The following is a 57,671-nucleotide window of genomic DNA, read 5'->3' as shown; positions in this document are numbered from 1 at the left end:
CGGCGCCCGGGGCGCGGTCGGTCAGAATGTTCACGGCCTCCAGCAGCAGGCCGCCGCCGGCGCACGAGGCGTCGATCAGCGTGGGCAGGGCCTCGTTTTCGTAGTCGTCGGCCGTCAACTCGCGCTCGCATAGCGCGGTCCAGCCGACCTGCGAAAGCACCAGGGCGGCGTAGTCGGGGCGCAGCACGTGCGCGCCCTCGCCGGCTCGAGTCGCGGCGGGCGGCAGGCGCTTGAATAGCGGGTCGCCCGAAAGGTCCAGGCTTATACTCGCGCGGCGCTGACGCAACGAAAGCAGCAGGTGGACATCGGGGTCGGCGGCATCGACATCGGCGCGACGGCCCGTGGTCTCGGCGAGGCGGTCGCACAATGCGTCCTTGGCGCGCAGGGCCGAGAAGCGCGTGTTGCGCAGCTGCTCGGTCACACCACGGGCAGTGATGGCAATGGTGGCGCCGGGGCGGACGATGTTTTCCCAGGCAATGTCGTAAACGGCATCGTACAGCTCGTCGGCATCCTGTGCCTCAAAGCGTCCGAGCACCACAAACACGCGGCTGGCCAGGCGCGACCACAGGCAGGCGCGGTAGCCTTGCTCGAGCTCGCCCTCAAACGTGGCGCGGCCCTTGAGACGGCGGACATGCGAAAGCCCGAGCCGTTTAAGCTCGTCGGCGAGTGCGGACTCAAAGCCCTCGGGGCAGCTTGCATAAAATTCCATGGGTGACCTCTCTGGTTGCGTCGCTCCATTATATGATGGATGCTTCGTTTGCCCTTATCCTCGAAAGGAACCCATATGATTGATGCGTGCCCCGATTCCGCCGTATTGTTTTTTGACGTGGACGGCACGCTGACGTCGTTCGACCCCGACGATATGACCGATAAGGACTTTACGGCGGTTCGTCCCTCGCAGACGGTGGTTGAGGCGTTCCGTGCACTGCGCGATGTGGGGCACAAGGCATTTATCTGCACGGGTCGCCCCCTGTGGCTTATCGCCGATAGCCTGCGTGCGCTCGACCCCGCGGGCGTCGTGGCCATGGCAGGCGCTACGCTCGAGGTCGAGGGCCGCGTGGTGCATGAGGAGTGCTTTGACGAAGACATTGTTGAGGAGCTCGCGCGTCGCATTACTGTGGCGGGCGGCGAGGCGTTGTTCGAGACGAACGGTGCCACCTATTCACTTGAGCCAGTTGGTGTCGAACAGTCATTTCTGCTAGGCGCCGGCGTGGTGCATGACGTTGATCAGATGCGCGTCGACGGCCGTCTGCGCGTAGGCAAGGTGTGCATTAACGCGTGCGACCTGGCTTGTGTGGCCAACGACGATGGCTTTATCGATCGCAACTTTGAGCTGTGCAACACCGGTGGTCAGAATCGCGAGCTGAGCCCCAAGGGCATCGACAAGGGTGTGGGCGTGGCGCGAGCGCTGGCGTATCTGGGCCGCGAGGGAAATGTGCGCACCTTTGGCTTTGGCGATTCTGGCAACGACCTGGGCATGCTCGCTGCTGTCGAGACGGCCGTGGCCATGGGCAACGCCATGCCCGAGGTCAAGGCGGTCGCCGACTACGTGACCGACGATGTCGCACACGACGGCACCGTCACCGCGATGCAGCATTTTGGCCTCATCTAATGAATCTCGCCTTCTGACGTTTGCTCAAACTGCGACTCTTTGCTTTTGCATGCTCAATCGATTTATCAATCCAAACACTGAGGTGTTTATACCGTTCGCCGAGAAGATAAAAAACCGCAGCTCACGCCTTGATAAACGTAGGTAAAGTGTTTAGCAGTTTATCGGCCGTATGCTAACGAAAGGAATCAGGCAGATGGCAATCAAGGTGTTCGCTGACGGTGCAAACCTCGAGGGCATGCTCGACATGTACGAGAACGGCAACGTTCAGGGTTTCACGACCAACCCGTCCCTTATGAAAAAGGGCGGCGTGACGGATTACCGCGCGTTTGCCAAGGAGGTCCTGGCCCACATCACCGATGTGTCCGTGTCGTTTGAAGTCTTTGCCGACGACGTCGAGACCATGGAGGTCGAGGCCCGCGAGATCGCTACCTGGGCCGAGAACGTCTACGTCAAAATTCCGTGCGTGACCACCAAGGGCGAGTCCACCGCCGAGCTGGTCCGCAAGCTTTCCGCCGACGGCATCAAGGTCAACGTCACCACCATCTTTACGCCTACGCAGGTCGATGAGATGGTCGAGGCCGTTGACGCCGAGACGCCGTCTATCATCTCGCTCTTTGCCGGCCGCATTGCCGACACCGGCGTCGATCCCATTCCGTTTATGACGGAGTCGGTCAAGAAGGCCGCCGCCAAGCCCAACTGTGAGGTCCTGTGGGCGTCCACGCGCGAGCTCATCAACATTTACCAGGCCGAGGCCTGCGGTTGCCAGATCATTACGGTGCCCAACAGCATCCTGGCCAAGCGCAAGAACATCGGTCGCGACCCGTACGAGGTCTCGCTCGACACCGTGCGCGGTTTTGCTAAAGATATCGCCGCTCTGGGCTTCCATATTCTGCCGTAACGCGAACGCTGGCTATATCGTGGGTTGTTCGCCCCGGCCTTTCCTTTCCCTATCGCTCACGCGCTTCGCGAGGGTCGCGCTAGGCAAAGGAAAGGCCGGGGCTGCCGACACGAACTTGCCGGTAGGTTGGTGATAGGCTTCCGTATCCTGCCGTGGACAAAGGTACCCCCGCCTGCGCCGTGCAAAATTGAGAGTATTCAGCAAGGTAAAGGCTTTTACCAGCTGGGTGAAGCATGGAACAGCCCCCGTTTTGGCTCTGATGACGCTAAAACGGGGGCTGTTTCTTGCTTTTTCGTCTCTGAGGGGCATCCGGAACGGTGGAATTTGCAGAATACTCGCGATTTTGCACGTCGCGAGAGGGGGGACCCTTGCTTGGCGGTTTACTTCCCCTGCACCATGGTGAGGGAGATCTTCTTGCGGTCGCGATCGACCTTTTCGACCCACACCTTGACCGTGTCGCCGACGCGCACCACGTCGCTTGGGTGCTTGACGAAGCGGTTGGCCAGTTTGGAGATGTGCACGAGGCCGTCCTGGTGCACGCCCACGTCGACGAAGGCGCCAAAGTCGACGACGTTGCGCACCGTGCCCTTGAGCTCCATGCCGGGTTCCAGGTCGTTGATGGAAAGTGCCGAGCGGCTAAAGACCACCTCGGGCGCGTCGTCTCGCGGGTCGCGGCCGGGCTTCTTGAGCTCGTTGACAATGTCGATGAGCGTGAGGGTACCGCAGTCCAGGTCGCTTGCCAGCGTCGAGATGCTGCCCAGGCGGCGCTCGATGTCGGGCACGCCGCCGCGGCTGAGCTCGCTTGCCGCAACGCCGGCGCGCTCCAGGACGGCCGTGGCCACCTCGTAGCTTTCGGGGTGGACGCTTGTCGCGTCGAGCGGGTTCTTGCCGCCGCTGATGCGCAGGAAACCTGCGGCGTTGAGGTACGCCTTGGGTCCCAGCTTGGGGACCTTCTTGAGCTGGCGGCGATCGGTAAAGGCGCCGTTTTCCTCGCGGTAGGCCACGATGTTTTTGGCTACGCTTGGCGTAATGCCCGACACATAGCCCAGCAGGCTTGCGCTCGCGGTGTTGACGTCGACGCCCACACGGTTGACGACGTCTTCCACCACGTGGCCCAGGGTGCGCGAGAGCTCGGCCTGGTCAAGGTCGTGCTGGTACTGGCCAACGCCGATGGACTGGGGCGGAATCTTGACGAGCTCTGCCAGCGGGTCCTGCAGGCGGCGGCCCAGGCTCATGGCGCCGCGTACGGTGACGTCCAGGTCGGGATATTCCTGGCTGGCGAGCTCGGACGCGGAGTACACCGACGCGCCGGCCTCGTTGACGATGGTGTAGCGAAGGCTGGGCGCCTGCTCGGAGATGAACTCCGAGACGACTTCCTCGGTCTCGCGGCTGGCGGTGCCGTTGCCGATGACGATGGTGTTGACGCCGTCTTTCTTGACGAGGCGGGCGAGCTCGCGCTTGGTGCCGGCGACGTCGTGGCGCGGCTTGGTGGGGTAGACCACGCCGTGGTCGAGTAGCTTGCCGGTCTCGTCCATGACGGCGACTTTGCAGCCGGTGCGGTAGCCCGGGTCGAGCGCGAGTACGCGGGCGCCGCGCACGGGGCGTGCCGAGAGCAGGCCCTCGAGGTTCTTGGCAAAGACGTTGATGGCCTCGGTCTGGGCGCGGACGGTGAGCTTGGTGCGGGCTTCGCGCTCAAGGGAGGGCGCCATGAGGCGCTTGTAGCCGTCGGCGATGGCGGCATCGAAGACGGGGGCGAAGACACCCTGGCGTCGGGGCCAACGGCTACCGAGGCGTGCCGTGGCGGCGGCGCCGTCGACGTTGACGCGTACGCGGAGCTTGCCCTCGCGCTCGCCGCGGTCGATGGCAAGGATGCGGTGGTTGGGGATCTTGCGCACGGGTTCGTCGTAGTTGTAGTAGGGCTCGTAGGGGGTCTTCTCGGCGGGGTCGGTGGCCTCGACGACGATGTCGGCGGTGTTTTGCGTAAAGGCGCGCAGGTCGGCGACGTTCTCGGGGTCCTCGGCCACCGTCTCGGCCACGATGTCCGCCGCACCGGCGAGCGCCTTTTCGGGCGTGTCGAAGCCGGCCTGTTCGTTGACGTATGCCGCGGCGGCGTCGAGCGCGCTGCCCTTGGCCGAAGCCTGCATGATGATCATATTGGCGAGCGGCTCCAGGCCTGCCTCGCGGGCCTTCTGCGCACGGGTCATGCGCTTTTTGCGATAGGGCTTGTAGAGGTCCTCGACACGCTGGAGCTGTGTGGCCTCGCGAATCTGCTGCTCGAGCTCGGGCGTGAGCTTGCCCTGGGCGTCGATGAGCAGGACGACGTCCTCTTTGCGCTGCTCAAGATTGCGCAGGTAGGACAGGCGCTCGTCGAGTGCGCGCAGGGCGACGTCGTCCATGCCGCCGGTGGCCTCTTTACGGTAGCGCGAGATAAAGGGGATGGTATTGCCCTCGTCGATGAGCTTGACGGCCGCCTCGACGTTGGCGGCCTTAAGGTTGAGCTCGCGGGCGAGCTGCGCGATAAGATCCATGGAACTCCTTGCGTTTATGGTGCATTTGCAGCACAGGGCTACCAAGGATACCACCCGTCCCAAAAGACTGTTTTGGGGCCGCGCCACAAAAACGGCCTATCTACTACGTTTTACCCGTAGGGGCTGACCATGCCTGGGTTTTCCGAAGATCGGCAACCCGTCTACCTGCGGTTTTTATTTCGCGAAATTCGGTATGGTTGAGGGTGATCGGTTAAACGTAGTAGATAGGCCCATTTCGTGGCGAACGAACCAAACTGAGGCGCAAAAAGGCCCCCCGCCTCAGAAAAATCGTCAGCGAAGTAGCAAAAAGCCCCGCGGGCAGGAGGCTGCTCGCGGGGCAAAGAAGAGGGGGCTTGTTGGCGGCGGGCCAAGGCGCTCGGCGGTGAGTTTGCCGCGGCCGCTCTTAAGGCATTACAGCTCGACGAGCTGGCCGGTCTCGGCGGCTTCCTTGACGGCGTTAAGCAGCGTGAGCGTCTTGACGTTGTCGGCGGGCGTCACGACGGGCTCGACCTCGCGGCGGACAACCTTCACAAAGTGCTTGAGCTGCATCTTGTGCGGCAGTGCCGGGTCGACGGCCGGGATCTCCATCTGCAGCGGCTTGTGCCAGTTAGAGGCGCCGTCGTAGGAGAACTGGTGCAGGCGGGGCAGCGACAGGGCACCCTTGGTGCCGCCGATAAAGTAAGCATCGGCGTCGAAGGGGCGGTACTGCGGATCCTCGCGAGCGGTTGCTTCCCAGTTCCAGGGGCTGGCGGTGGCGTCGGAGATGGTCATGCTCGCGAGCGCGCCATCGGCAAAGCGGACGTTGACCACGGCGGAGTCCTCGGTCTCAAAACCGCGGGCGGCGCTGGACTGCATACCCTGGACGGCAACGGGCTCGCCCAGCAGGTAGCGGAGCAGGTCGACGTCGTGCACCAGGTTGACCAGGATCGGGCCGGCACCCTTCTTGCGGCGCCACTCGACATCGAAGTACTCGTCGTTCTTATAGATCATGTAGTGGAAGCTCGACACGGTGAGCTTGCCCAGCTCGCCGGACTCGATGATCTCCTTGGCCTTGTTCACAAACGGGTTGTGGCGACGGTGCTGACCCACGAGCACGGGCACACCGGCGGTCTCGGCCTCGGCGGCAAAGGCCTGGGCATCCTCGAGATCGTTGGAGATCGGCTTTTCGACCAGCGGCACGATGTTGCGCTTGATGGCCTCGCGGGCAACGCCCAGGTGCAGGTCGTTGGGGGTGGCGATGATGACGGCCTCGGGCTTGACCTCGTCCATCATCTGGGCGGGATCGGTGAAGAACGGCACGCCGGCGGCCTCGGCCGTGGCGCGGGCGCCCTCAAAGGCGTCGGCGATGGCGACGAGCTCGGCCTCGGGCTCCTCGGTGACAAAGCGGATGTGGTTGCGGCCCATGGCGCCGGCGCCGATGACGGCAATGCGGACGGGGTTGAGCTCAGACATTTCGACTCCTTAATACTGGTGGCGGTGGAATGCGACAAAGGGACTGTCCCTTTGTCGCATCGGTAAAACTAGGCGGACTTCTTCTTGCTGTCGGAGACCATCATGTAGACGGTGAGCACGACGGCGATGGCGGCGATCACGATGGCGCCGTAGAAGGACTGCTGGTAGGCGGCGCTGCCGGCCTCAGCGTGATACAGCACGGCAGTGATGGGCTGGCTGATCCAGGTAGAAGCGGCGTAGCCCAAAAACATGATGCCGTAGTTGACGCCGATGTTGCTGGTACCAAAGGCGCCACCGGTAAGCGGCGGGTAGATGACGAGCAGGGCGCCAAAGCTAAAGCCGAGCAGGGCGAGCGCCACAAAGAACATGCTCTGCGTAAAGCTTATCGACATGATGACGAGCGCGACGATGGTGACGACAAGGCTGATGAGCAGCGACTTGTAGGCGCCGAGCTTGTCGATGATCTGGCCAAAGGACAGACGGCCGACCAGGTTGGCGCAGGTGTTGACGGAGACCACCACACCGCCGAGGGCGACGGCCGCGGCGCTCGTGGGGTCGGTGAAGAGCTGGACGGCGGCGATGGAGGCAACCTTGCCCACGAGCAGGGTGCCTGCAGTGGCAGCAAAGGCGAAGGTGATGATGAGGACCCAGAAGCGCGGGGTCTTGACCATCTCGCCCGGGGTGAGGTCGCCGAAGGTGCCGGCATGTGCGCCGCCCTTGGGGGCCTCGAAGCCCTCGGGCAGCCAGCCGGCTTCGGGAGCCTTCAGGAACAGGGCGGAGGCGGCAATCATTACAAAGAAGATGACGCCGAGTGCCTTGAGGGCGCCAAAGATGCCCAGGCTCGGGATGAGCAGCGAGGCGAGCACCGGGGACAGCACGGCGGGGCCGGCGGTCGAAGCGGCCAGGGTGATGCCGGAGGCGAGGCCCTTTTTGTCGATGAACCACTTTTGGCCGGTGGTGAGCGCGGGGTTGTAGCCCAGGCCGTTGCCGATGGCGGCGACGAGCGAGAACCACAGGTAGAACTGCCACGGCTCGGTGACGGTGCCGGACATGAACCAGCCCACGCCGTAGCACACGGCGGCAGCGATCACGACGTTGCGCGGGCCGATCTTATCGGAGATGCGGCCGGCGAAGATGCCCGTCACGGCCATGATGGTCTGAAAGACCGGGAAGGCCCAGGTAAGAGCGCTGGACCACTCGGGGTAGACGGCGAGCAGGTTCTTGCTCACGACGGAATACAGCGCGATGGAGCTGATGAAGAACATGGTGACGCACGCGGCGGAAAGCACGACGGCGCGACCCTTGTTGGAGTTGGTGGAAGCCATTGGACTCTTTCTAATCGATACGGGGGAGGAACAGGCGTGTCCGCGGGTCCTCCCTGTCGGGCTGCTTTACTGGTCAGTCGGCTTTGCGACGCCGGACTCGTCGGACCAAAGCTCGACACCCTTGTTCTTAAGGTAGTTGTCGGCAAAGGCGCGGCGGCCGCCGGGCTTGGCGGTGAGGTCGCCCATCATGTTGGAGAAGCCGCCATCGACCTTGATGGCGTCGCCGGTGGTAAAGTCCGAGCGCTTGGACGCCAGGAACATGACGGCGTTGGCGATATCGCTGACCTCGCCGATGCGGCGCGTGGCGATGAGGCGGCTGCGGCTCTTCTCGACCTCGGGGTCGGCGTAAAAGCTCGCCGACATGGGGGTCTTAACAAAGCAGGGCTCGACGCAGTTGGAGCGCACGCCGTAAGGGCCCCACTCGGCTGCCAGCATCTTGGACATCATGTTGACGCCGGCCTTGGTGGAGCTGTACACGCCCGAGAACGTCTCGGGGGAGTGGCTGGCGACGGTCGAGATGTGCACCAGGCGGCCCTGGCCGGCCTTGATCATCTCGCGACCAAAGCGCTGCGAGGTGATGAAGTAGCCGGTGAGGTTGACGTTGAGTACCTGCTCCCAGTCGCTCAGCGGCAGGTCCTCCATAGCGGCGAAGCGCAGGATGCCGGCGGTGTTGACGAGGACGTCGACGCGGCCGAAGTTGGCGATGGTGGCGTCGACGGCGGCCTGAACCTCGGCCTCGTCGGTGGCGTTCATCTTGTAACCCTCGGCGTGGATGCCAAACTCGGCGGCGAGGTCGGCAGCTGCGGCCTTGACCTTTTCCTCGTCCAGATCGAGCAGGACGACGTTGGCGCCGTTGCGGGCGAACTCGCGGCAAATCTCGACGCCCATGCCGCCGAGTGCGCCGGTCACGGCGCAGACATCGCCCTCGAGCTTAAGCCAATTGCTCATAGGAACTTCCCTTCTTGTGCCTCCCAGTGGGTCGCTCCCATTAACCGACCCACGTGGTTTTCGCTGGTTATCGTATGCTTAGCGTTCGTGCAGGTGAATTGCATATTTGTTAGAATGGCGTTAACCGTAGGTTTACACTGTGCATTGAGGTTTGTTCTCAATTGAGCGTGTGACCTGCGAAAACGACCCCCTGCGGCGCTGTGGGCCCGCGCGTGCGAAAACGGGAGATTGACGTGTACGATCGACGACTTGACGCTATTTCGGCCGCCGCGGAGCTGGGAAGTTTCTCGCGTGCCGCGGCAAAGCTGCGCGTGTCGACCCCGGCGCTCGTCAAACAGGTGTCGGGGTTCGAGGCCGAGTTTGGCATCACGTTGTTCGAGCGCTCGCACTCGGGCGTCAAGGTGACGCCGGCGGGCGCGCTGTTGGTGGACGACGCGCGCTCGATCATGCGCCAATCCGAGGATGCGTTGCGCCGCGCCCGGCGAGCGGCGGGCGATGGCGGTGCGGTGCGCCTGGGCGTATCGATGATGTGCCCGGGGCGCCACACGCTCGCGCTGTGGCCGCAGGTGCACGACATGGAGCCGCGCTTGCGTTTTGAGATTGTGCCGGTGGGGGACCTTTACGATGAGCGCGAGACCGTCATGCGCGGTCTGGGGCGCGAGGTGGATGTGGTGCAGTCGAGTTTTTCGACCCCGCGCTGGGGTGATGCCTGCCAAAAGCTCCGCATTGTCAACGTGCCGTTTTATATCGACCTGCCGCGCACGAGCCCGCTGGCACGCAAGAACCGTATTTCGATCGCCGACTTGGAGGGTATGCGTCTGCGCGTACTGCGCCACGGCAACGACGCCATGGACAGCCTGCGCATTGACCTTTTGGCCGACGGCGGCGTGGACGTGATCGACGTGGATAGCTTCGACTTTGCGCTCTTTAACGAAGCCGAGGAAAAGGGCGACGCGGTGCTCACTTGCGGGGCGTGGTCGGGTGTGCACCCGGCCTTTGTGGGCGTGCCGTTCCTATGCGGCCGCGAGGTGCCGGTTTTTTTGCACTATCCGCTCGAGCCAACCCTCCAAGTACAAAAATTCGTCAACGCCATGGCCCAACTCCTCTAGCTCATTTGGGACGGGGCTTTTTTAGCTGCATCGGGCATGGTCCCGGATAAGGGGTCGAATTATATCGGGGCCTGTTTATTCGGCAAGCAGCACCTGCAGGTAATCGCGCTTTCTGTGGAGGACGCGGTCGATATAGACCTTCTGGTGAAAACGGTAAAACGCGAGATAGTTGTCACAGACCACGAACCGGTAATCGGAGCGCAGGGGATAGATTGAAGATAGTGGCGTACCCGACTCTGGGAAGCTGGAGAGCAGGTCTATCCGAGCGAGGATGCCCTCTACGATTCTCTCCGCTGCTGCGGGATTATCCTGTTCGAGGGCAATGTAGTCCCAGATGTCGTCGAGATCTTGCAGAGCCAGCGGAGAGTAGACGACCTCGCAGCTATGCATGGCTTGCGGCCTTGCGGCGGAAGTGCTCGGCGACGTTGTCCGACGAGACCCATCCGCTCTCATCTCCCGAGCTGCGCCCGCGCTCAAGCTCCGACATCAGCGTGCTGATGGCGCAAAACCGGTCGTAATCTTTCATGTCGAGCACCGCGTAGCAACCGTGCCCGTTTTTGGTCAGGAACACCGGGGAGCCCTCGTGGACATCGGAGAGCACCTCGTTGTAATTGCGTAAATCGGAAACAGGCTTAATGGCAGGCATATAAGGCTCCAATCGATGTACGGGAACTTACGATAAATTATACGAATAATATGCAGCTCCTGCCAGCCAAAACACCCACACAAAACGAGGTGCGGTCGAGTCGCTCCCAAAGCTCCGCTCCAAAGACTGGATTAAGTTCGAGGCTCTTGGCCCATATGGTAGAGCTGACCCCACGTGAATTTCAGCACACTGCGTGCCACCAGAGCTTTTGCCATTTTGGGGAGTGAGCTTGTGAATACTTTTGTCGCCAAGAAGGCCAGCCAGGCGGTGCGCCTTCTCATGATGGCGCTCACGGCGGTTCTCATCTTTTTCTTCATCAATGTCATGCTGCTCGTCTCCGACATCCAAGGCACGGCACGCGTGGTCAATTATGCCGGCCTGGTGCGCGGCACCACGCAGCGAATCGTTAAACTCGAGGACGCGGGCCAGCCACAAGACGACCTGCTCAAGGCTGTGGATTCATACATTAATGGTTTGCGCTACGGAAGCGACGACCTCAATCTCGTCCGTCTGGATGACGATGAGTATCAGGCAAAGATGACCGAACTTGCGAGCTATTTTGACAAGCTTCGCACCGAGATCGCCCGTGTGCGCGAAGTCGGCTACGAGAACACCGACATCATTGCCATGAGCGAGGAATTCTTTGGCATTTGCGACGATGCTACGCGACTCGCAGAGGACTACTCTCAGGAGAAGGCGTCGGCGCTCAACTATCTCGAGGGCTTGGTGATCATCGACATCGTGGGCTTGGTGGCGACCTTTGCGGTCGAACTTGTTCGCGCGGTGCGCGCTGCCGCACTCAATCGCGAGCTGCAGAACAAAGTCTATCTCGACGAAGCCACGGGACTGCCCAACAAGAACAAGTGCGAGGAGATCTTGGCGCAGGAGCAGCCTGTCTCCGCGGAGGCGCCCGTTGCGGTGTGCGTCTTCGACCTTAACAATCTGCATACGGTCAATAACAACTTCGGCCACGAGAAGGGCGACGAATACATCCGTTCTTTTGCCCGGCAGCTGGGGTGCGTGGCGTCCGAGACCTGCTTTGTGGGCCGCGACGGTGGCGATGAGTTTATCGCGGTGCTGTGGGATGCCGATCGAGCTGCCGTGGAGTCCTGTCTCGCTCGGGTTCGTGCGAACGTGAACAAGTATTCTGAGGCTCACCCCGACATGCCTATCAGCTATGCGGTGGGCTACGCGCTTTCCAGTGATTTTGATGAACCGCCTACGATGCGCGAGCTCTTTTCCCAGGCCGACAAAAACATGTACATCGACAAGAACCGCATAAAGACGGCCGAGGCGGCCGGGCCGCAACGCGAGCAACGGTAAGCTTGCAACAGAGGGCATAGAAAAGCCTCCGCAGCTCGTGTGGTTGCGGAGGCTTTATTCGTTGCGGTGCATTGTGATTGGGTCGTTGAGATGAGTCGATTTGCCCCGAAAGAGGAGGGCATTGACCTTAGGGTCATGCCCGACGAATGAGCGGCAAATCGGCCATCTCGGCGAGCCGAACTACTCCAGCTCAAACGCTCCGGTGTAGAGCTGGTAGTAATACCCGCGCTTGGCGATCAGTTCGTCGTGGTTGCCGCGCTCGATGATGCGGCCGTGATCCAGACAGATGATCGCGTCGGAGTTGCGCACGGTGGACAAGCGGTGCGCGATGACAAACGTCGTGCGGCCCTCCATGAGCTTGTCCATGCCCGCCTGCACGATGGCCTCGGTGCGGGTGTCGATGGAACTCGTTGCTTCGTCCAGGATCATTGCCGGCGGATCGGCGACGGCAGCGCGGGCGATCGAAATCAGCTGGCGCTGGCCCTGCGACAGCTGGGCGCCGTTGCCGGTGAGCATGGTGTCATAGCCGTCGGGTAGGCGGGTGATAAAGTCGTCCGCGCCCGCGAGCTTTGCCGCCGCGATGCACTCCTCGTCGGTGGCGTCTAGGTTGCCGTAGCGGATGTTATCCATCACGGTGCCGGTGAACAGGTTCACGTCCTGCAGCACGACGCCCAGGCTTCGGCGCAGGTCGGCCTTGCGGATCTTGTTGACGTTGATGCCGTCGTAGCGGATCTTGCCGTCGGCGATGTCGTAGAAGCGGTTGATGAGGTTGGTGATGGTCGTCTTGCCGGCACCGGTTGCGCCGACAAACGCGACCTTCTGGCCCGGCTTGGCAAACACAGACACGCCGTGCAGCACCTCGTGGTCGGGCGTGTAACCAAAGTCCACGTTGTCCATAACCAGATCGCCGCGCAGCGGCACGTACTCGATCTCGCCGGTTGCGCGGTGCGGATGTTTCCATGCCCACATGCCGGTGTGGTGGTCAGCCTCCTCGAACTCCCAAGTCTCGGGGTTTACCTGTGCGTTGACGAGCGTCACGTAGCCTTCGTCGGCCTCGGGCTTCTCGTCGATGAGCTCAAAGATGCGGTCGGCGCCGGCGAGGCCCATGACCACGGCGTTGATCTGCTGCGAGATCTGGCCGATCTGTCCGCAGAACTGCTTGGTCATGTTGAGGAACGGCACCACGACGGCGATGGACAGCGCCATGCCCGAGATACTCAGGTTGGGCACGCCCAGCGCCAGGAAAATGCCGCCCGCCAGTGCGACCAGCACGTAGAGCAGGTTGCCCAGGTTCATAAGGATGGGCATGAGGATGTTGGCGTACATGTTGGCCTTCTGGGAGACCTCGAAGAGCTTTTCGTTGCGCTCGTCAAAATCGGCCTCGGCGGCAGACTCGTGGCAGAACGCCTTGACGACCTTCTGGCCGTTCATGACCTCCTCGATATGGCCCTCGACCACGCCGAGCTCGGTCTGCTGCGCAATGAAGAAGCGCGCGGAGTTGGATCCGAGCAGCTTGGTCATAAAGGTCATAAAGGCGACGCCGGCGATGATGACCAAGCACATCCACACGCTGTAGTACAGCATGATAAAGAACACCGTGACGATGATGATGATCGTCATGAGCAGGTTGGGCAGCGACTGGCTGATCATCTGACGCAGCGTGTCGATGTCGTTGGTGTAGTGGCTCATGATATCGCCGCGCTGGTGCGTGTCGAAGTAGCGGATCGGCAGGTCCTGCATGCGGTTGAACATCATCTCGCGCAGCTTCTCGAGCGAGCCCTGCGTGACGATAGCCATGGCGCGGTTCCAGAAGAGCGAGGACAGGACGCCGACGCCGTAGATGCAGGCGAGGGTGGTCACGAGCTGTGCGATCTTGGGCTGCGCGGCTTCCCAATCGCCCGACTGCCACGATTCGCCAATAATTTGCAGGGCGCTCTGCAGGAAGGTCGCGCCGATGGAGTTGATGATGGCGCAGAGCACCACGCCGGCGACGACGAGGGGCAAAAGCACGGGATAGAAGCCAAAGAGCGTCTTGATGAGGCGCGACATGGTGCCGCCCTTGCGGTTGAGCGCGCGCTCGGCGGTCGTTGCCTTACTCATGGGCCTCGCCTCCTTCCTGGGTCTGAGCTTGCGTTGCGGATGCCTCGGTGTCGGCCTCGACGGCCCCTTCGCCCTCGGCAGACATCTTGTTTTGCGAGGTAAAGGTCTCGCGGTAGATCTCGCTCGTCTTGAGTAGCTCGTCATGGTTGCCGATCTGTGCGATGCGGCCGCCCTCCATGACAATGATGCGGTCTGCGTCCTGCACGGAGCTGATGCGCTGGGCGATGATGAGCTTGGTCGTGTTGGGCAGATAGCTTGCCAGTCCTGCGCGAATCTTAGCGTCGGTCTTGGTGTCGACGGCGCTGGTGGAGTCGTCCAGGATCAAGATCTTGGGGCGACGTAGCAGGGCGCGTGCAATGCACAGGCGCTGCTTCTGACCGCCCGAAACATTAGAGCCGCCCTGTTCGATCCAGGTGTCGTAGCCCTTGGGGAAACCGTCGACAAACTCGTCGGCGCAGGCCAGATGCGCTGCCTCGCGGACTTCCTCGTCGGTGGCGTTCGGGTCGCCCCAACGCAGGTTCTCGGCGATGGTGCCGCTAAACAGCACGTTTTTCTGCAGCACCATGGCGACCTGGTGACGCAGCGCGTCCAGGTCGTAGTCGCGCACGTCCACGCCGCCCACGCGCACAGCGCCTTCGGTGGTGTCGTACAGGCGGGCGATGAGGTTGACGAGCGTGGACTTGGCCGAGCCGGTGCCGCCGATGATGCCGATGGTCTCGCCGCTCGTAATGTGCAGGTCGATATCGTCGAGCGCCTGGCGCTTCGCATGCGCGGAATACTTAAAGCTCACGTGGTCAAAGTCGATGGAACCGTCGGCAACCTCGAGCACGGGCTCGGCGGGATTGGCGATCGTGGGCTCGGCGGCCAGCACCTCGGCAATGCGGTGTGCCGATTCGTCGGCCATGGTCACCATGACAAAGATCATCGACAGCTGCATCAGGCTCATGAGAATCTGGAAACCATAGGTAAAGGTCGAGGAGAGCTGGCCCACGTCGAACAGCGTACCCTGGCTCGTGATGATGAGCTTGGAGCCCAGGTAGATGATGACGACAAACGCGCCGTTGACGCAGATGTTCATCATGGGGTTGTTAAAGGCGAGCAGCTTCTCGGCGCGGGTGAAGTCCATCTGGACGTCGCGCGCGGCGGCCGCGAACTTCTCCTTCTCAAAGTCTTCGCGCACATAGCTCTTGACCACGCGCATGCCGGTGACGTTTTCCTCGACGGACTCGTTAAGGGCATCGTACTTGTGGAACACGCGCGAGAAGATGGGGCGCACCTTAAAGATGATAAAGAACAGTCCAAAGCCCAGCAGCGGAATGATGACCAGGTAGACCATGGCGACGCTGCCGCCCATGATAAATGCCATGGTAAAGGCGAAGATCAAGACCAGCGGCGCGCGCACGGCGATACGGATGATCATCATAAAGGCCTGCTGAACGTTGTTGATGTCGGTGGTCAGACGCGTGACGAGTGAGGAACTCGAGAACTCATCGATGTTGGCAAAGCTGAACGTCTGGATCTTGTAGAACAGGTCGTGACGCAGGTTCTTGGCGAACCCGCAGCTCGCATGGCTGCAGGTGACGCCGGCCGCGGCGCCAAAAGCAAGCGACGTCAGCGCGATGAGCACCAAAAAGCCTGCGGTGGGAAGCATCTCGGCTACGGTGGCGCCGTCTTTGATAGCGTCGATCAGGTTGGCGGTGATGAATGGAATCAGCATCTCGCAGAGCACCTCGCCAAGCACGAGCAACGGCGTGGCAACGGTGACTTTCATATAGTCGCGGATGCTGCCCATGAGGGTTTTAATCATCCAGTTCCTCCCAGGTTACGCGGATTTTATCGAGCATTTCGGCGAGGTCCTCGCGCTCGTCGTGGGTGAGCGCGCTAAAGGCCTGCTCTCTAAAGCGAATGCGGGCCGCCTGCTCTACGTGGGCCTTTTCCCATCCCGCTTCGGTCAGGCGAATGGTGAGCTGCCGCCGGTCTTTGGGATTGCGGCTGCGCTCGATAAGGCCGGCGCATTCGATCTTGGAGAGAATCTCGGAAAGCGAACCGGGCTTAAGATCAAAGTGCAGGCCTAGTTCCTGCTGTGACATCTCGCCGTTTGGCTGCTTGGCGAGCAAGCAGACGATGGGGGCCTTTCCCGAGGCGCCGCCGCCGTGAAAGTGCAGAAAGTGGCCGCAGAAGCCCAGCCCGTTTAGGATGTGCTTGGCGAGCGCGTCTGATTGGGACTGTGCCGCGGGCGCATCTGCGGGTTCATGGGGGTCGCCGCCCGGCGTGTGGGGGCAGAGGCCGATGTGGTCATCGCACATGGTGTCGCTCCTTTCTTTAGTTAGGTAGTGCAATTGTTTTGTGCCTAACTAATTTAGGAGTGCAAGAAATAAATGTCAAGGTACCAAACTTATTAAGTTACGGCGTTTTACCAAACGCCGTAACCGCTCGATGCTGCAAACGCTCCTAAGCGGCAATCTGTGATTCCGCCACGGTCCGCTTCGGCGCATGTGATCTCTTGGGGACGGAGGAAAAGGGATCATTTTCCGAAACCTCTCCGCAACAATTTGCACTTCGCACCGCTCGCCTCCGCTCACAACGTCCCCTGCGCTACACTTAGTCGCACTATGGCGCCGCCGCGTCACGCCCGACCCAAGGGAGACCCTCATGAAGAATACTCAGCTGCTGCTGATTAACGATATGTGCGGCTACGGCAAGGTCGCGCTTTCCGCCATGCTGCCGGTGCTGTCGCACATGGGCTACCGTATCCATAACTTGCCGACGGCGCTCGTTTCCGACACGCTCAACTACCCCAAGTTCTACATCCACGACACCACCGAGTATGTGCGCCAAAGCCTCGCTATCTGGGAGGAGCTCGGCTTTGAGTTCGACGCCATCTCGACCGGCTTTATCGTGACCGAGGAAGAGACGCGCATCATCTCGGACTTTTGCCACCGCCGCGCGCAAAAGGGCACCAAGGTGTTCGTCGACCCCATCATGGGCGACAACGGCAAGCTCTATGCGGGCGTGCCCGAGTCCACGATTGGCCTTATGCGGCACCTGCTGGAGTGCGCCGATTACGCGGTTCCCAACTACACCGAGGCCTGTCTGCTCACCGATACACCTATTGCAGAGCAAATTACGCCCGATGAGGCCCGCGCCCTTGTGGACGCCGTGCGCGAGTTGGGTGCCAAGTCGGTGGTCATTACGAGCGCCGTGGTCAATGGCACGAACGCGGTTATCGGTTACGACCATGTAGCGGGGGAGTACTTCACGATTCCCTTTGAGCTCATTCCGGTCTATTTCCCGGGCACGGGCGACACGTTCTCGGCGGTGCTCGTCGGCCGCGTTATGGCAGGTTGGAGTCTGCAGCGCGCGACGTCCGATGCCATGCGTGTGGTGGCTGAGCTTATCGAGCGCAATGCCGACCAAGAGGACAAGTCGGCCGGCCTTCCCATCGAGGCATGCCTGGATGTGATCGACCATGAGTAACGCCGGCGAGGGCGCCGCCGGGTCCGCCGACGAGAACAAGCCGCTCGGCGCGCCGCGTGGCAAGCGTCCGCGTATCCGCGTGAGCTGCGTGGACCAGCTTGGTGCGTGTCGCTGCCACCATGGTCACAAGCCGGGCGACGTCTTTGATTTCGATCGCGACCGGGGCAAGATGTGCGCCATGGCCTGCCATGTGGGCTTTCCCTACATCGATATCCTGCGCTATGGAGGCGCCGTGCCTGGCAACGAGCCCGGCACAGCAAAGTTCTGCTGCCCCGAGGTCGACACCCTCAACGTCTGGCTTGCCGAGATCGTCGACGAATAGGTGAGCGTGGATTTTCTCCCGTTTAGAGCGCACTTGAATGCTCAAAGTGGGAGAAAATCCACGCTCATTTTTCATGCGGGAGATTATCCACGCTCGTTTCGCGCCGAAGGCGTGGCCTGCGACCTCGCTTTCCTACAGCTGCTCGAGCATAGCGGCGCAACCGGCGAGCACGTCGCGGTAGGTGGCATCGAAATTGCCGGTGTACCAGGGATCGGCCACGTCGCCGGGGCGTCCGGTCCAATCGAGCAAGCGCGTAATCTTGCCGTCGGGGTCGTCGCCAAAGATGCGACGCAGGCCACGCGCGTTCTCAGCATCCATATAGACAATGTGGTCCCAGTTGCCATACTCTGCTCGACGCACCTGGCGGGCACGGTGCGCAACGACGGGAATCCCGACTTCGCGCAGCTTGGCGACCGTGCCATGATGCGGCGGGTTGCCGATCTCCTCAGTTGAGGTCGCTGCGGAATCGATGACAAACTCCGCCTCGCGCCCAGCGCGGCGCACGAGCTCGGTAAACACCGACTCAGCCATCGTCGAGCGGCAGATGTTCCCATGACAGATAAACAGTACACGTTGCATATGCGGTTTCCTTTCGATCGCCATCATCGAGCTCGAGTATCGCATCTGCGCTTACGCCCTCGCCCGCTTGCGCTCCCAGCGAGCCAGCTTAATCGTCACCAGCGTAAGCGCCCAGGCCACAAGCGAGAACGCGGCACCAACCGCGCCAACGTAGGCAATGCCAACGCTGCTCACCACGGCGCCGCCCACTGCGGTGCCAAACGAAATGCCGACGTTAAACGCCATGGGTTCTACCGAGCTCGCGAGTACCATCGATTTGGGATGGCGGCTGCGCGCCACGTCCATAAAGTGCGTGATGCATGACACCGAGAACAGGTACATGAGCAGCGCTAGGCTAAAGACAAAGACCAGCGCGAGCGGCATGGTGTCGCCCACGGCAAACAGCCCGAGTAACGCCGCAGCTTGCAGCACAAACGTCACAAGCAGCGCCTTCATGCCAAAGCGCGCGTCGATCCATCCGCCCAAGATGTTCGAGACCAGGCAGAACACGCCGTAGGCCATAAGCGTGGTGCTTGCCTGAACAGTGCCCATGCCCAGCACCTGCTCAAGATAAGGCGTCACGTAGCCGTAGAACACATAGACCGATCCCACGCCAAACAAAAAGATGAGCATGCCGGTGATGATGCTCGGTTCGCGTAGCAGACCCGCCTGCTCGCGGAAGGTAGCGGGTTCGTCGGTCTGTCCGGCGCGCGGCATAAACGCCACGAGCGCTCCGCAGATCAAAACGGCAAAGGTCAGCGTACCGTACATGGCCACGTGCCAGTCGAGCGTGTCGGCCACAAACTTGCCAATCGAGGTCACAAAGACCATCGCCACGGAAAACGCGCCGTACACGACCGAGATGGCAAGCGAAGTTTGCTGCGGGGACAGCAGCTCGGGGATGTACGTCACGCCCACGGCGAGCAGTGCGCCCGAGACGGATCCCAGGACAATGCGCGAGATAAACAGTACCTGGAAGTTGGGCGCCAACGCCATGACCAGATTGCCGAGCACAAAGATAATGCTGTAGCACACGAGCAGCTGGTAACGACGGAAGCGCCCCGTGCTGAGCGCAAGCACCGGCGTCGCGATGGCGTAGACCAGTGCAAAAACGCTGATGAGCTGGCCCGCAGCGGCAAGCGATATGCCGAGTTCCGTCGCCAAGTCACTTTCGATGCCGATGACCACGAACTCGGAGCAGCCGAGCGAGAATCCCAGCAGCACGAGCAGCGCCAGGCAGAGCCTGGTGCGCGCGGGGGAGAGCGCGGCGGCGGTTGACTTACTTTTAGGCGTGGTTGCGGCGGTCAAGGTTGTCACTCCAATGTCGCATGAATAAGCGGGATTCAATCCCTGCAACTCTAACAGAATGTGTCAGGTGCCTGCCTCCTTTGTCGCAGGCTGCGCTTGCCTGTATAGTCGCAATACAGGCGAAGATGGTCTCAGGTACATTGCGGGCGACAGGAGATCCCATGGGTATGCACACGACAAAGGTTGTAGTGGGCGAGGGCAAGTTTGCGCTCGAGGCCCAGTTGACGGTGACGCCGCGAGGCATGGCGGTGTACGCCTGCTCGCCGGAGTTTGCGCACCTGGGCGCCACGGCGCAGGCCATTCCTCGCCCCGAGCCCGGCCGTACGGCGACGGTGAGCATCCTGGCCGTTCCGTGTCATCGAGACGAGATCCCGGCGCACGATATTGCGGCGGCGCTGGCCACGCGCTTTGGCGTGCCGGTAGTTGCAAGCACGGGTTTTCATGTGGAGAACGCGACCGCGGACGACTTGCGGCGCATGCTCGATACCACCAAGGAACTCATCGCCGCGCTCGAGGAGGCCGCAGCCCGCATTCTGCGCGCCGGCTGGGATGAGGGCGGCGCGGGCGCCGAGGTCGTGGCGGTCAATGCCACGACCGGCGAGACGCTTGGCCCCGTCGACCGCATCGATGCCCATGCCGGTGAGGGCATTCTGCATCAGGCATTTCTGACGCTTCTGGTCGAGGGCCAGGGCGAAGACGCACGCCTGCTGCTCTGTCGTCGCAGTCCGCTCAAACGCCTGTGGGGCGGGGTGCTGGCCGATAGCTGTGCCGGCCATCCGCTCCCCGGGGAGGACGTTGTCGCCGCGACGGCGCGCCGCATCAACGAAGAGCTCGGCATCACGCGCGCACCCGACCAGCTCAAACACCTCGGTCACGTGACCTACCGCGAGGACCACGGCGACGGCCGCTGCGAGTGCGAATGGTGCGAGGTCTACCTTGCCCATGTTGAGCCGGGCGAGCTGCATATCAACCAAGAGGAGATCTCGGAAGTGCGCCGCGTGGCCCCGTCCGAGCTTAAAGGCTACCTGCAGGGTCACCCCGAGCAGCTGGCCCCCTGGCTCCGCGAGGCCCTCAGCGACCCATCCATCCGTACGGATCTCGCTATGTGAAACAAAAGACAGTCCCTTTGCCACATCCAAACCGTCACAACATTCGATGAAAATCTCGAAATCGAGGAAAAGCGTCGAATGTTGTGACGCTTTTTGTCCAGAGGATCGCTTCTCATCCAAAAATCCCGCTTGACTGTATTGCCACAACACAGCGCAACGTAAGGGGTGTCCGATAACGGGCGCCCCTTTTTAAGTGGCAACGTGGCCGCGAATCCGGAGCGCCCCCAACAAGAAAGGTGGGGAGATGGAAGCGGAAAAGAAGGCGTTTAAGATCACCAAGCGCGAAATTGGCTTTGTGCTGGGTATCGTTGTCTTTTTGCTGGTGAAGTTTCTTCCTTTGGCGGAGCTGAGCTCGACGGTCGAGCTTACGGTCGGCGGTCAGACCTGTCTGGCGTTGACGCTCGCCACGGTGGTGTTCTGGGCGTGTGGCGTGGCACAGCCGGGCTTTGTGGGCCTGCTCTATTGCGCGCTGCTCGTTCTGTTCAAGGTGTGCGTGGACGACACGGGTGCCGCGAGCATCTCGGCGACGGTCGCCTCCACGTTTAGCTCGTGGACCAAAGCCACCATGTGGCTCGTCATTGGTGCCTACCTCATCGCCAGCGCGGTCAAGGAGTCAGGCCTGGGCGAGCGCATCGCCTATGCGTTTATGCTCAAGTTCGTGCGCGACGCCAAGTCGCTCATCATCTCGATCTTCGCGCTCACCTTTGTGCTGTCGCTGCTGATCCCGCATCCGTTCCCCCGCGCCTTCCTCATCCTCGCCGTCGTCTCGGTCATCGCCGAGTCCGCCGGCTACGGTGACGACGACAAGGGTAAGCTCGGCTTCCTCGTGTTTGCCGCTGCTGCCCCGGGCTCCATGTTCTTCCTGACGGGCGACTCCACACTCAACCCGCTCGTCGCGCAGTACAGCGCCGAGGCCGGCGGCATGAGCCCGTCCTTCGTCGACTGGTTCCTGTACATGAGCGTGCCTATGCTGGTCGCGCTGCTGTGCACCCTGTTCCTGGGCCTCTTCCTCTTTAAGCCCAGCAAGGAGCTCGTTTACGATCGCGAGCAGATCGTGGCCAAGCAGGCCGCGCTCGGCAAGCTCTCCGTCAAGGAGATCCGCACCATCGTGTGGCTTGTCATCGCCATCGCGCTGTGGCTTACCGTCTCGGGCGATTACATCGGCTGGGTGACACTTGCCATCGGTGTCGCGCTCGCCATGCCCGTCATCGGCGAGGTTCTCACTCCTGCCAGCTGGAACGCTGTCGACATCAAGTCCCTCATGTTCCTGACGGCCGCCATGGCCGTGGGTTCCGTGGGCGGCGCCACCGGCATGAACGCCTGGATCGCCGACGTCGTGCTTCCCAGCTCCGTGCCCGAGAACATCTTCCTGTTCGCCCTGCTCGTCGCCGCGCTCTCCATGATCATCCACATGTTCATGGGCTCGGTCATGGCCGTGCTCGGTGTGTGCGTGCCGGCGTTCATCAGCTTCGCGGCCGGCTCCAGCGTAAGCCCGCTTGCCGTGGCGCTCATCGTCTTCACGTCCATCAACATCCACTACATCCTGCCGTTCCACAACCTGCCGATCCTTATCGGCGAGGGCAAGGACGCCGGCGGCTACACCTCCTAAGAGGCCATGCGCATGGGTATTCCCCTCACCGCGGTCGTCTTTATCGTCGTGCTGGTCGAGGCCGCCTGGTTCCACCTCTTTGGCCTGATGTAAGCAGTCGAGTGCTTGGCTGTAATTAGTCGAGTGCTTGAACTGCGAGTGCCCGAGCGCCCCATCTATGAGCGCTGCGGCCCCATTACGTTACCAAGCCCGGCGGCATCCTCGCCGTCGGGCACTCTCCCGAAAGGAGCACGCTATGTCCACTACCGATGCTTCCCAGATCCACGACCTGCGCTCCGCACTCGACTTTTTGCGCGAGATGCCGGGCCAGCTGCTCGAGACCGACACCCAGGTCGACCCGGACGCCGAGGTCTCGGGTGTCTATCGCCACGTCGGTGCCGGCGGCACCGTTATGCGTCCGACCAAAGAGGGTCCGGCGATGGTCTTCAACAACGTCAAGTGCTTTGACGACGCCAAGGTCTGCATCGGCATGCTTGCCAGCCGCAAGCGCGTTGCCGCCCTGCTCGACCTGGACGAGGAGCACCTGGGCCTCGAGATCGGCAAGCGCTTTGAGAACCTGATCGCGCCCGAGCAGATTGCCGAGGGTGCGCACGTCGACTGCCAGGAGGTCGTGTACAAGGCGACCGACGAGGGCTTTGACCTGCGCAAGATCGTCCCCGCTCCCACCAACACGCCCGTCGACGGCGGCCCCTACATCACCATGGGCCTCGCCTACGGCACGAGCCCCGACGGCTCCCAGTCCGACGTGACCATCCACCGCTTCTCCTGCGTCGACAAGGACAAGCTCGCCATGTGGATCACCCCGGGCAGCCGTCACCTTGGCGCCTTTTTTGACGAGTACTGCCAGCGCGGCGAGGACATGCCCATCTCCATCTCCATCGGCTTGGACCCCGCCGTGTACATGTGCTGCGGCTTTGAGGCTCCTACCACGCCGCTCGGCTTTAACGAGCTTCAGATCGCCGGCGCCCTGCGCGGCCATGCCGTCGAGCTCGCCGACTGCGTTACCGTTCCGCAGAAGTGCATCGCCAATGCCGAGTACGTGCTCGAGGGCTACCTCATGCACGACGAGACCATCAACGAGGACGTCAACGGCCACGGCTACGCCATGCCCGAGTTCCCCGGTTACACCGGTGGCGCCAAGGTCTGCCCGGTGATCAAGATCACCGCCGTCACCACGCGTGTCAACCCCATTATGGAGAGCTGCATCGGCCCTTCGCACGAGCACGTGTCCATGGCCGGTATCCCCACCGAGGCTTCCATCTACAAGATGGTCGAGACCGCTATCCCGGGCCGCCTGCTCAACGTCCACGCTGCACCCTGCGGCGGCGGCAAGTTCGTTGCCATCATGCAGTTTAAGAAGTCGAGCAAAAATGACGAGGGCCGTCAGCGCAACGCCGCCATGCTCGCCTTCTCGGCATTCTCCGAGCTCAAGCATGTGATCTTGGTTGACGAGGATGTCGACATCTTTGATATGAGCGACGTGATGTGGGCCATGACCGCGCGCTTCCAGGCCGACGTCGACCTCATCACCATCCCCGGCTGCCACTGCCACGTGCTCGACCCGTCCAACGACCCTGCGTTCGACCCCACGATTCGCGAGCACGGCATCGCCTGCAAGGCCATCTTCGACTGCACGGTTCCGTTCGACCTCAAGAAGAATTTCATTCGCTCGCAGTTCATGGAGATCGACACAGACAAGTGGGCCAAGGAGATTGCTTTCTAAGGTTCCGGCGTTCTACCGAACGCCGGACCACTCGACGCTGCGCCCGCGCCTGGCGGGCAATCTGCCCCTCAACTGCGAAGGCATGGGCATAAGCCCTATGCCTTCTTGTTTCGGGGCACCTTGCCTCGCCAGACGCGCGCTCGCTGACATTGCCCGACCTATAGCTGCCATTTTGTTGTTAGGAGTTGTCATGCCTGAGTCTTCTGTCCGTCCCCGTCGCATTGTCGTTGGCGTGTCTGGCGCCAGCGGTGCCGCGCTGGGCCTTGAGTGCCTCAAATGCCTGCGTCAGGCCGGTGCCGAGTCGGCGCTTGTCGTCACGCGCGGGGGAGAGATCACCATCGAGCAGGAGCTCGGCATGACGCTCGACGAGTTTGCCACGCATGCCGATGTGGTCTACGACAACAAGAACATCGGCGCCGCCATCGCAAGCGGCACCTATCCGGTCGACGGCATGATCGTGGCCCCGTGCTCCATGAAGACGCTCGCCGGCATCGCGAGCGGCTACAGCGACAATCTGTTGCTGCGTGCGGCCGACGTGCAGATGAAAGAGCAGCGCCGCCTGGTGCTCATGGTGCGCGAGACGCCCTTCAGCGCCATTCATGTCGACAACATGGCGCGCCTGGCGCGCGTACCGGGCGTCATGCTCATGCCGCCCATGCTCACGTTTTACAACGGCCCCGCCACGCTCGATGACGCGGTGCATCACATCGCCGCCAAGGCGCTCGAGGCCGTCGGCGTGTCATGTGCAAACTATAAGCGCTGGTCATAGGCGTCTTTAGGGTAGGATACGAGGAGTGTTTGAGCCCGCTGCCCCTGTGGGCGGCGGGCTTTTCGCGTCAAAGGATGTGTCGGGAGGATCTATGCAGACGGGCATGTATGCGATTAGCGAGATGGCGAGCTTGTTCAATGTTTCGCGCCAAACGCTCATCTACTACGACAAGATCGGTCTGTTTAAGCCCGCCGTGGTGAACGAAAAGGGCTACCGTTTCTATTCGCCCACGCAGATCCCGCTCATGCGTCTGATCTGCATGCTGCGCGACCTAGGGCTCGAACTCGACGAGAATGACCGCCTGACCTCGACGTTCGACATTGGCGAGATGACCGATCACCTGCGCTCGCGGGTGCAAGCGCTCGATGAACAGATCGCCGGCCTCAAAGCCGAGCGCGCGAGCGTGCAGGAGCGCCTGAACTTTTACGACGAGGCGGTTTACTGGCGCGAGCGCGAGGGCAGGCCGGAGCTCAAGCAGTTTGAGCGTCGCTACGTGGTCTTTGAGGAGTTTCCAGGCGATATCGAGCGCGGCCGCTCGATGCTTCACCCCACGCTCATGCGGGCCATCCTGCGCATGCGTGCGTTGACGGGCACGCGCCCTATGCGCGGCTGGGGTGCCATGCTGCGTCGTGAGGCGCTGCATTCCGACGACCCTATCGCCGGCGCGGGCTCCTTTGCCGTGCTGCCGCGCGGTGCCGAGGAACTGCTGCCGAGCGATCCCGCCGAGCTGGCAGAGATCGGCATCGAAGTGCTGCCCGAGGGCACATACCTGTGCATGAGCCGCTGGGGTATGCCGTACGAGCCCGAGGGCATCCGCGCCATCGTTGCCTGCATGGACGAGCACGCGCTCCAGCCCGTTGGCAACGCTTTCGACTTTTGCTACCTCGATACCACGAGCTACGACGAGTCCCACCAAGAGGACTTTTGCTGCATCCAAATCCCTGTTACCCTCCAGATGTGACAAAGGGACAGTCCCTTTGTCACATTCGTGGTGTGGCTGCTGCCCAAACCGTCACAACATTTGATGAAAATCTCGAAAACGAGGAAAAGCGTCGAATGTTGTGACGCTTTTCCTGTCTGTGCCGGCGAGCTCCCGTGCCATCTGGGGGTATAAGGCTGGCAAGTGTTTATTTGCGAGGCTTAAGGGGCGCCCCGTATGGATATCGATAACTTTGAATGGTGGTATAGCGAGGGCGAGGCTCCGGACGAGGAGTGGGACGAGCCCGCGCCGCGTGACGTGTCGAGCGACGAGGACGAGGCCGGCAACGATGCTGCTGTCGAGCCTGACGCCGCCTCCGATGCCGCCGAGCCCCTGACCTTTGAGCAGGCTTGGGCCCAAGCCGAGGCCGATGAAGCTAAGGTCGATGCCACGGCCACACTCGGTGAGCCGGCGGACATGTCCATCTCGCCGGCCAAGATCCCGCAGCCGCGCCATAACATCGACCCCGGCAGTACGGCATCCTTCAGCATTCTCGACGTGCCCTCGCAGGGTGCCCAAGCACCCGCGCCCACACGTCGCCCCGACCTGGCTCGCGAGGAGGACGCGGGCCGTCGCTCTCCGCTCGGCCCCATCCTCATCGCCTTCATGGCCGGCGTTATCGCATGCTCGGTAATTGGAAACGTCTGGAGCCATGTTGAACAACAACGAAAAGACGCCGCCAAGGTCGAGATGTCCGTCGAACAATCGCTCAGCCGCACGCGCTCGGTGCATGTATCGGTCGAGGTCAAGGACGGCGCGACGTGGGACACCGCGCGCGGCGACAGCCAGATGCTCGTCCATATCGTGGGTCGCACGCTCAAGGGGCAAGCGATCGACGAGTACCAATACGTCAATTCCGAAGGTGACGGCATCGAGCTCAAGCCCGGCGACTACGAGCTCACGGTCGATGAGCCGCCCGTCGCCACCGACGGCACGCGTTACCGTGCCTCAAAGCGCATGGTTCCGGTGAGTTTTAATTCACAGGCGCCCGATACGGTCGATAGCACGCCGCAGGGCGGGTTTGACCTTTACGCTATTGCTCAATAACTGCACCTGTCGCTCAACCCCGCCGCCAAGAGTGGGACAATAGCCCTCGACACCGTTGTTTACTATTGGAGGAAGTAGCATGTCCACCGTCACTACCATCAAGCGCGGCGGCCTCACCGCGGCCATCGATTCCATGGGCGCCCAGCTCACGAGCCTTGCCCTCAACGGCAACGAGTATCTGTGGCAGGGCGACCCGGCCTTTTGGGGCAAGCACGCGCCCATTCTGTTCCCCATCGTGGGATCGCTGCGCAACAACATGGCGACATCTGCGGCCGGCACCTGCGAGATGCCGCGCCATGGACTCGCTCGCATCGTCGAGCACAAGTTGGTCGAGGTTTCGGAGGACGGCTCCTCGGTAACGTACGAGATCACTGACACGCCCGAGTCGCTCAAGGCGTTCCCGTTCCACTTTAAGCTCAACATGACCTATGCCCTGACTGGTGACGCCACGCTTACCCAGACCTTTGCCGTCACCAATACCGGCGACGTGGACCTGCCGTTCTCGGTGGGCGGCCACCCCGCATTTAACGTGCCCGCCCCCGGTGCCGAGGACGAGGCATTCGAGGATTACGAGCTGGCGTTTACCGAGGCTTGGACTAACGAGGCCCCCATCATCACGCCCGACGGTCTTATGACGTTCGAGGGTAGCTACAAGGCTCCCGATAACTCGGACGTGCTGCCCATCACGCACCGCAGCTTCGATAACGATGCCATCATGTTCACCGATGTCCCGGGTTCCACGCTCACGCTGCGCGGTCGCAAGTCGGGCCATGGCGTCAAGATCGACTTTGAGGGCTTTAAGTACATCGGCGTGTGGTCTGCCGCCAACGACGCTCCGTTTGTGGCGCTCGAGCCTTGGACCGGCCACACTACCATGGACACCGAGGACGACGTCTTTGAGCACAAGGTCAACGCCATTACGCTGGCGCCAGGCGCTACCGACACCCGTTCCTTTAGCGTCACCCTGCTCTAGAGGTTCCGCCGTTCTAACGAACGGCGGACCGGTCGACGCTGCGCGCCACCCAGAGCGACAATTTGTCATTCAAAAGGCACGGCATGACCAGAAGGTCTATGCCGTGCCTTTTTCATGCCAACTTGTTCGCTCTGGGCGGCGCTCGCTGGCATTGCCAAAACATCGACGTTCCCAATGACTACCGCGTGTCTATTAATTTTTCGAGCTTGTGCTGCGCTGCTGGTCGCTGGCGTATATCCTGTTAAGTCGTCAGCATACAATTCAACAGGGAAGGCAGATTATGCATTCTCCCCATCAACGCGACGCGCATCCGCAGCCGATATGCAGCCGTCGCATCTTTTTGGGTAGCGCTCTCGCTGCGAGCGCTTCTGTCGTCGCCGGCGCACTTGCCGGTTGCCAGCGCCCCTCCACACTGGAAGTAGTTCAGCCCACGACAGGCGGCGGTCGCGACGACCTGTCCGATTCTGTGATCGGCAAGGATAAGATCCGCATTGGCATGGAGGCGGCCTACGCCCCGTACAACTGGCAGGTTTCCGAGGCCAGCGAGTTCACGATCCCCATCGATAACGTGCAGGGAGCCTACGCCGATGGCTACGACGTGCAGATCGCCAAGATCGTCTGCAAGGCTCTCGGCGGCGAGCCCGTTGCCGTCAAGCAGAGCTTCTCGGGCCTTATCGACTCGCTCAACAACGGCCAGATTGACCTCATCATCGCCGGCATGAGCGCCACGCCCGAGCGCGAGGAGTCCGTCGGCTTTTCCGACCCGTACTTCATTGGCTACTTTGGCCTGTTCGTAAAAGAGGGCTCGCCCTACCAAAACGCCACCAAGCTCAGCGACTTCAGCGGTGCCACGGTGCTCGGCCAAAAGGACACCATGCTCGATACCGTCATCGACGAGATTCCGGGCGTTGTGCACAAGAACCCGGTCGATTCGGTCCCCACGGTGTTCTCGAATCTGCTGCAGGGCACGTGCGACGCCGTGACCTACAACACTGAGAACGAAAAGGGCTATATGGCCCAAAATCCCGGTATCGTCCCCATCCACTTTGCCGAGGGCGAGGGCTTTAAGCAGGAGGTCACGGCGAATGTCGGTTGCCGCAAGGGATCGGACAAACTGCTTAAGCTCATCGACAAGACACTCAAGGGCATCAGCCAGGAGGAGCGCGACCAGATGTGGGACGCGTGCCTCGACCGTCAGCCGGCATAGGGAGGCAGCATGAAAGGCATCAATCGTCTGGCCTCCTTTATCAAGGCCGACCACCGTTATGTGTACCTGGGCACGAGCGTTATCGCGGCGCTCGGCTTGGCATTTAGCCAGCGCAACCCCACGCCGCTGAGCTTTTTGGCGCCCACCGGCATCTTCCAGGATTGCCTTTGGGCGATTCTTTGGGCCTGGATCGTCGTGTCGGCGGCAGCGCTCGTCACCAAGGTTATGCACTGGAACGACTATCGCGAAACGTCGCCGTTTGCATCCGAGCGTTGCCGTCGCGGCGCGCGCCTGGGCAGCTATGTCGTGGTTGCCATCGCGGCGATCTTCTTTATCGACCGCTGCGTCATGTCGTTTGTCGACCTGGTGCAGGTGAGCATTGTCTCGGACTCCAATCCCAGCGACTTTCTGTCGAGCTTGGTCTACATGACCTACAAAAGCGGCGACTTCTTTATCCGCGGTATCGAGATCACCATCGCGCTTGCCACCTTCGGCACGGTCGTCGCCTTCTTCTTGGCGCTGCTCTTTGTGTTCTTGCGCACCCAGACCTTCGATCGCGTCGACAACGACCTGGTGCGCTTCTTTAAGAGCATTGGCCGAGGCTTTGCGACCGTCTATTCCACCGTCGTGCGCGGCACGCCCATGATGGTCCAGGGCCTGCTCATCTATTACGCGGGCTTCACCGTTTTGCGCGGCATGGGCTTCGAGACCGCCCAGGCCAACCAGATCTGGAGTACCTTCACCGCCGGCCTGGTCACCATCTCGCTCAACTCCACCGCCTACATGATGGAGGTCCTGCGCGGCGGCATCGAGTCCATCGATCCCGGCCAGGCCGAGGCAGCGCGCTCGCTGGGCCTGTCGCAGTGGCAGGCTATGCGCAAGGTCGTGTTCCCTCAGGGTATTAAAAACGCGATCCCGGCGCTCACCAACGAGCTCATCATCAACATCAAGGACTCGTCGGTGCTCTCGGTCATCGGCGTGTTCGACCTCATGTACGCCACCACCACCGTCGCCGGCGTGTACTACCGCCAGATGGAGGTCTACTGCGTGGCGCTCGTGGTCTATCTGATCCTGACGCTCGTGGCGAGCCGCCTGCTCGAGGCCTTTGGCAAAAAGCTCGGCGCCGAGGCTCCGGCCACGCTGCCCAGCTCTAACTAGGCTTAAGACGAGGAGAATCATCATGGCAGATACCGCCACTACCGGCACTGCGGCAGCCGTGCAAAACCAAGAGCCGCTTATCCGCGTCGAGGGCCTGCGCAAGAGCTTTGGCTCACTCGAGGTACTCAAGGGCATCGACCTGTCCGTCAATCCCGGTGAGGTTGTCACCATCATCGGCGCCTCGGGCTCGGGCAAATCGACCTTCCTGCGCTGCCTCAACCTGCTCGAGACCCCGGACGCGGGCCACATCTGGTTCCACGGCCAGGACCTCACGGCCGAGCGCTGCAACATCAACAAATTGCGCGAGGACATCGGCATGGTGTTCCAGGGCTTTAACCTGTTCAACAACATGGATGTGCTCGACAACTGCACGCTCGCGCCCGTCACGCTCAAAAAGATGAGCAAGGCCGAGGCCGAGAAGGTCGCGATGGAGCATCTGACGAGCGTGGGACTCGAAAAGTTCGCGCACGCCGCCGTTGGTCGCCTGTCCGGTGGTCAAAAACAGCGTGTGGCCATCGCTCGTGCCCTATGTATGAATCCGCAGATCATGCTGTTCGACGAGCCGACCTCAGCGCTCGACCCCGAGATCGTGGGCGAGGTGCTCGAGGTCATGCGCAAGCTCGCCGCCGACGGCATGACCATGGTCGTCGTCACGCATGAGATGGCCTTTGCCCGAACCGTGTCCGACCGCGTGGTCTTTATGGACAAGGGCGTGGTGCTCGAGGATGCCGCGCCGGCCGAGCTCTTCGGCAACCCCAAACACCAGCGCACTCGTGAGTTCCTCTCTCGCTATCTCGAGGACAAATAACCGACCGCAAACGCTTACGTTGCAGGGCCGCTCCCGTGGGGCGGCCTTTGTCGTCACAATCGAAAGGATGTCATGGCCGAGGTTTGGCGCTTCTTTGCGCATGAGGACGATTTTGCCGATATAGACGAGGCCGGCGCGTGCGAGCGCTTGGGCCGCGTGCTGTCGTTTCCGACCATTTCGAGCATGGATGCCGAGGCGGTGGATTGGCAGCCCTTCGACGACCTGCGCGCGTATATGCAGCAGGCCTGGCCGCACGTATTTGCGGCGGGCGAGGTCGAGCTTGTCGGCCATTCGCTGTTGGTGACGCTTGGCGGTTCCGACTCCGCCCTCAAACCCGTCATGCTCATGGGTCACATGGACGTGGTCCCCGTGGTGCCGGGTACCGAGGCCGACTGGACGCACGCCCCCTTTAGCGGACAGGTGGACGACACCTACATTTGGGGTCGCGGCGCTATCGACATGAAGGATCAGGTCGCAGGCATTCTCGAGGCGGTTGAGTATGCGCTGGCGCACGGTTGGGAGCACAAGCGTTCGCTGTTGCTCGCCTTTGGTCAGGACGAGGAGACGACGCAGTACGGCGCAGGCGCCATCGGCCGCGTGCTCGAGGAGCGCGGTGTTGAGCTCGAGTTCCTGATCGACGAGGGTGACTACCGTATTGTTTCGGCTGCCGAGTACAACGCGGGCGAGGGTTGGCTCATGCACGCCGACCTGGCTGAGAAGGGTTATGCCGACATTGTGCTCAAGACAAAGAGCGCGGGTGGGCATTCTTCCAACCCCTACGGCGGCACGTCGCTCGAGGTGTTGAGCCGTGCCATCACCGCAATCTGCGATATCGAGTGGCCGACGCGCGTCACGGACCTGCTTGCCGCACAGCTCGTCGAGCTGGAGCTCTACACGGCCGACGAGATTGCTTCCAACAAGGACGCCATCGTGCGCGAGTGCCTCGCCAGCAAGAAGCTCTATCCGCTCGTGACCACCACCTGCGCGCCCACGCAGATCGAGGGCGGCAGCACCGGCGCCAACGTGATGCCGCAGGATATGTGGGCCAATATCAATTTCCGTATGCTCGAGGGCACGAGCGTGGCCGACGTTGTGGCGCGCTGCCGTGAGGCGGTTGCCGGGGCGGACCTTGCCGGTCGTGTCGAAGTGGAGCTGGGCCTCGGCAGCTCCGAACCCTCGCCGTCCCCGCGCATCGGTGGTCCCGGCCTCGAGGCGGTTCGCTCCATCGCCGCCCGCTATTTCCGCGATCCAAAGGGGGCGGACGAAAACGGATCGAGCGCGGCGGACGAGGGCCCCGTCCGCATTGTGCCCTCAACCGTGATCGGCGCGACCGACGCTGCCAACTACCAGCACATTTGCTCCGAATGCATTCGTTTTTCGGCGTTTGTGGTCGACGATGACGAGTGCGACCGCGGCGTCCACGGCACCAACGAGCGCATCACCCGCCGCGCCTACCTCCAGGGTGTTCGCTTCCTCATCGCCCTGCTTCAAACGCTCTAGAATGTGATAAAGGGACTGAGCCGATTTCATCGGTAATGAGACAAAAACTGTCATAGAATAAGACTAAGATATCTTAAGAGACATATGCTGGGGTTGGTATTCCTTGAACGACTGCGGGCATGTGCCAGACTGCCTCGGCCCCCGGGGAGCACCCGGGCAGGTCGCCGTGTGACTGGGGAGGAAATTATGCAGGAGCTCAGAGAGACGACGTCTCGACTCGTGAATAATGCTACCGGGGGGGTGTCTAAGCAGGGAACTTCCTGGTGAACACCGGCCGCGCGAGCGGTGGTCCGTCATGTCTTATGGCCGTCGTCGTGGGCTGCGCCCGGTCTCGCCATATGTGATTGTTTTGGCCCTCGCCGTCGCGCTGACGGCGAGTTTCTTCCTGCCGACTCGTGCGGAAGCGGCGTTTTCGGACCACACGGTTACGACGATTTCGCCTTCGGGGACAACAATCAACCTGTTTGATTACTGGGTGAATCCCGATAACCATCTGTCGGTTTCCGGCAACGGCGGCGTCAACGCAAACCACCGGTTCCAGTTTAACGACGGCCAGGGTGGTGAGTCGCTCAACCATTGGACGGGCAACATGAGCCCGCAGCCCGGCATTGTCAACAACACGCTTTTAGACGGCTATCCGCAGCTTTCCAAAACCTGGGGCGGCGAGTCCCTCTGCTACCTGTTCGATTCCTCTGCCCAGATCGGCAAGACGTCCCATTTTGGCGTGACGGGCCTCCTCAAGGTTCAGAACGGCTACTACGTCTATGACAGCTCCAAAAACTACGCAGCCTACAACGCTGACAAGAATGCCTTCGACATCTATGACACCTGGGGCATTGACAAAGTGGGCGATTCGTCCCACCAGGGTCAGTTCTTCCCGTTCGACGCGGCAGACAAGGTGCTCAAAGAGGAAAACGGCCTGCTCGTCCAAACCGGCATCAAGGCAGACAACACCGGTGATTCGCGCTACAACGACGGCCACCCCGTCAACCACCACTTCGGCCTCTCAATGTCCACGCGATTCGTGCAGCCTGCTGGCGGCAAGGCGAACGCGGGCGACGACATGGTGTTCGAGTTCGCCGGCGATGATGACGTCTGGGTGTTCATCGACGATGTCCTCGTGGGTGATATCGGCGGTATTCACAACCGCGCGAGTCTGAGCATCAACTTTTGTACGGGCGACATTAAGGTGAACGGTAATAACGACGGCACACTGAAGAACAAGTACCAGAATGCGAATAAGGACATTTCGGGCTTCAACAGCAACACCTTCGCCGACGGCACCAACCACACCCTCAAGTTCTTCTACCTGGAGCGCGGCGCCACCGACTCCAACATGGAGCTCAAGTTCAACCTCGTGACGGTGCCCGAGTCCGACATCATCAAGTTCGACCAGGACGGCAAGTTCGTACAGGGTGCCGAGTTCAAGCTCTATAAGACCGACAAGGACTTCAAGACCGTGGGCGAGCTCATCGGCTCCGGTACCACGGACGAGGCCGGCCACCTAACGCTCACGAACGACGTGGACAACGGCGTCATCAACTTCGACGATCTCTACAACAAGGATCACGACAACAACAAGTACTACCTCCTGAAGGAGACGCGCGTACCCGGGGGATACCGCTCGAGTCTCGCGGCGACGGGTGGTAGCATGCAGCTCGAGTACGTGCCCGCGAGCGCTGAGAACGGCGCGGGCGGCGTCATCATCAACCGCGGCGGTATGGACGCGGGCAGCGTCGTGTGGAAGACCGGTGCGTTCGCCGCCGCGAAGGAGACCATCACCGCGCCGTCGACCGTGTACAAGGCAAATAATGACCTGACGAAGTCCGACAAGACCGTCAATCTGGACTCCGGCATACTGTTCGCTGTGGTGCTCAAGCGCGACAAAAGCGCAGGCACAGGTATCAAAGATCCGAGCAATTGGTACGCCGTGCCGGGCGACCCATCGACGGGAGCGGGATACACCCTCGCCAAGGAGCCGGGCATGACCGGTGCTATCGAGGCGGCGAAGAAGGACCTGCACGCCTTCACGCTCAACACAAGCGGCCAGTACCAGGTAGAGATTCAAAATCTGCCCGGTGACATCTCCAAGTACTACTACCTGCTGAGCGGTGATGCCCGCAAGGATGCCGAGTACACGGTGGCCATCTACCACACAACGGCGAGCTCGATCGGCGACGCGACGCCTAAGAACACAGTCCACGTGTACAGCGACGACATCGCAGACGGCACGAACTTCAAGCGGCAGTTCGCCACGCGCCTGCTCGTCACGAACATCCAGAATCGCCTGTTCGTGCAGAAGACCGATACCGAGGGTAAGCCCGTTGACGGGGCGAAGTTCGGCCTTTACAAGTCCACCCAGGTGACTACGGATGCGAACGGCAAGGCCGTGCTCGATGGCGACCAGGCCCCCTACGACACCCTGACGACGAGGTCGGTCGCCAACCCGGTCAAGCTCGAAGGGGCGGGCGTATTCCCGTCTACGAGCGACAGTAGCGAGCCGCTCGTGAAGGGTACCTACTTCCTGAAGGAGGTCTCGGCGCCCAATGGCTTCCTGCTTAATGACAGGCTCATCAAGGTGATTGTGGACGATTACGGCGTCCACGCCGATGCTGGTACAGTTGATGACGGCGTTTCGACGTTCGTGGGCGTGGGCTCGCTCATGAAGAGCCTGGGCCAGTTTGGCGCAGAGGGCGACATTGACAACACGCTCACGTGGATCAAGGGCCAGCGCCAGACGTCCGACGGGACGCTCGACGGCAACGGCAACCTTTCCTGGAACAATGACGCCAAGGGCGGCGAGAATGAGGTACATCTTAAGTACGGCGCCAATGGACGTGTCTACCAGTATGGGCCCACCAAGAAGGACGAACCTTACCGCCTGGAGACCGAGACGGGCTGGATACGTATGGGCATCACGCAGGACGTGTCTGGTGACACTAATGCGAAGGGCGCCCGCGCCGACCTGGGCGACATGAATCTGAACGCCCTGTTTACGGGCGCCACCTGCGTGCGCGTGGCGAACGAACGCGAGGCGAGCCTCGAGGTGATGAAGAAGGTCATGGTGCCAGCGGGCCTGACGGGAAAACCGGACGCGGGGTTCACCTTCAAGTTCACCGTGCCCACGACGGCGGGGAAGACGTACAAGGCCGCGGTGTTTGAGAACGCGGGGACCGCAAGCGAGAAGCAGGTCGGCAAAATGTTCGACCTCGAGAACGGCCGCGAGCAGACCATCACGGCCGACCAGACGATCCGCGTGTACGGTCTCGCCGAGGGTGACCAGTACGCGGTGCAGGAGCTGACCGGCGCAGACAAGATGCCCGCGGGCTATAAGCTGACCGGCCGCAAGCAGGGTGACAAGAATCTGACTGAAGAAGGCGATAGCATCTCGGGCAGGATTGCCCCGCAGAATTCCGACGGCACGGTGGCCAAAGACAACAAGCTGGTGTTCACCAACAGCTACAGCGTGAAGTCTTCGGTGACGCTCACAGGCATCAAGGCGAAGAAGAAGTTCACCGGCCGTGAGTGGACTAGCGCCGACAGCTTCGAGCTTTGCCTGCGCGCCGCCGATGGAACGCCGATGCCTGATGGTGCCACGGCAGCGCCCGTGGCCGGCATGAAGCAGGTCGAGAAGACCGTTACGAGCGCCGAAGAATTTAGCTTCGGAGAGATTAAGTATGAGAAGCCTGGCAAGTACACCTACTACATTGCCGAGACTACGCCCGCCAAGAGCGATCCCAGTTGGCTGGGCGGTGTCAGCTACTCCAGCGCCGAATACAAAGTGACCGTAACGGTGAAGGATGACGGCAAGGGAAATCTGACCGAGCCAGTCGTCAAAATGGAGCAGATCTATAAGGATGATGGCACCGCCACATCTCAGGTGATCGACGATCAGATTGCGGTGATCACGAACACGTACCGCCCGAAGGAGACCTCGGTAACGCTCAAGGCGACGAAGCGCTTCACGGGCGGTGAGCTCGCGGGGAGTGACTTCACGTTCCAGCTGCTCGACAAGGACGGCAGCGTGGTCCAGACTGTCCAAAACGAGAAGGACGGCAAGGTCGCCTTTGCAGCCATCGACTACGCTACGCCGGGCGACCACGACTACACCATCAAGGAGGTGAAGGGCGCCGACTCGACCGTCGTCTACGACGCGCAGGGCGTGAAGGTCCACGTCAAGGTCACCGACGAAAAGGGCGAGCTGAAGGCGACCGTCACCTACGACGGTGAGAAGGCCGTGCCGACCTTCACCAACACGAAGCCGACGGCGGACGTCACCGTTGAGGCCACGAAAGTTCTCGCGGGCAAGGACCTGACGGCCGATGCGTTCACCTTCGGCTTGTACGACCAGGACGGCAATGAGGACGCTCGCGGCACCAACGATAAGAATGGCAAGGTCAAGCTGACCGTCAAGGGCCTGAACCTGGGCGAGTACGACTACACGCTCAAGGAGGAGAAGGCCGGCCAGTCCGTCGACGGCGTGGCCTACGACGCCAAGGAAGTCAAGGTCCACGTCAAGGTAGAGCAGAACCAGGACGACAACAACAAGACGAAGGTGACCGTCACCTATGACGGTACCGCTACGGCTCCCACCTTCAACAACACCTACACCGCAAAGGGATCCGTGGAGCTGACGGCGACCAAGACCATCAAGGTTGCGGACGGCTTCGATCACACGACGAAGCCTGCGGACGGCGAGTTCACCTTCGACCTGAAGGACGCTGCCGGCAACGTGATCGCCACCGCGAAGAACGATGCAAACGGCAAGGTCTGCTTCACGCGCGAGTTCCAGCTCTCCGACTTGGACGGCGCCGCGAGCAAGGACTTCACCTACACCATCGTGGAGCAGCCGGGCGCGGAGCCGGGCATGGTCTATGACAATCATGCCCTCACCTATACGGTGACGGTCACAGACGGCGGGAACGGAGCACTGAATGCGAAGGCGATCGTGACGAGCGCATCCGGCTCGGATACCTTCACCAACACCTACCAGCCGGCCGCGACCGGTCTGGCCCTCGGTGCGCAGAAGAGCTATGTGAAGAAGGACGACAACACGCCGATCGTCCCCAAGGACGGCGAGTTCACCTTCGATGTGTACGAGGGCAAAATGACTGCTGAGCAGCTTGCCGGGGCCAAGCCCGTCCGGACCGCGACCAACGGCGCGGACGGAAGTGTTAACTTCGACGCCTTCTCCTACGCGAAGCCGGGCACGTACGAGTACACTATCGTGGAGCGGAAGGGTGATCTGGCCTACGTGACCTACGACGACGCGGTGCATCATGCCGTGGTGACGGTTGTGGACAATGCCGGCACGCTGCAGGCGAGCGTCGCCTACGACGGCGCGGACGCCACGAAGCCCACCTTCACCAACACCTACAAGGCGAAGGCGACGAACTCCGGCGCGATCGCCCTCACCAAGAGCGTTGACGTGCACGACGGCAGCTATCGGCTAAAGGCGGGAGACTTCGCCTTCGAGCTGGTGGGGTCTGACGGTACGGTGCTCCAGACCCAGAAGAACGACGCCAAGGGCAAGGTTTACTTTAACGAGCTGACCTTCGACCATGCGGGCACCTTTCCCTTCACGGTCCGTGAGGTGCAGCCGACGGACGGCGCGCCGGGCGTGCCGGGCGTGACCTACACCGGCAAGACGTACACCCTGACCTACATGGTGAAGGACAACAACGACGGCAAGCTGGTGGTAGAGAGCTCTACGGTGAAACCGAGCGAGGGCACCGAGAACGGCGTCACCCCCAATACCATGACGTTTGCGAACAGCTACCAGCCGGGTCAGACCTCCTACCAGATCTCTGGCACCAAGGTGCTTGAGAATGCCGACCCGGCCACCACGCGGACGCCCGCCGATGGCGAGTTCACATTCGCGCTGATTGACGTGGCCACCGGGCAGGAGATCGACCGGACCACGAACGTGGGTAAAGCGTTTACCTTCAAGGCCATCTCGTACACCGCAACTGGTTCGCATGCGTACCAGGTGAAGGAGGTTGCGGGCCAAGATGGCACCATCACTTACAGCGATGCGGTGCTGGACGTAACGGTGAACGTGACCGATGACGGCAGCGGCCAGCTGACCGCGACGGCGAACAAGACGGCTGCGGATCTGACCTTCACCAACACCTACACGCCGACGGCAACGACGGCGACGATTACCGGAACGAAGGCTCTGACCGGCCGCGACCTGGCCGAGGGTGAGTTCTTCTTCGACCTGAAGGACGCCGACGGTAACGTGGTGCAGACGGTGCAGAACGGCGCCGACGGCACGTTCGGCTTCGCGCCGCTGCAGCTGGACAAGGTGGGGGCGTACGTCTACACCGTGTCCGAGCGGGCAGGGGCGACGGCGAACGGCGTCACCTACGACACGACGGTCTTTACCGCGACGGTGACGGTGACGGAGAATGCGGAGACGCACGCGCTGGAGGCGCAGGTTGCCTACAGCAAGGGCGGCAAGGCTGCGGATGCGGTGGCGTTCAGCAACAGTTACGCGCCGGCCGCGACTGAGGTGAAGCTGGGGGCCTCCAAGGTGCTGAGCGGCGAGGACCTGAAGGAAGGGCAGTTCTCCTTCCAGCTGAAGGATGCCGACGGCAAGGTGCTGCAGACCGCAAAGAACGCGGCGGACGGCACGGTGGGCTTCGAGGCGATCTCGTACGACAAGCCCGGAACGTACGCCTACAGCATCTCCGAGGTGGACGACGGTCAGAAGAACGTGACGTACGACGCGGCCGAGCACCGGGTAACGGTGACGGTGACGGACGACGGTGCGGGCCATCTGGTGGCGACGGTAACCTATGACGGCGCCGTGGCGCCGGTGTTCAAGAACACGTACACGCCGCCGACCACCCCGCCGACGGAGCCGCCCACCAATCCGCCGAGCAAGTCACCGGTGCCGAAGGAGGAGAAGCCGGGTCTGCCGTATACGGGCGATACCAGCTTGTCGCCGATGGCCCTGGGTGGCATCGCGGGCGGCGCGGCGGTGCTGATCGCCGCAGGCGTTATCCTGCGGCGCCGGAACCGGTAGCTACGGCGGCCGAGAAGGGATTTGATTGAGGGCGGGTGGTCGCAGGGCGCGGCCGCTCGCCCTTTTTGGTGAAAGGCTATGTTAACCCGCCGTTTGCACGTCCGGCTCCAGATGGAACTCGTACTCCGGCTCCATCATCTTCTTCCGGATCTTTTCGTAGCGCCCGTCGTCGAGCTGCTCGCGCATGAGCGACGTCCTGTCCCCGACGCGTGCGGCCTCGCGCAGCCATCTGAACCACATCAGGCAGCTGTGGAGCCTGCGGGTCGATACGCCCTTGAACCTCTCGAGGAAGTGGCCGAGCGAACCCTGCGCTTCAGCATCCTCTGGACCGTGTCCCGCTCGTACCCGGTGAGCCTGCCGTGGGTCCTCGGGACCGCCCTCGCGGCGCCCTTCCCGCCCTTTCCGGACATGGCGTCCTCCGATCTCCCGGGGCCGGCCGATCCGGCCCTCAGGGTATCGGATTCCCAAATTTATCCGTATATGTGCGGATGAATGCGGGAGGCGTTCGGATGAAGTTGTATTCAAGGAAAGAGACTGACCCTTTGTCGCATTCCGTGCGGGTTATATGCAGGTATGCCTGCGCACGCTATCATGTATGGGTTAGACCGCAACTATGTACCCCATACGCGAAGGGATGCGCATGTATCTGAAGATCGACATGTTCTAGCCGGGCTTACCCCCGCAGTGGCGCCGCGTGCCCCATCAACTCTGCCGATTTTCACCTTCACGCATATAAAGGAGTCTCGCCATGCGCGACAAGCTCGAAAAGATTATCAAGGCCTACGAAGAGCTCGAGAAGAAGCTCTCCGACCCGGCCGTCGCCTCCGACATCAAGGAGTTCACGCGTCTCAACAAGGAGTACGCGCACCAGTCCGACCTCATCGCCGCCTCGCGTGAGTACATCAGCGCGCTCGATGACATCGAGGCCGCCAAGGAAATGCTCCACGATACTACCGATGCCGATGAGAAGGAGATGCTCCAGATGGACATCTCCGAAAACGAGGCCAAGCTTCCCCAGCTCGAGGAAGACATTAAGTACATGCTCATCCCGAGCGACCCCAACGACGACAAGAACACCATCGTCGAGATTCGCTCCGCCGCCGGTGGCGACGAGGCGGCCATCTTCGCCGGCGACCTGTACAAGATGTATCAGCGCTTTTGCGAGTCGCGTGGCTGGAAGACCACCGTGCTCGATTCCAGCCCCAGCGAGGCCGGCGGCTTTAAGTCCATCGAGTTCAAGGTCGAGGGCGACCGCGTCTACTCCGTCATGAAGTTCGAGTCCGGCGTACACCGTGTCCAGCGCGTTCCCAAGACCGAGTCCCAGGGCCGTATCCAGACCTCCACGGCAACCGTCGCCGTGCTTCCCGAGGCCGAGGAGATCGACGTCCAGATCAACCAGTCTGACCTGCGCATCGACACTTACTGCGCTTCGGGCCCTGGCGGTCAGTGCGTTAACACCACCTACTCCGCCGTGCGCATCACCCACCTGCCCACCAATACCGTGGTGCAGTCGCAGGAGCAGCGCTCCCAGATTCAGAATCGCGAGGTCTGCATGCAGATGCTGCGCGCCCGTCTGTACGAGATGGAACTCGAGAAGCAGCAGGCAGAGCTTGGTGCCGAGCGCCAGAGCCAGATCGGCCACGGCAACCGTTCCGAGAAGATCCGTACCTACAACCAGCCCCAGGACCGCGTGACCGATCACCGCATCGGTTTCAACTCCACCTACAATGGCGTCCTCCTGGGCGACCAGCTCGGCACCGTCATCGAGGCGCTCGCCGCCGCCGAGCGTGCCGAGAAGCTGGCACAGGCCGTTTAGGTTCCGCCGTTCTACCGAACGGCGGACCGGCCGACGCTGCGCGCCGCCCAGAGCGACAATTTGTCATTCAAAAGGCAAGGCATGACCAGAAGGTCTATGCCTTGCCTTTTTCATGCCAACTTGTTCGCTCTGGACGTCGCTCGCTGGCATTGCCAAAACATCGGCGTTTCCTTGGTTGTCAAATGATCCGTAGGGAGTCATTGGGCACATTGCTTTGAGATGTTATTCAATCGGTTCTGATGGCCTTTGAGCTGCTTGCCTGCTAAAAGCAATTAACGATATCTATCCGCTACCGAAAATAATGCTCAAAAAATCGTCCAAGAAGTCGCGGGGCGATTTTTGATGGGTCGCGCGTCAAGTGATTTGGCAAGTTCTTGGTTAGATATTGGTCAGTTTTGGGGCAACCTTGCCAAAAGCTTGACGGATGCAGATTTAGACGTCGACGAATGAACACTTCAGGTGGGCTCCAAGCAAAAATCTGGGCTGATTCTCGATAATCGCCTTCAATCGCCCCTTGCCAAGCGCTGGCCTCGCTTACAATCTGCTCCGACATTCGCGCGCCGTCCGGCGCTTAAGAGGGGAGGGCCCCATGGCAAACGAGATTTGGACCATCAAGCGTTGTCTCGAGTGGACCAAGGAGTACCTGGCCGAGCGCGGCGAGGAGCACCCCCGTCTTTCTGCCGAGTGGCTGCTGTGCGCCGCCACGGGCCTGGCGCGCATTGACCTATATATGCGTATGGACGAGACGCTTAACGCGGCCCAGCTCGAGACCATGCATGCGGCCGTTGTCCGCCGCGCTAAGGGCGAGCCGCTGCAATACATCACGGGCAGCACGCAGTTTCGCATGATCGACGTCGCGTGCGCCCCCGGTGTGCTCATTCCGCGCCCCGAGACCGAGATGCTCGTCGAGGAAGTCCTCAATTATCTGGATGCCGAGGTACTGAGCCCCGAGGCCGCTGCCCGTCAGCGTGTTGAGCTGCCTTGGAACGATGAGGTCGAGCAGGCACGCAAAGCCGAGGCCGCATTGGCCGACGAGCGAGCGACGGCCGAGCGCCGTGCCGCCAACCTCACAGCTGCCGACGAGGCGGCGCTAGGCGGCGATGTGCTGGGCAGTCGCGCTTATGCCGAGGAACTGGCCGATCGCGAGGCCGAGGAAGCCGCCGCGCAGGCGGCAGAAGCCGAAGCGGCAGAAGCAGAGGCCATGGAAACCCCCGAGCCCGAGCTCGACGAATACGGCATCGCCATTGAGGACAACGACCAACAGTCGACTCCCGCGCAAGATGCCGCCGAGGCCAACGTATCTGCCCCAGCCGAGCCCCGCACTGCCCGCGTTCTCGAGGTCGGCTGCGGCACGGGCTGCATTTCGCTCTCCCTTGCCTGGGAGCGCCGCGGCCACGTTACCTGCACTGCTACCGATATCGAGCCGCGCGCCATCGATCTGGCCACCAAAAACCGTGATGCGCTTGGCCTCACGTCCGACGAGGTCGCCTTCAGCCTCACAAACCTGGTGAGTTCCATTCCCCGCGAAGAGTGGGGCACCTTTGATGTGCTCGTCTCCAACCCACCTTACATCCCGACCGACGTCATGCGCTCGCTGCCGCATGAGGTCAAGGACTTTGAGCCCGATCTGGCGCTCGAGGGCGGTGCCGACGGTCTCGATATCTTCCGCCGCCTGCTCAACGCGGCGCCCTACATGCTGCGTGCCGGCGGCCTGTTTGCCTGCGAGCTCTACGAGGGCGCGCTCGACGCCGCGGCCGAGCTCTGTCGTCAAGCAGGCCTTTCGGACGTGCGTATCGTCCACGACCTCACCGATCGCCCCCGCATTGTCCGAGCCATCGTCACCGAGCCCAAGCAACGCCAGTAATATTTATTAACTGGTTAGCAAAAATTATAAAGTAGTTTATAATTAGGACGGCTGAAAGAGGTCGGCCCATGCAACCTCCTACCTTTCGGGAAATCATTGCCCTACTCAAGCACGATGGATTCGTGAAGGTCGCGCAAGTCGGTAGTCATGCTAAGTATGTTTCTGGTGACCGCGTTGTCACCGTGAACGGCTCTGGTGGTGATCGACCAAAGAAGGGCACGTGGGCAAGTATTCGTCGCCAAGCTGGATGGTAGTTGGAGGCAAAATGAGGCAGCGATTTACCTATGACTGCGTTCTCATAAAAGAAGACGATGGTTACTGCGCTAGCTTCCCGCAGATTCCCGGCGCCTTTGCCGATGGCGATACGCGCGAAGAAGCGATTGCCCATGCCACCGAGGCACTGATGGCGTTTTTGGCCGACGACCTCAACAACGGTTTGACTCCGGCAGGGTACGAACGCTCGGCCGAGGTCGTGGCCCTTTCAGTCGAAATCGACCACGAGGACGCTCGGGAAGCGGCGTGCCGAACATTTAAAGACGCAGCGCTGGACCTCAAAGTCTCCGCTCCGCGGATTACCGCGCTGGTCAAAGCCGGAAAGCTCGATGTTGAACTCGTCGACGGCCGTCGGATGATAACGATAGACAGCATCGAGCGTTACGCCGCCCAAGAACGTCACGCCGGCAGGCCAAAGAAGTTCGTCGCAGTCCAATAACCCCCTCACTTTCACCGACTACTAGAGCCGCTCACCAAACCAACATGCGCTCTGGGCAAATAGGTTGAACGTTTCGTGCGAGAATGCCCCACAGTAAACAAACTTGCACCAGAGCGTAAGGGGCTGGCATACACATGCAGACGGTCTATCGGGTATACGAGGGAACGCGTGAGCCGCATCGGCTTGCCGTCGAGCGCACGGCCGAGGTGCTCGGCCGCGGCGGCCTGGCTTTGATCCCGACCGAGACCGTCTACGGTGTCGCCGTGGCAGTCAACGCCTTCTCGGACGCCGTGCCCCAAGATACAAGCGAATTCCCATCGTGGCCGCGCGATCCGCAGGCTGCCGTCAATGGCGCCGCAGTTCCTGCGCTCGGCACCGGCTATCGCCGTATCTTCACTCTCAAGCAACGTGAACTCACGCAAACCGTCGCTTGGCTGGTCGATGGCGTCGAAGCACTCGACCGCTATGGCGTGGATATCCCGGAAGATGCCCGCATACTCGCGCGACGATGCTGGCCGGGAGCCCTGACTATCGTGGTCAAGGCAGCTCCCTGCGTGCCGACCTTTATGCGCGCTGCCGACGACACGGTGGCACTTCGCGCTTCGGCCTCGCCCGTGGTGCAGGCGCTCATTCGCGCCTGTGGCAGCCCCCTTGCCTGCACCAGCGCCAACACGCATGGCGCGCCCGCGCCGGCAAGTTTTATCACGGTGGAGGGTCGCATCCTGGAGGGGGTCGATGTTGCCGTCGACGCCGGTGAGACCCCGTGTCGCGACGCCTCGACCATCGTGTCGTTTCAGCACGGCGAGCTCCAGATCCTGCGCCAAGGCGCACTTCCCGCATCAGAGATCGAACGGGTCCTGTCCGACCCGATGCAATAGAAAGGTTTAAGTGATGTCGTTGAATCTGGGCAGCCTGGGCATGGAAGATGCCTCGTTTGACTTTGGCGGTTCCTACATCATGGCGCTCGACTGCGGCACCACCTCGGTACTTGCGACCATCGTCGACGAGTACGGCTGCATCGTCGCGCAGGCACGTCGCAGCGTCAAAACGAGTTTTCCGCGTCCCGGTTGGGTAGAGCAAGACCCCATGGCGGTCCTTGCCAGCCAGATCGCGGTCATGATGGAAGTCCAGTTTAAGAGCGGTATCCACTCCGACCGCATTGCCGCCATCGGCATCTCCAACCAGCGCGAGACCACGGTGGTCTGGGACCGTGTGAGCGGCCAGCCCATCTATAACGCCATCGTATGGCAGTGCCGCCGTACCGCACCTCTGATCGACGAGCTTGTCGAGCAGGGCGCAGAAGGGCTGGTGCGCTCCCGCACGGGACTTACGCTTGACCCGTATTTCTCGGCCTCCAAGGTGCAGTGGATTCTCGACAACGTCGACGGCGCACGCGAGAGCGCGGCGGCGGGCGACCTCATGTTTGGCACCATCGACACCTGGCTCATCTACAACCTCACCGGCGGCCAGGTCTTTGCCACCGACTACACCAATGCCAGCCGCACGGCACTCTTTAATATCCATACGCTCGATTGGGACGACGACCTGCTGGCGCTTTTTGACGTTCCACGTTCCATGATGCCCGAGGTTCGCTGGAGCTCGGGCGACTACGGCCGCGTCGCGAGCGACATCATGACCAACATGCCGCCCATCATGGGTGTGGCGGGCGACCAGCAGGCATCGCTGTTCGGTCACTGCTGCTTCTATCCCGGCCAGACCAAAAACACCTATGGCACGGGCTGCTTTATGCTCATGAACACCGGCGACGAGATCGTCGAATCCAAGAATGGCCTGGTCTCCACCATCGGTATCGCTGCGAACGGGAAGATCAGCTATGCGCTCGAGGGCTCCATCTTTGCTGCCGGTTCCACCATGAACTGGCTTCGCAACAACATGTGCATCATCTCGAGCGTGAGCGAGTCGGCACAACTCGCCGCTTCGATTAGCGACAACGAGGGCTGCTATTTCGTTCCCGCCTTTGCGGGTCTGGGCGCTCCCTGGTGGGACCCGCATGCCCGCGGTATCGTGTGCGGTCTGACCGGCGCCTCGAGCCGTGCGACCATCGTACGTGCCGCCTGCGAATCCATGGCATATCAGAGCTACGACGTGCTGCGCGCCATGGAGCAGGACGTGGGGCTTTCGATCGAGCGCCTGTCTGTCGATGGCGGTGCCTCGCGCAACGAGTTCATCATGCAATTCCAGGCCGACCTGCTGGATATCCCCGTGCTGCAATGCGAGACGGTGGAGACCACGGCAATCGGTGCCGCGTACTTGGCGGGTCTTGCCGTCGGCTATTGGGAAGACCTGGAAGAGCTGGAGCAAAATGCCCAGATCGTTAGGACCTTCCTTCCCCACATGTCCGCCGAGCGCCGCGAGCAAAACCTTGCGGGCTGGCGTGATGCAGTCAGGCGCTCGCTCAGCTCCTCACGGTAGGGCTGCGATGGGCTGCTCGATACAACAAACCGCTAAACTAATGCATGGCGTGCGGCGGCAACATTGCTGCGCGCCTTGTCAGCAAGGCCGTTTTGCGGCCGCAACGAAAGGGGCAATCAACCCATGACCGTCACCTACGATGCGTCCCGCGTGACGCTTGTCGATCACCCGCTCGTCCAGCACAAGCTGTCGATCCTGCGCGACAAAAACACCGGCACCAACCAGTTCCGCCAGCTCGTGCGCGAGCTCGCGCTTTTTGACGGCTACGAGGCCATGCGCGACCTGCCTATGGAAGACGTCGAGGTCGAAACCCCCATCACTACCGCCACGTTCAAACGGCTCGCCGGCAAGAAACTCGCCATCGTGCCCATCCTGCGCGCGGGCCTTGGCATGGTCGACGGCATTCTCGACTTGGTGCCCTCCGCTCGCGTGGGCCACATCGGCATGGAGCGCGACGAGGTCACCCACGAGCCGCACGAGTATTACTGCAAGATGCCCAAGGATATCGACCAGCGCATCTGCCTGGTCGTCGACCCCATGCTCGCCACGGGCGGTTCGGCCGAGATGGCCATCAGCTACCTGCGCGGGCGCGGTGTCAAGGACATCCGCATGCTGTGCATCGTCGCGGCCCCCGAGGGCCTCAAGTCGCTGACCGAGAAGGACCCAGATGTGCATATCTATACCTGCGCCATCGACGACCATCTCAACGAGGCTGCCTACATCGTTCCCGGCCTCGGCGACGCCGGCGACCGCATCTACGGCACGCTCTAGTCGTCGGGCTAAACGGCCGCGGCTGCAAATACGAAGAAACGGTGCGCGCGGACGAACAAAAGGCGACCGCGCGCACTCCTGTTAACGGACGTTTTGCCCTGCAGGGTTCGAGAAAAACGTATTACCGTACCTGCGGCATAAAGAAGGTCTTAAGAAAACGAACAGGTGCGTATTAACCGATGCTTTTTCGGTTGTACTTTAGCGATTGGCTCGTACAATAGTCACCAATGTTTGGCGGGAACTGTTCTATGAAGCGTTAAAAAGGAAAGTGAGGACGCCAGTGTTTCAGATAGCCGATCTGCTCGCTATCGTTGCAGGCGCCATCGCGGGCGCAATTGCCTTCCTTCCCTTTGTCTTTACGCTCAAGCCGGTTCTTGACGATAGACAGAATGCGGACATGCTCAAGGGTATGGTGAGTCTGGCGGTCTCGGCAATCGCCCTGCTCGTCTTTACCTTGGTTGTGTTTGTGTTGTTCGGAGAGGCATTTCGCATGTTCCTCCTGGGCGAGGCGATCGGCTTCGTGGCCTTTATGGCCGCCTGCACGGTTCGCGTCGCCAAGGCGCTGCGAGATCCTCATGAGGTCGAAAGGTAAGTCGTGGAAATTTTTGAAAAGCTGCCTGATGAGATTAATCATCTGGTCAGCGAGTTCAGCTCCACCCCTGTCGTGGGCGATCTGAGCTGCGGCATCACGCAGTACTCGTTTTGGCTGATCGTCTCCACGATCGTGCTCCTGATCGTCCTGGCCGTGTTCAAGAAGAAGCAGACCCTGGTTCCCAAGGGCTTCTTCGTCAACGGTTTCGAGTACATCATCGAGTACGTCGAGAACGATATCGGCAAGGGCGTCGTGGGTGAGAACTGGAAGAAGCACTTCCCGTTCCTGTGCTCGCTTTTCCTGTTCATCCTGATCAATAACATGATCGGCCTGATCCCGGGAATGAAGCCCGGCACCGGTGCAATCGGCTCCACCGCCGCACTCGCCATTTTCGCCTTCGTGTACTTCATCTACTACGGATGCAAGGCTCACGGCGTGATCGGCTACATCAAGAGCCTCGCCCCGCAGGGCGTGAGCTTCCCGATGAACGTGCTCGTGTGGGTCGTCGAGCTTTTCTCGACCTTCCTGCGCCTCATCACGCTCGCCGTCCGTCTGTTCTGCAACATGTTCGCAGGACACGTGGTCATGGGCTCGTTCGCCATCATGGCGAGCATGTTCATGCAGCCGCTGCTTCAGCAGGTTTCCGCGGCGCACGCCGTCGGCGCCCTGCCTTCGCTGGCCTGGCTTGCCATCCTCATCCTGATCTATGCGATCGAGCTTGTGGTCGGCGCTATCCAGGCTTACGTCTTCACGGTCCTTACCGCCGTGTATGTCTCCGAGGCGGAGGAGGTCGCGGAGGAGGAGTAGTCTTCCGTTCGCGCCTTAAAGGTAAGGCAATTCGTTAAACCGCCGGTGCCCGTACCCATGGAGCCCGGCAGTTATAAAAAGGTTATCCTGCGTGAAATAAGACACGCACGACAAAGGAGGAATCGTGGGAGTTATCGGTTACGGTCTCGGTGTTATCGGCGCTGGTCTTGCTATCGGCCTGTCTGCTCTGGGTGCTACGGGTGCTATGGCCCGTCAGCCTGAGGTCCAGGGCCGCGTGTTCACCGTCTTCATCATGGGCTCCGCCTTCGGCGAGGCTCTGGCTCTGATCGGCTTCGTTGTCGCGCTGATCGTTAAATAGCACGGAGCGTCAAGTATGAATCTTTCATCCCAGAAGAGCGCGATCGCACTCTCCGCGTCCGCGGCCGCGCTGCTCATGCCGGTTTCCGCGTTCGCCGAGGACGGCGCTGCCGGCGCGGACATCCTCATCCCTAAGATGGCGGAGTTCATCCCGGCGCTTATCGCCTTCCTGATTATCTGGATCGTGCTGGCCAAGGTCGCCCTGCCGGGCATCATGAAAACCATGGAGGAGCGCGGCAAGAAGATCGAGGAGAGCCTCGACGAGGCCGAGAAGACCAAGCAGGAGGCTATCGCCAAGCGCGCTGAGTCCGACTCGATCGTCACCGACGCCCGTCGTCAGGCTGCCGACATCGTTCTCGAGGCCCGTAAGGACGCCGAGTCCGAGCGCGCCCGTATCATCGAGGCTGCTCACAAGGAGGCCGAGGAGATCATCGCCAAGGCCCATACGACCGTCGAGGACGAGCGCAAGTCCATTTACGCCGGTGCCGCGAGCTCCATCGCCGACCTGTCCGTTGCCGTCGCCACCAAGATCGTGGGCGAGGCACTCGAGGACGATGCCGAGCAGAAGAAGCTCATCGAGCGCTACATCCAGGAAGCAGGTAGCCTGAATGCCGACTAGCCGCTATCAGGACAAGGTGCTCGAGACCTACGCGCGCTCCCTTCTGGAAGCCGCTAAGGCCGAGAACCATGTGTTCGAGGACCTCGAGATGATCGAGCGCTTGGCTTCTGCCAGCCCCGAGATCATCGCCGTGCTCGACACCATGTCCAAGCGCGACCAGCTCGACCTTCTTCCCAAGGTGGCAGCTGCCTTTAAGTATGTTGCCGAGGAAGACGAGGATGTAGTGGGCGTGACCGTCACCACGGCGATCCCGCTCGACGACGAGCTGCGTCAAACCATCACTAAGAAATGCGAGCAGGACTTCGGTCGCAAGGTATTCCTTATCGAGCAGGTTGACCCGTCTATCGTGGGCGGCCTGGTGCTCGAGGCCCGCGGCGAGCGTCGTGACATTTCCGTCAAGACGCAGCTGCGCATCGCGCAGGAGACCCTCGCAAACTCTGCTAATTCGTACGGAGGTGAAGCCTAATGTCCGAAACCCTCAATGCCCAGGATATCGCCAAGAAACTGCAGGAGCAGCTCACGAGCCTCTCCGCGACGGTCGATACGCATGAGGTTTCAACGGTCGACGAGGTAGGCGACGGCATCGCGCGCGTCTCCGGCCTCAAGAGCGCCATGGCAGGCGAGCTTCTGGAGTTCAAGAGCTCCGATACCGGTGAGACCGTCTTCGGCCTTGCCCAGAACCTTGACCGTGACGAGGTCGGCGCCGTTCTGTTCGGTGCCGTCGACTCCATCAAGGAAGGCGACGAGTGCCGCACCACTGGCCGCATTATGGATATCCCCGTGAGCCGCGCCATGCTCGGCCGCGTCGTCAATCCGCTCGGCCAGCCCATCGACGGCCTAGGCGACATCGTCGCTACGCACCGTCGCCCCATCGAGTTCAAGGCCCCCGGCGTCATCGACCGTACCCCGGTGTGCGAGCCGGTTCAGACCGGTCTGCTCGCTATCGACTCCATGGTGCCTATTGGCCGCGGTCAGCGTGAGCTCATCATCGGCGACCGTAAGACCGGTAAGACCGCCATCGCCATCGACGCTATTCTCAACCAGCGCGGCAAGGGCATGGTCTGCATCTATGTCGCCATCGGCCAGAAGGCCTCCACGGTTGCCAACATCCGCGAGACCCTCGCTCAGCACGGTGCGCTCGACTACACCATCATCGTTTCGGCCACCGCTGCCGATTCCGCCCCTATGCAGTACATCGCGCCTATGGCCGGTGCCGCTATCGGCGAGTTCTTCATGTACAACGGCGAGGACGGCAAGCCCGCCAGCGAGACCAACCCCGGCGGCCACGTGCTCGTCATCTACGACGACCTGTCCAAGCAGGCTGTGGCCTACCGTCAGATGTCGCTGACGCTGCATCGTCCGCCCGGACGCGAGGCCTATCCTGGCGACATCTTCTACCTGCACTCTCGTCTGCTCGAGCGTGCCGTCAAGATGTCCAAGAAGAACGGTTACGGCTCCATGACGGCACTGCCGATCATCGAGACCCAGGACGGCGACGTCTCGGCCTACATTCCGACCAACGTCATTTCCATTACCGATGGTCAGATCTACCTGCAGTCCGAGCTCTTCTTCCAGGGTCAGCGCCCGGCAGTCGACGTGGGCATCTCCGTGTCCCGCGTCGGTGGCGATGCGCAGACCAAGGCCATGAAGCAGGTCGCCGGCAACCTCCGTCTGGACCTCGCTTCGTACCAGGAGCTCGCTGGCTTTACGCAGTTCGGCTCCGACCTCGACGAGGCTACTCAGAAGCAGCTGACCCATGGTGCTCGCATGACCGAGCTCCTGAAGCAGCCGCGTTACAAGCCGTTTGAGGTTGGCGAGCAGATCGTTACGCTGTTCGCTGGCAACGAGGGCTTCCTGGATGACCTGGAGATCGCCGACGTGCTGCCCTTCCGTGCCGAGCTCATCGAGTACATGGACAATGGCTTTGGCTCGCTGCTCGACAAGGTTCGCGCCAAGAAGATCGATGATGACACCAAGGCTGAGCTCTTGCGCGTCATCGGCGACTTCAAGCAGCAGTTCATGGCCAAGCACCATTCGGATGTTTCTGGATCAGAGGAGAACTAAGCCCCATGGCCAACCTTCGCGACATTAAGAAGCGAATCTCCTCGGTTACCACGACCAAGCAGATCACGCGCACGATGGAGATGGTCTCTACGGCCAAGATCCGTCGTGCCCTCGATCGCTCCAAGCAGGCCGAGCCCTATAAGGAGGCGCTGACCGACGTCATGTTGACGGTCGCCGGCGACGCCTCCTGTTCGGGCACCGATCCCATGCTGCAGAAGCATGAGAGCGTCAAGCATGGCCTGATTGTCGTTATTGCCTCGGACCGCGGCCTTGCCGGCGGTTTCAATACGACGGTGGAGCGCACGGCCGAAAAGCTCGCCGCTTCTTGGGCGAACGACGGCATCGAGTGCGAGATCATCGCGTGCGGGCGTAAGCCGGCCACGTATTTCCGTGACCGCGCAAACGTTGTCATGCACTTTGAGGGCAACTCCTCTGAGCCCGATTTCAATCAGGCCCGCATGATTTCCTCTCATATCTGCGATGCGTATCGTGCCGGTGAGCTTGACCGTGTCGAGCTTGTCTACCACCACGCCAAGAACCGCGTGGATCAGGAGCTTCGCGTCGAGCATCTGTTGCCGCTCGACCCCGAGATGATCGCTATGGCCCACGGTCCGCGTAAGAACGAGACCGACGCCCCTAAGCGCATCTCGTCCACGTTCGAGTTCGTGCCCTCTCCTGAGCATGTTCTCGGCAAGCTTGTGCCGTCTTATATCCTGACGGTCATCTACCAGGCCCTGATCGATTCGGCGGCTGCCGAGCAGGGTGCACGCCGCAAGGCCATGCACTCCGCGACGGAAAACGCCACCGCGATCATCTCGACCCTTACCCGCACGTATAGTCGCGTGCGTCAGGCTTCGATCACGACCGAGATTAACGAGATCGTCGGCGGAGCCTCAGCATTGGAGGAACAGTAATGGCTAATAACACCGTAAAGCTTGCGGTCGAGGAAGCCACCAAGAAGACGACTGCCGGTGATGGTCGCATCGTGCGTATCATCGGCCCTGTCGTCGACGTCAAGTTTGACGGTGCGGTGCCCCCGATCTACAACGCGCTCACGGTCGAGGCCGAGACCCCGATCGGTCACCTGAGCACGATCCTCGAGGTCGAGAGCCAGCTTCCGGGCGGCGTCGTCCGCACGGTCGCCATGTCCTCGACCGACGGCCTGCAGCGCGGCCTCATCGCCACCGATACCGGTGAGCCCATGAAGATGCCCGTTGGTCCCAAGACGCTCGGTCGCATTTGGAACGTCATGGGCAAGCCCGTCGACGGCAAGCCCATGCCCGAGGTGGAGGAGTTCTACCCCATCCACCATGCAGCGCCCCGCTTTGACGAGCTCACCACCAAGACCGAGATCTTCGAGACCGGCATCAAGGCCGTCGACCTGCTCGAGCCCTACATCCGTGGCGGCAAGACCGGCCTGTTCGGCGGCGCCGGCGTCGGCAAGACCGTTCTGATTCAGGAGCTCATCAACAACCTCGCCCAGGAGCACGGCGGCACCTCGGTGTTCACCGGCGTCGGCGAGCGTACCCGCGAGGGCACCGACCTGTTCCTCGAGATGAGCGAGTCTGGCGTTATCGACAAGACCTGCTTGGTCTATGGTCAGATGAACGAGCCGCCCGGAGCGCGTCTGCGCATCGGTCTGGCCGGCCTTACCACCGCTGAGTACTTCCGCGATCGCGGCCAGGACGTTCTGCTGTTCATCGACAACATCTTCCGCTTCTCCCAGGCAGGTTCCGAGGTTTCCGCACTGCTGGGCCGTATGCCGTCCGCCGTTGGTTACCAGCCCACGCTGGCAACCGAGATGGGCGACCTCCAGGAGCGCATTACCTCGACCAAGACGGGCTCCATTACCTCCGTCCAGGCTGTCTACGTCCCCGCAGACGACCTGACCGACCCGGCGCCTGCCACGACGTTTACGCACCTCGACGCCACCACGGTTCTTTCGCGTAGCATTTCGTCGCTTGGCCTGTTCCCGGCTATCGACCCGCTCGCATCTTCCTCCGACGCTCTCGATCCCTCGATCGTCGGCGAGGAGCACTACCGTGTCGCCGTCAAGGTCCAGGAGCTCCTGCAGGAGTACTCCGACCTTCAGGACATCATCGCCATTCTGGGTATGGACGAGCTGTCCGAGGAGCAGCGCCTTACGGTCAACCGTGCCCGTAAGATTCAGCAGTTCCTCTCGCAGTCCTTCCACGTCGCCGAGAAGTTCACCGGCAACCCCGGTGTCTACGTCCGCGTCGAGGATACCGTCCGCTCTTTCGCCGAGATTGTCGACGGCAAGGCCGATGACCTGCCCGAGCAGGCTTTCCGCTATGCTTCCACGATTGAAGACGTGCGCGAGCGCGCCCGCAAGATGGGGGAGAAGTAGGTTATGCGTATCCGCATCGTGTGCCCCGTGAGCTGCGCCTATGAGGGCGACGCTGCGTTTGTGTCGATTCCGTCCACGGATGGCGAGTTTGGCGTCCTGCCTGCTCACTCCAGCGAGATCTGCACGATCGACCGCGGTTACGTTCGCGTTTCCGATAAGGCCATGGGCACTGTCGACCACACGTTTGCCGTGGCCGGCGGCTATGCCCAGGTTGCGGACGATGTCGTGACCGTTCTCGCCGAGCGCGCTTGCGATTTGGCGACCGTCGATGCCGACAAGCTTAAAGCTGATATTCAAGGTTTTGAAGAGAAGCTGGGTAATTTGTCGGAGGATGATGCACGCCGCGCCTACCTCTATAATGAAATCGCATGGTGTAAGCTCAAGCTTGCCCAATAGTCAAACGATTTAGCGTTCGACCATTTGCGAACACATCATGCCCGGGATGGCCCAGCCACCCCGGGCATGCTTTTTGAAAGGGTAGACCTTGGATATTATCCGCGTTGAGGGTGGCCACGCCATCGGAGGCTCCGTGCCCGTCTCGGGCGCCAAGAACTCCGCGCTCAAACTCATGGCGGCAACGCTTCTGGCGCCGGGCAAGACGACGCTGCAGAACGTGCCCGATATTTCCGATGTCCACGTGATGGGCAAGGTGCTCAAGGGCATGGGCGCTACGATCGATGTTCTCGACGAGCACACGCTCGAGATTGATACCTCTCAGGTCGATTCATGGGAGGCCCCCTACGAGCTCGTTGCCAAGATGCGCGCTTCCACCGCCGTCATGGGGCCCCTGCTGGGCCGCTTCCATCGCGCCAAAATTGCCATGCCGGGCGGCTGCAACCTGGGTGCTCGTAAGATCGATATGCACATTCTTGGTCTTGAGGCCCTGGGCGTTGAGTTCGATACCGCCCACGGTTACATCAACGCTAATGCGCCCCAAGGTCTGCGCGGTACCACCGTCACGCTCGAGTTCGCCAGCGTCGGTGCGACCGAGAATCTCATCATGGCCTCTGTGCGCGCACAGGGCACCACGGTTATCGACAATGCCGCCCGCGAGCCCGAGATCGTCGATCTCGCCAACATGCTCAACGAGATGGGCGCCAAGATTGTTGGCGCCGGTACGCCCGTCGTGACTATCGAAGGCGTGGAAGAGCTCCATCCCGTTATCCATCGCGTGGTGGGCGACCGCATCGAGGCCGGTACCTTTATCGTCGCCGGTGCGTTGATGGCGGACGATCGCGGTGTCGATGTCACGGGCTTTTGCCCCATTCATTTGGGCATGGTGCTCAAGAAGATGGAGCTCATGGGTATCGACTGCGAGCGCGTCGAGGATGGCGTCCATGTGAACCGTGCCGAGCGTATCAAGCCGGTCGACATCCAGACGCTTCCGTTCCCCGGTTTCCCGACCGACATGCAGGCGCAGATTATGGTGCTCTCCGCCCTTGCCGACGGCAGTTCCGTTATTACCGAGAACATCTTCGAGAATCGCTTTATGTTTGCCTCTGAGCTGGTGCGCATGGGTGCCGACATTCGTATCGAGAGCCATCATGCCATGATTCATGGCGTCAAGGGCTTCTCGGGTGCACAGGTTACCTCGCCCGATTTGCGCGGCGGAGCGGCCCTCGTCGTAGCGGGCTTGATCGCCGACGGGACGACCGAGGTTTCGGCTATCCATCACATCAAGCGCGGCTACGAGCAGTTTGTCGAAAAGCTGCAGGCGCTCGGCGCGCATGTCGAGCATGCTACCGTCCCCGATCCCGTCATCTACTAATACAGGTTGCCTATGTTTAATAAAAAGCCCCTCGCGGATACCACCACCCGAAGACCCTCAACTGGCGCGCAGGCCAAGATCTACAGTCGCGATAACGTGGCTCGCTATTCCGAGCGCGCTCGTCAACGCCGCCGTAGCCACACGATTCGTCACGTCGCGCTCATTGTCGTGCTTGGCGTGCTGCTGAGTGCCACTACCGCTGCCGGCCTGTGGTTTGCCACCATTATGGGCAAGCTCGGCGATTCTAATGTCATTACTGACAATCTGCGTCGGGTTCTGGTTGACACCGATGAGGCAAAGGATCCGTTCTACGTGCTGCTTCTTGGCACCGACGGCCGTCCGGGCGAGGATACGTATCGTGCCGACTCGATTATCCTGGCACGCATCGACCCCACGCAAAAGCAGGCGACGCTCATTTCCGTTCCGCGCGACACCAAGGTCGAGTACAAGGGCGAGACCATGAAGATCAACGCCTGCCATACCGTTGGCGGCGCCGAGGCCATGGTCGAGGCGGTCAACGAGCTGTGCGGTGTTCAGATTTCCCACTATGCCGAGGTCAGCTTCGACGGTATGCAGGCGCTGATTGATTCGGTTGGCGGTATCGACATTAACGCAACCGATGATGTTGACGACCCCGAGCACCTGGATATTAAGATTACCGCTGGCCAGCAGCATATGGACGGTGCCACCGCCCTTACCTATGCCCGCTGCCGCTACACCTATGCCGACGGCGATTACACGCGCATGCGCCACCAGCGTCAGGTGCTTGGCGCCCTTGCCAACCAGATTCTCAATAACTTCGATGCCACGAAGATCTTTGGCCTGGTTAATTCGCTGTCCGATATGCTCGTAACCGATATGAGCGTTCAGGATATCGTTTCCACGGTCAACGCTATGCGCGGCATGGATGTCGATGGCATCTATTCGGCGAATCTGCCTTCCTACGCAGATGAAACCACCATGATCGACGGCCAGAGCTATGTCTTTGTCTACGAGGACGAGCTTAAGGAGATGATGGAGCGCGTCGATGCCGGCAAGGATCCCAAGGGTCCCAACACCATGGGTCTTTCCGACGGTTCCAGCTCTACGATCGGTGACCTCAGCAACAACACGTCTGACGACTACGCAAACGGTACCGCAACCTCATCGGTCAGCTCTGACGATTCTGATGACTCAAGCGATTCGAGCGATTCGGACTACTACGAAGAGCCCACCGGTGACGGCAACGGCTACGAAGCCAACTACTAAGTTACGCGGTTTTACCAGCCCGCGTAACCAGTTGACGCTGCAAACCCGCCAGAGCGGCAATCTGCCTTTCAACTTCGGCGGCATGATCAAAAGATCAATGCCGCCTCGTTTCAAGGCACCTTGCTCGCTCTGGCGGGTTTTCGCTGTCGTTGCCAAAACATCGGCGTTGCCTTGGTCCGGACTAGTCGTTGGGTAGTCATTGGGTGTTCCTATAGTTTTGTCAACCGTCGGGGCTACTCCCGGTAGGGCACCCGGTCGCGCATCACGGCGTATATCGCCCTGAGCCGCTTCCTCGCGACGGCCTTGAGCGCCCGCCCGTGCCCCATGCCCCGCGCCCTGCAGGCCCGGTAGTACTCGCCGTAGCGCCCCGACGACCTCACCAGGCTGTTGCACGAGAAGATCAGAAGAGACTTGAGCCTCGCGTCGCCCCGCCTGGACGCCCTGACCGACCTCACCGACGTGCCGGAGCTCCTCACCCTCGGGGCTATGCCGCAGTACGAGGCCAGGTGGTCGTGGTCCGGGAACCTCGCGATGTCGACCGATACCGCGAGCTGCGCCGCCGTCCTCGGCCCGATGCCGGGCACGGTGAGCAGGCACGCGTAGGTCTCGTCGCCCTCGAGCAGCCCCGCCGTCTCGGCCTCGAGGGCCCCGGCCTCGTCGAGGGCCTCCGATATCCGGGCGGCAAGGAACCTGACCTGCCTGTTCTCGGCCTCGACGAGCGCCGGCGGCGGCGCGGTCGAGGCGGCCGCGGCCTCCCCGGCGGCCTCGGCCCG

General features: G+C 61.4%; 50 protein-coding genes (1 of these 50 running past the window's edge). 36 read left to right on the top strand and 14 right to left on the bottom strand.

Going from position 1 to position 57,671, the window contains the following annotated elements:
* Nucleotides 1-709: the start of a bifunctional 23S rRNA (guanine(2069)-N(7))-methyltransferase RlmK/23S rRNA (guanine(2445)-N(2))-methyltransferase RlmL gene (gene rlmKL / locus DW233_RS05830; protein WP_118267204.1), read on the bottom strand. The gene continues 1,850 nt to the left of window position 1, outside the view; only the first 709 of its 2,559 coding nucleotides appear in the window; the start codon lies at nt 707-709; its stop codon lies off the left edge, out of view.
* Nucleotides 710-784: 75 nt separating this feature from the next.
* On the opposite strand from rlmKL, the gene DW233_RS05825 reads away from it, so the two are divergent.
* Both DW233_RS05825 and DW233_RS05820 read left to right on the top strand, forming a co-directional pair.
* Nucleotides 785-1,612, top strand: a complete 828-nt coding sequence (locus DW233_RS05825) for an HAD-IIB family hydrolase (RefSeq protein ID WP_158567815.1) — start codon at nt 785-787, stop codon at nt 1,610-1,612.
* A gap of 193 nt (nt 1,613-1,805) precedes the next feature.
* Nucleotides 1,806-2,510, top strand: a complete 705-nt coding sequence (locus DW233_RS05820) for a transaldolase (protein ID WP_196025514.1) — start codon at nt 1,806-1,808, stop codon at nt 2,508-2,510.
* 380 nt (nt 2,511-2,890) lie between these two features.
* Here DW233_RS05820 and DW233_RS05815 read toward each other — a convergent pair whose 3' ends face one another.
* From DW233_RS05815 to DW233_RS05800, 4 genes are all read right to left on the bottom strand, one after another.
* Nucleotides 2,891-5,038 carry a Tex family protein gene (locus DW233_RS05815; RefSeq protein WP_118267198.1) on the bottom strand — a complete coding sequence of 716 codons (2,148 nt, stop codon included), beginning with the start codon at nt 5,036-5,038 and terminating at the stop codon, nt 2,891-2,893.
* Between the two features lie 411 nt (nt 5,039-5,449).
* Nucleotides 5,450-6,490 (bottom strand): Gfo/Idh/MocA family protein, encoded by a 1,041-nt coding sequence (locus DW233_RS05810; RefSeq protein WP_117637693.1) that lies wholly within the window; start codon nt 6,488-6,490, stop codon nt 5,450-5,452.
* A 68-nt stretch (nt 6,491-6,558) separates the two neighbouring features.
* Complete coding sequence (locus tag DW233_RS05805) at nt 6,559-7,815, bottom strand: MFS transporter (protein ID WP_118267197.1); 1,257 nt, start codon at nt 7,813-7,815, stop codon at nt 6,559-6,561.
* Between the two features lie 66 nt (nt 7,816-7,881).
* A complete protein-coding gene (locus DW233_RS05800) occupies nt 7,882-8,763 on the bottom strand; it encodes an SDR family NAD(P)-dependent oxidoreductase (RefSeq protein ID WP_117734887.1) in 882 nt (293 codons plus the stop codon).
* A 233-nt stretch (nt 8,764-8,996) separates the two neighbouring features.
* Between DW233_RS05800 and DW233_RS05795 the strand changes: the two genes are divergently transcribed.
* A complete protein-coding gene (locus DW233_RS05795; protein WP_233547954.1) occupies nt 8,997-9,872 on the top strand; it encodes a LysR family transcriptional regulator in 876 nt (291 codons plus the stop codon).
* 75 nt (nt 9,873-9,947) lie between these two features.
* Here DW233_RS05795 and DW233_RS05790 read toward each other — a convergent pair whose 3' ends face one another.
* Entirely contained in the window at nt 9,948-10,262 is a 315-nt protein-coding gene (locus DW233_RS05790) for a type II toxin-antitoxin system RelE/ParE family toxin (RefSeq protein WP_158567814.1), read from the bottom strand.
* Entirely contained in the window at nt 10,255-10,518 is a 264-nt protein-coding gene (locus DW233_RS05785; RefSeq protein WP_117773873.1) for a prevent-host-death protein, read from the bottom strand. The genes DW233_RS05790 and DW233_RS05785 overlap by 8 nt, the downstream gene beginning before the upstream one ends.
* A 231-nt stretch (nt 10,519-10,749) precedes the next feature.
* On the opposite strand from DW233_RS05785, the gene DW233_RS05780 reads away from it, so the two are divergent.
* Entirely contained in the window at nt 10,750-11,841 is a 1,092-nt protein-coding gene (locus tag DW233_RS05780) for a GGDEF domain-containing protein (protein ID WP_199574595.1), read from the top strand.
* 180 nt (nt 11,842-12,021) lie between these two features.
* On the opposite strand, the gene DW233_RS05775 is transcribed toward DW233_RS05780, so the two are convergent.
* The 3 genes from DW233_RS05775 to DW233_RS05765 are packed head-to-tail and all read right to left on the bottom strand — an operon-like array spanning nt 12,022 to nt 16,247.
* On the bottom strand, nt 12,022-13,941 hold the full coding sequence (locus DW233_RS05775) for an ABC transporter ATP-binding protein (protein WP_118267191.1): 1,920 nt from the start codon (nt 13,939-13,941) through the stop codon (nt 12,022-12,024).
* Entirely contained in the window at nt 13,934-15,748 is a 1,815-nt protein-coding gene (locus DW233_RS05770; protein WP_118267189.1) for an ABC transporter ATP-binding protein, read from the bottom strand. Before DW233_RS05770 ends, DW233_RS05775 begins: the two co-directional genes overlap by 8 nt.
* Complete coding sequence (locus tag DW233_RS05765) at nt 15,741-16,247, bottom strand: MarR family winged helix-turn-helix transcriptional regulator (RefSeq protein WP_117655367.1); 507 nt, start codon at nt 16,245-16,247, stop codon at nt 15,741-15,743. The genes DW233_RS05770 and DW233_RS05765 overlap by 8 nt, the downstream gene beginning before the upstream one ends.
* Nucleotides 16,248-16,593: 346 nt before the next feature.
* Here DW233_RS05765 and DW233_RS05760 point away from each other — a divergent pair, with 346 nt between their 5' ends.
* Complete coding sequence (locus tag DW233_RS05760) at nt 16,594-17,418, top strand: PfkB family carbohydrate kinase (protein ID WP_117843253.1); 825 nt, start codon at nt 16,594-16,596, stop codon at nt 17,416-17,418.
* Nucleotides 17,411-17,740 (top strand): TIGR04076 family protein, encoded by a 330-nt coding sequence (locus DW233_RS05755; RefSeq protein ID WP_118267187.1) that lies wholly within the window; start codon nt 17,411-17,413, stop codon nt 17,738-17,740. The genes DW233_RS05760 and DW233_RS05755 overlap by 8 nt, the downstream gene beginning before the upstream one ends.
* Nucleotides 17,741-17,872: 132 nt before the next feature.
* On the opposite strand, the gene DW233_RS05750 is transcribed toward DW233_RS05755, so the two are convergent.
* Together DW233_RS05750 and DW233_RS05745 are read right to left on the bottom strand one after the other, a co-directional pair.
* On the bottom strand, nt 17,873-18,319 hold the full coding sequence (locus DW233_RS05750; RefSeq protein WP_199574594.1) for a low molecular weight protein-tyrosine-phosphatase: 447 nt from the start codon (nt 18,317-18,319) through the stop codon (nt 17,873-17,875).
* A gap of 51 nt (nt 18,320-18,370) precedes the next feature.
* Nucleotides 18,371-19,615 (bottom strand): MFS transporter, encoded by a 1,245-nt coding sequence (locus DW233_RS05745; RefSeq protein ID WP_233539654.1) that lies wholly within the window; start codon nt 19,613-19,615, stop codon nt 18,371-18,373.
* A gap of 152 nt (nt 19,616-19,767) precedes the next feature.
* Here DW233_RS05745 and DW233_RS05740 point away from each other — a divergent pair, with 152 nt between their 5' ends.
* The 12 genes from DW233_RS05740 to DW233_RS05685 all read left to right on the top strand — a co-directional run bounded on the left by DW233_RS05740 (nt 19,768) and on the right by DW233_RS05685 (nt 39,518).
* Nucleotides 19,768-20,715, top strand: coding sequence for an isopentenyl-diphosphate delta-isomerase (locus DW233_RS05740; protein ID WP_158567813.1), 948 nt, complete (start codon nt 19,768-19,770; stop codon nt 20,713-20,715).
* A 244-nt stretch (nt 20,716-20,959) separates the two neighbouring features.
* Nucleotides 20,960-22,324, top strand: coding sequence for an SLC13 family permease (locus DW233_RS05735; RefSeq protein ID WP_199574593.1), 1,365 nt, complete (start codon nt 20,960-20,962; stop codon nt 22,322-22,324).
* Between the two features lie 235 nt (nt 22,325-22,559).
* A complete protein-coding gene (locus tag DW233_RS05730) occupies nt 22,560-24,047 on the top strand; it encodes a UbiD family decarboxylase (protein WP_118267183.1) in 1,488 nt (495 codons plus the stop codon).
* 190 nt (nt 24,048-24,237) lie between these two features.
* Nucleotides 24,238-24,816: a UbiX family flavin prenyltransferase gene (locus tag DW233_RS05725; protein WP_055252424.1), complete on the top strand. Its 579-nt coding sequence runs from the start codon at nt 24,238-24,240 to the stop codon at nt 24,814-24,816.
* A gap of 91 nt (nt 24,817-24,907) precedes the next feature.
* The gene (locus DW233_RS05720) at nt 24,908-25,777 is read left to right on the top strand and encodes a MerR family transcriptional regulator (RefSeq protein WP_118267181.1); all 870 of its coding nucleotides are present in this window, start codon (nt 24,908-24,910) and stop codon (nt 25,775-25,777) included.
* Nucleotides 25,778-25,972: 195 nt separating this feature from the next.
* Entirely contained in the window at nt 25,973-26,842 is an 870-nt protein-coding gene (locus tag DW233_RS05715; protein WP_117786765.1) for a hypothetical protein, read from the top strand.
* A gap of 79 nt (nt 26,843-26,921) precedes the next feature.
* Nucleotides 26,922-27,815, top strand: coding sequence for an aldose 1-epimerase family protein (locus DW233_RS05710; RefSeq protein WP_118267180.1), 894 nt, complete (start codon nt 26,922-26,924; stop codon nt 27,813-27,815).
* A gap of 280 nt (nt 27,816-28,095) precedes the next feature.
* On the top strand, nt 28,096-29,022 hold the full coding sequence (locus DW233_RS05705) for a transporter substrate-binding domain-containing protein (protein ID WP_118267178.1): 927 nt from the start codon (nt 28,096-28,098) through the stop codon (nt 29,020-29,022).
* Nucleotides 29,023-29,031: 9 nt separating this feature from the next.
* Entirely contained in the window at nt 29,032-30,180 is a 1,149-nt protein-coding gene (locus tag DW233_RS05700; protein ID WP_118267177.1) for an amino acid ABC transporter permease, read from the top strand.
* A 22-nt stretch (nt 30,181-30,202) separates the two neighbouring features.
* Nucleotides 30,203-30,988 carry an amino acid ABC transporter ATP-binding protein gene (locus tag DW233_RS05695; RefSeq protein ID WP_117786762.1) on the top strand — a complete coding sequence of 262 codons (786 nt, stop codon included), beginning with the start codon at nt 30,203-30,205 and terminating at the stop codon, nt 30,986-30,988.
* Between the two features lie 72 nt (nt 30,989-31,060).
* A complete protein-coding gene (locus DW233_RS05690; RefSeq protein ID WP_118267175.1) occupies nt 31,061-32,488 on the top strand; it encodes a M20/M25/M40 family metallo-hydrolase in 1,428 nt (475 codons plus the stop codon).
* 295 nt (nt 32,489-32,783) lie between these two features.
* The gene (locus tag DW233_RS05685) at nt 32,784-39,518 is read left to right on the top strand and encodes a Spy0128 family protein (protein WP_158567812.1); all 6,735 of its coding nucleotides are present in this window, start codon (nt 32,784-32,786) and stop codon (nt 39,516-39,518) included.
* Nucleotides 39,519-39,599: 81 nt separating this feature from the next.
* Here the strand turns inward: DW233_RS05685 and DW233_RS10230 are convergent, their stop codons facing one another.
* Nucleotides 39,600-39,758 (bottom strand): hypothetical protein, encoded by a 159-nt coding sequence (locus DW233_RS10230; protein WP_158567811.1) that lies wholly within the window; start codon nt 39,756-39,758, stop codon nt 39,600-39,602.
* A 508-nt stretch (nt 39,759-40,266) separates the two neighbouring features.
* Here DW233_RS10230 and prfA point away from each other — a divergent pair.
* The 18 genes from prfA (at nt 40,267) to DW233_RS05590 (ending at nt 56,898) form a co-directional block, all read left to right on the top strand.
* Nucleotides 40,267-41,334, top strand: a complete 1,068-nt coding sequence (gene prfA / locus DW233_RS05675) for a peptide chain release factor 1 (protein ID WP_118267169.1) — start codon at nt 40,267-40,269, stop codon at nt 41,332-41,334.
* A gap of 589 nt (nt 41,335-41,923) precedes the next feature.
* The gene (locus tag DW233_RS05670; protein ID WP_118267168.1) at nt 41,924-43,198 is read left to right on the top strand and encodes a HemK/PrmC family methyltransferase; all 1,275 of its coding nucleotides are present in this window, start codon (nt 41,924-41,926) and stop codon (nt 43,196-43,198) included.
* 68 nt (nt 43,199-43,266) lie between these two features.
* Nucleotides 43,267-43,452, top strand: coding sequence for a type II toxin-antitoxin system HicA family toxin (locus DW233_RS10600; protein ID WP_089573106.1), 186 nt, complete (start codon nt 43,267-43,269; stop codon nt 43,450-43,452).
* On the top strand, nt 43,419-43,910 hold the full coding sequence (locus DW233_RS05660; RefSeq protein ID WP_128620077.1) for a type II toxin-antitoxin system HicB family antitoxin: 492 nt from the start codon (nt 43,419-43,421) through the stop codon (nt 43,908-43,910). The genes DW233_RS10600 and DW233_RS05660 overlap by 34 nt, the downstream gene beginning before the upstream one ends.
* 134 nt (nt 43,911-44,044) lie before the next feature.
* On the top strand, nt 44,045-44,788 hold the full coding sequence (locus DW233_RS05655; protein ID WP_089573104.1) for an L-threonylcarbamoyladenylate synthase: 744 nt from the start codon (nt 44,045-44,047) through the stop codon (nt 44,786-44,788).
* Nucleotides 44,789-44,801: 13 nt separating this feature from the next.
* A complete protein-coding gene (glpK, locus tag DW233_RS05650) occupies nt 44,802-46,343 on the top strand; it encodes a glycerol kinase GlpK (protein WP_118267166.1) in 1,542 nt (513 codons plus the stop codon).
* Between the two features lie 123 nt (nt 46,344-46,466).
* Nucleotides 46,467-47,114 carry a uracil phosphoribosyltransferase gene (upp, locus tag DW233_RS05645; protein WP_118267164.1) on the top strand — a complete coding sequence of 216 codons (648 nt, stop codon included), beginning with the start codon at nt 46,467-46,469 and terminating at the stop codon, nt 47,112-47,114.
* 280 nt (nt 47,115-47,394) lie between these two features.
* On the top strand, nt 47,395-47,706 hold the full coding sequence (locus DW233_RS05640; protein WP_117637669.1) for a hypothetical protein: 312 nt from the start codon (nt 47,395-47,397) through the stop codon (nt 47,704-47,706).
* A gap of 3 nt (nt 47,707-47,709) precedes the next feature.
* A complete protein-coding gene (gene atpB / locus DW233_RS05635) occupies nt 47,710-48,513 on the top strand; it encodes a F0F1 ATP synthase subunit A (protein ID WP_022094263.1) in 804 nt (267 codons plus the stop codon).
* A 124-nt stretch (nt 48,514-48,637) separates the two neighbouring features.
* Nucleotides 48,638-48,832: an ATP synthase subunit C gene (locus tag DW233_RS05630; RefSeq protein WP_022094262.1), complete on the top strand. Its 195-nt coding sequence runs from the start codon at nt 48,638-48,640 to the stop codon at nt 48,830-48,832.
* Nucleotides 48,833-48,847: 15 nt separating this feature from the next.
* On the top strand, nt 48,848-49,450 hold the full coding sequence (gene atpF / locus DW233_RS05625) for a F0F1 ATP synthase subunit B (protein WP_006235712.1): 603 nt from the start codon (nt 48,848-48,850) through the stop codon (nt 49,448-49,450).
* A complete protein-coding gene (locus DW233_RS05620) occupies nt 49,440-49,916 on the top strand; it encodes a FoF1 ATP synthase subunit delta (RefSeq protein ID WP_006235713.1) in 477 nt (158 codons plus the stop codon). Before atpF ends, DW233_RS05620 begins: the two co-directional genes overlap by 11 nt.
* Complete coding sequence (atpA, locus tag DW233_RS05615) at nt 49,916-51,514, top strand: F0F1 ATP synthase subunit alpha (protein ID WP_035138794.1); 1,599 nt, start codon at nt 49,916-49,918, stop codon at nt 51,512-51,514. The genes DW233_RS05620 and atpA overlap by 1 nt, the downstream gene beginning before the upstream one ends.
* A 5-nt stretch (nt 51,515-51,519) precedes the next feature.
* Entirely contained in the window at nt 51,520-52,428 is a 909-nt protein-coding gene (atpG, locus tag DW233_RS05610; RefSeq protein WP_006235716.1) for an ATP synthase F1 subunit gamma, read from the top strand.
* On the top strand, nt 52,428-53,882 hold the full coding sequence (gene atpD, locus DW233_RS05605) for a F0F1 ATP synthase subunit beta (protein ID WP_006235717.1): 1,455 nt from the start codon (nt 52,428-52,430) through the stop codon (nt 53,880-53,882). Before atpG ends, atpD begins: the two co-directional genes overlap by 1 nt.
* A gap of 3 nt (nt 53,883-53,885) precedes the next feature.
* Nucleotides 53,886-54,278: an ATP synthase F1 subunit epsilon gene (gene atpC, locus DW233_RS05600; protein WP_006235718.1), complete on the top strand. Its 393-nt coding sequence runs from the start codon at nt 53,886-53,888 to the stop codon at nt 54,276-54,278.
* Nucleotides 54,279-54,366: 88 nt separating this feature from the next.
* Nucleotides 54,367-55,650 carry a UDP-N-acetylglucosamine 1-carboxyvinyltransferase gene (gene murA, locus DW233_RS05595; protein WP_089573101.1) on the top strand — a complete coding sequence of 428 codons (1,284 nt, stop codon included), beginning with the start codon at nt 54,367-54,369 and terminating at the stop codon, nt 55,648-55,650.
* 12 nt (nt 55,651-55,662) lie between these two features.
* Complete coding sequence (locus DW233_RS05590) at nt 55,663-56,898, top strand: LCP family protein (RefSeq protein WP_118267162.1); 1,236 nt, start codon at nt 55,663-55,665, stop codon at nt 56,896-56,898.
* Nucleotides 56,899-57,131: 233 nt separating this feature from the next.
* Here the strand turns inward: DW233_RS05590 and DW233_RS05585 are convergent.
* Nucleotides 57,132-57,671 (bottom strand): transposase (locus tag DW233_RS05585; protein WP_147357136.1); only part of this gene is annotated, 540 nt, incomplete at its 5' end.

The organism is Collinsella sp. AM20-15AC (assembly GCF_003471405.1).
In the GTDB taxonomy this organism is placed as follows: domain Bacteria; phylum Actinomycetota; class Coriobacteriia; order Coriobacteriales; family Coriobacteriaceae; genus Collinsella.
Note: the sequence above shows the minus strand (reverse complement) of the source record. Positions and strands in the feature narration are given on the sequence as shown.

Bases quoted from the DNA above. Each gene is read 5' to 3' on its own strand.
- DW233_RS05825 (WP_158567815.1), top strand. From the start codon at position 785: ATGATTGATGCGTGCCCCGATTCCGCCGTATTGTTTTTTGACGTGGAC.
- DW233_RS05820 (WP_196025514.1), top strand. From the start codon at position 1,806: ATGGCAATCAAGGTGTTCGCTGACGGTGCAAACCTCGAGGGCATGCTC.
- DW233_RS05815 (WP_118267198.1), bottom strand. From the start codon at position 5,038: ATGGATCTTATCGCGCAGCTCGCCCGCGAGCTCAACCTTAAGGCCGCC.
- DW233_RS05810 (WP_117637693.1), bottom strand. From the start codon at position 6,490: ATGTCTGAGCTCAACCCCGTCCGCATTGCCGTCATCGGCGCCGGCGCC.
- DW233_RS05805 (WP_118267197.1), bottom strand. From the start codon at position 7,815: ATGGCTTCCACCAACTCCAACAAGGGTCGCGCCGTCGTGCTTTCCGCC.
- DW233_RS05800 (WP_117734887.1), bottom strand. From the start codon at position 8,763: ATGAGCAATTGGCTTAAGCTCGAGGGCGATGTCTGCGCCGTGACCGGC.
- DW233_RS05790 (WP_158567814.1), bottom strand. From the start codon at position 10,262: ATGCATAGCTGCGAGGTCGTCTACTCTCCGCTGGCTCTGCAAGATCTC.
- DW233_RS05785 (WP_117773873.1), bottom strand. From the start codon at position 10,518: ATGCCTGCCATTAAGCCTGTTTCCGATTTACGCAATTACAACGAGGTG.
- DW233_RS05775 (WP_118267191.1), bottom strand. From the start codon at position 13,941: ATGAGTAAGGCAACGACCGCCGAGCGCGCGCTCAACCGCAAGGGCGGC.
- DW233_RS05770 (WP_118267189.1), bottom strand. From the start codon at position 15,748: ATGATTAAAACCCTCATGGGCAGCATCCGCGACTATATGAAAGTCACC.
- DW233_RS05765 (WP_117655367.1), bottom strand. From the start codon at position 16,247: ATGTGCGATGACCACATCGGCCTCTGCCCCCACACGCCGGGCGGCGAC.
- DW233_RS05760 (WP_117843253.1), top strand. From the start codon at position 16,594: ATGAAGAATACTCAGCTGCTGCTGATTAACGATATGTGCGGCTACGGC.
- DW233_RS05755 (WP_118267187.1), top strand. From the start codon at position 17,411: ATGAGTAACGCCGGCGAGGGCGCCGCCGGGTCCGCCGACGAGAACAAG.
- DW233_RS05750 (WP_199574594.1), bottom strand. From the start codon at position 18,319: ATGCAACGTGTACTGTTTATCTGTCATGGGAACATCTGCCGCTCGACG.
- DW233_RS05740 (WP_158567813.1), top strand. From the start codon at position 19,768: ATGGGTATGCACACGACAAAGGTTGTAGTGGGCGAGGGCAAGTTTGCG.
- DW233_RS05735 (WP_199574593.1), top strand. From the start codon at position 20,960: ATGGAAGCGGAAAAGAAGGCGTTTAAGATCACCAAGCGCGAAATTGGC.
- DW233_RS05730 (WP_118267183.1), top strand. From the start codon at position 22,560: ATGTCCACTACCGATGCTTCCCAGATCCACGACCTGCGCTCCGCACTC.
- DW233_RS05725 (WP_055252424.1), top strand. From the start codon at position 24,238: ATGCCTGAGTCTTCTGTCCGTCCCCGTCGCATTGTCGTTGGCGTGTCT.
- DW233_RS05720 (WP_118267181.1), top strand. From the start codon at position 24,908: ATGCAGACGGGCATGTATGCGATTAGCGAGATGGCGAGCTTGTTCAAT.
- DW233_RS05715 (WP_117786765.1), top strand. From the start codon at position 25,973: ATGGATATCGATAACTTTGAATGGTGGTATAGCGAGGGCGAGGCTCCG.
- DW233_RS05710 (WP_118267180.1), top strand. From the start codon at position 26,922: ATGTCCACCGTCACTACCATCAAGCGCGGCGGCCTCACCGCGGCCATC.
- DW233_RS05705 (WP_118267178.1), top strand. From the start codon at position 28,096: ATGCATTCTCCCCATCAACGCGACGCGCATCCGCAGCCGATATGCAGC.
- DW233_RS05700 (WP_118267177.1), top strand. From the start codon at position 29,032: ATGAAAGGCATCAATCGTCTGGCCTCCTTTATCAAGGCCGACCACCGT.
- DW233_RS05695 (WP_117786762.1), top strand. From the start codon at position 30,203: ATGGCAGATACCGCCACTACCGGCACTGCGGCAGCCGTGCAAAACCAA.
- DW233_RS05690 (WP_118267175.1), top strand. From the start codon at position 31,061: ATGGCCGAGGTTTGGCGCTTCTTTGCGCATGAGGACGATTTTGCCGAT.
- DW233_RS05685 (WP_158567812.1), top strand. From the start codon at position 32,784: ATGTCTTATGGCCGTCGTCGTGGGCTGCGCCCGGTCTCGCCATATGTG.
- DW233_RS10230 (WP_158567811.1), bottom strand. From the start codon at position 39,758: ATGTGGTTCAGATGGCTGCGCGAGGCCGCACGCGTCGGGGACAGGACG.
- prfA (WP_118267169.1), top strand. From the start codon at position 40,267: ATGCGCGACAAGCTCGAAAAGATTATCAAGGCCTACGAAGAGCTCGAG.
- DW233_RS05670 (WP_118267168.1), top strand. From the start codon at position 41,924: ATGGCAAACGAGATTTGGACCATCAAGCGTTGTCTCGAGTGGACCAAG.
- DW233_RS10600 (WP_089573106.1), top strand. From the start codon at position 43,267: ATGCAACCTCCTACCTTTCGGGAAATCATTGCCCTACTCAAGCACGAT.
- DW233_RS05655 (WP_089573104.1), top strand. From the start codon at position 44,045: ATGCAGACGGTCTATCGGGTATACGAGGGAACGCGTGAGCCGCATCGG.
- glpK (WP_118267166.1), top strand. From the start codon at position 44,802: ATGTCGTTGAATCTGGGCAGCCTGGGCATGGAAGATGCCTCGTTTGAC.
- upp (WP_118267164.1), top strand. From the start codon at position 46,467: ATGACCGTCACCTACGATGCGTCCCGCGTGACGCTTGTCGATCACCCG.
- atpF (WP_006235712.1), top strand. From the start codon at position 48,848: ATGAATCTTTCATCCCAGAAGAGCGCGATCGCACTCTCCGCGTCCGCG.
- DW233_RS05620 (WP_006235713.1), top strand. From the start codon at position 49,440: ATGCCGACTAGCCGCTATCAGGACAAGGTGCTCGAGACCTACGCGCGC.
- atpA (WP_035138794.1), top strand. From the start codon at position 49,916: ATGTCCGAAACCCTCAATGCCCAGGATATCGCCAAGAAACTGCAGGAG.
- atpG (WP_006235716.1), top strand. From the start codon at position 51,520: ATGGCCAACCTTCGCGACATTAAGAAGCGAATCTCCTCGGTTACCACG.
- atpD (WP_006235717.1), top strand. From the start codon at position 52,428: ATGGCTAATAACACCGTAAAGCTTGCGGTCGAGGAAGCCACCAAGAAG.
- atpC (WP_006235718.1), top strand. From the start codon at position 53,886: ATGCGTATCCGCATCGTGTGCCCCGTGAGCTGCGCCTATGAGGGCGAC.
- DW233_RS05590 (WP_118267162.1), top strand. From the start codon at position 55,663: ATGTTTAATAAAAAGCCCCTCGCGGATACCACCACCCGAAGACCCTCA.